Below are 56,843 nucleotides of genomic sequence, written 5' to 3'. Positions count from 1 at the left end.
CTTCGTCCGGCCACCTTCGCAACCTCCACATAGGCAGTGGTGGAGCCGGGCTCAATTTCGGTGCGACCTGCGTCCCGGATGACCGGTCCGGCGGACTTGCGGGCACCCTTGCGGAACTCCTTGGCCGGCAGCTCGAGAACGCCCAGGGGGAACCCGTCCGCTGCCCACGCCTCAACCGTGGCTGGCTTGGACTCCAGCAGCCACGCGAAAAGGGCGTGGGCGGCCTGCGCTGCGGCCTTGCCGGTGGACATGTTCAAGGAGGCGTTGAGCACAATGCTCGGGGACTGCGGCGGCAAGGGCTCGCCAATGGGCAGCGTGGTGCCTGAAACCTGCAATTTCGCCAGCAGCTTGGGCAAAGCGGCCGCGGGCATGGGAGGCAGGCCAATGGCGCTCGCTTCGCCCACGGTGGAGAGCACATGCTCAGGGAAAGCGGCCAGGACCTTGGCAAACATTTTCGCGTCGGCCCGCCGGACGGACTTGGCAAAGGCCCCCGCCGACCACTGCCGCCAATCGGGGTTGTCCGGTGCGCGCAGGAACGCCTGGACCGAGGCCAGCGCTGCGGCGGCAATGCCGTGTTGTTCGCTGGCCGGGTCCTCCCTGTCGACAAGCAAAATGATGGGCTGGACCAATTCCTGCAAACTGCCTTCGATGTATTCACTCACCCCCCAAGCGTAGGGGCAACGGCGTGTGGGAAGCTGGAGTTTGGCCCGTATCAGCCGCACGCGATGTGCAAACAGCATTTGCCAAGGAGTCCCCATGCGCAAACCTCTCACCGTAGCCAGCCGCGCGAACGTACAGCCGTTTGCCGTCATGGACATCCTGCGACGCGTGGCGGAGCTACGCGTCGAAGGCCGCGACGTCATTTCCTTGTGCGCGGGCGAGCCCGGCGGAGGTGCGCCCAGCGGCGTTTCGACCCGGGCTGCTGCACTTCATGCTTCAGGCGCCGCGCTGACGTACACGCCGGCGCTGGGACTGGCTGAACTCCGCCGTGCCATCGCCGGACACTACAAGCGCTGGTACGGGATCGAGGTGCCGGCGCAGAACGTTGCCGTCACCACGGGTTCATCCGGGGCCTTCATGCTGGTCTTTCTGGCTGCGTTCAACCCCGGCGACAAAGTGGCGCTGGCCCGGCCAGGCTACCCGGCCTACAAAAACATCCTGACGGCGCTGGGCATTGAGGTCATTGAGCTCGACGCCGGAGCCGACACCCGTTTCCAGCCCACCCCGGGCATGTTGGCGGACGCCGTTGCCGAGCACGGTCCGCTGGCCGGCCTGGTCCTGGCTTCGCCCGCCAATCCCACCGGCACGATGATCTCCAGGGACGAACTTGCGGCCCTGACAAACTGGTGCGTCGGGGAAGGGGTGCGCTTGGTGAGCGACGAAATTTACCACGGCGTGACCTACCCGGATGCCGGCTCAGCCGATCCGCGCGGAGTGTGTGCCTGGGAACTCGACCGCTCGGGCGTCGTGATTTCAAGTTTTTCCAAATACTGGGGGATGACGGGGTGGCGTCTTGGCTGGGCGATCGTGCCCGAGGACCTGGCCCAAGCCGTTGAAGCACTGGGCGGCAATGTGGCGCTGTGCCCGCCGGCTCCGGCCCAAATCGCCGCAGTTGAGGCGTTCAGCGAGGAATCCTATGCGCAGGCCGATGCTGCGGTCGCGGAGTTTTCCCGCACTCGCGACTACGTCCTCGGCAAGGCGGCCGACCTGGGGTGGGTGGACGCCGCCCCGGCTGACGGTGCGTTCTACTTCTACGCCAATCTGGGCCCTGCGCTGGCAGGCTTTGCGGACTCGGTGGAATACTGTGCGGCGCTGCTTGAAAATGCGGGTGTGGCGCTGGTTCCGGGCACCGATTTTGACGGTATCGGCGGCGGCGCGGCGGTTCGCCTGAGCTTCGCCGCCGGGTACGACGCCGTCCGGGAGGCATTGGCGCGGATCGAAAAGTTCCAGGCGTCCCAGGCACAGTGACTGGCCGTGCCCGTTCCCCCACAACCGGGGGAACGCGTCGGGTGCTCCACAATACGGTGGCGTCCCCTTTTGCCGGTGCCCGAGCGTTGTCATTCTTGTTCCATGGAAAGGAAAGCCCATGGATGATTTTAGTGGCCCTGACGAAGTCGGAGCCGCAGAAGCCGAGATGGATCTGCAGTTTAGGCGGTTGACGAGTTACCTCATGACCCCGCATTACAACGAATGCCTGGTGTGTTTCTTGGTGCGCGCGGTGCCCATGTTGGAGCCCGTAGGCTTCGCCATGACCAGGATTTTCCGTGACAGCAACGCGCCGCGCGCCACCGGTATCGGCGCCAGGTTGGGGCAGTTGGGCATCCATAGTGATGCGCACCTTCTCCAATGGGGAGTTGTGACAGACGAGGGTATCTGGGAGGTGCCACGCTGTCCTGATTGCGGCATTCCCGAGGGAGCGCCACCTTGTCGTGGTGTAAGAAAGGGATCTACCCAGCCGTGCGAATTGTGGATTTGGCGCAAGCACGCGTTGTCGCGACGGTTTGAGGACGAGACGGACCGGCTGGATGGGCTGGACTGGCGGTACTGAATGTGGTGAGGCCGGGCCAAAAGCAGCGGCACCCCCGATGCGCCTAAAACGCAAGGTCGGTGCCGCCGTCGAACTGTGTGCGCAGACTACTTCTTCAAGTGGTCCACCAGGGACTCGGCGATGCCGATGTACTTGCCCGGGGTGAGGTCCAGCAGGCGTGCCTGGGCGTCCTCGGACAAGCCCAGGCCGGAGACAAACTCCTGCATGCGCGCGGCGTCCACGCGGTGGCCACGCGTCAGGTCCTTCAGGCGTTCGTACGGGTCTGCCATGCCAGGAACGCCGGCGATGGCTTCGGCTCGCATGACCATCTGGATGGCTTCGGCGAGGACTTCCCAGTTGTGGTCCAGGTCGTCGGCAAGCACGGCCTCGGCGGTGTCCAGCCGGCCCAAGCCGCCCAGCACGTTGCTGATGGCCAGCAGGGAGTGGCCAAAGGCGACGCCGATGTTGCGCTGGCTGGAGGAGTCGGTGAGGTCGCGCTGCCAGCGGCTTGTCACGAGGGTTGCGGCCAGGGTGTCCAGCAGGGCGTTGGAGATCTCCAGGTTGGCCTCGGCGTTTTCGAAGCGGATCGGGTTGACCTTGTGGGGCATGGTGGAGGAACCGGTGGCGCCCGGAACCGGGACCTGGGTGAAGTAGCCGATGGAAATGTAGCTCCACACGTCCGTGCAGAGGTTGTGCAGAATCCGGTTGAAACGGGCCATGTCTGCGTAGAGCTCGGCCTGCCAGTCGTGGGATTCAATCTGCGTGGTCAGCGGGTTCCAGCTCAGGCCCAGCGACTCCACGAAGTCCTTGGCAACGTCTTGCCAGTCTGCGGCGGGGACGGAGGCGTAGTGTGCAGCGTAGGTGCCGGTGGCGCCGTTGATCTTGCCCAAGAATTCGGTCTTGGCGACGCGGTCCAGCTGGCGGGTCAGGCGGTGGGCCGTGACGGCCAGCTCCTTGCCCAGGGTTGTGGGGGTGGCAGGCTGGCCATGGGTGCGCGAAAGCATCGGAACGGCGCGATTTTCTTCGGCCATGGCCGCAATCTTTTCCACGAGGGTGCGGGCTGCGGGCAGCCACACATCCTCCACTGCGCCCTTGATGCCAACTGCGTAGGAGAGGTTGTTGATGTCTTCACTGGTGCAGCCGAAGTGGACAAGCGGCTTCAAGTGGTCCAAGCCCAAGGCGGCGAGGCGGTTGCCGATGAAGTACTCCACAGCCTTCACATCGTGCACCGTGACTTTTTCAATGGCGGCCAGTTCCTGCACGGAAGCTGCATCAAATTCGCTCACAATGGCGCGCAGCCCGCCCTGCTGTTCCGCTGTCAAGGGCTCGGTGCCTGGCAGGGTGTTGTTGCTTGTCAGGTGAATGAACCACTCAACTTCCACGCCAACACGGTCACGGTTCAATGCCGCCTCTGAGAGATAGTCCACCAACGGTGCAACGGCACCGGAATAGCGGCCGTCGAGGGGCCCCAAGGCAATATGCTCGGAGGAAGCGGCCAGGGAGACGCGGCCGGAGGGGATGCGGGAAGTGGAATGCGTGGATTCAGACATGGGCCAATTCTTTCATGAACCGCCAATTCCTCCACAGCGAAGGCTGGCGGACGGGTCTTCCACACAATGTCGACGGACTGTGGCGCGGCAAAAGGGACCTTCCTATGCTTGTGTCAAGAAGTCCATAAGGGGGATTCGATGAGCAACCCATGGTGGCCGGCAGTGGGCTCGGGGGGACCTGCCGAGCTGGGCGGAGTCGCGGGCCAGGCCGGGCCGTCGGCTGAAGCCGTTGCCGTTGTGGCGCAGCGGCTGGTCGGCATAGCACGGGACATTGATGCCTTGCGGCTGCAGCTGGGGGGCGTGGGTGCCATGGATTGGAGCTCCCCGGCCGCGTTCGCATTTAGGGAGGCGCTGTCTGCCTGCAATGCGGCCCTGGCCCTTGCAGTTCGAAAGGTGGAGTCGGCGGGTGCTTCCGTGGGCAGTTACGGCGTCTATCTGCAATCCGAGTCTGCCGAGTCTGCTTGCCGGAACCCGAACTTGCCGCAAGGTGCTGGAAGCGGGGCTGAATTTGGGCCGCGGTTTGGCCAGGGGTTCGGGCCGGACTGGGGCTCCGGATTCTAGGTGACAGTTTGTGGGTGTCGGCCGAGTTGGGACGCCGGAACAGTATGGAAGGGGACCGGGCACATGGCACACGAAGCAGGGGACGGAACCTCGTTTTCCGTTGAAGGCGGTGTTGGATCCATCAGCTACACTTTGGCCGAGATAACCGAAGCAGGGGTTGGTTTGGCCAGCTTGGCCCAGCACATGGATCCGCTGGTGGACAGGCTGCAAGCGGAATGGTTGTGGCTGGGCGACGCGGCCCAGGGCGCGTCGGTCTTTCCCTACGGACCCCTGGAAGACATGCAGAACGCGCTGTGGTCATGCAAAGGCGCACGAGCGGACACCGCAAGGCTGGCTGGGAGGGCGCTGCAGGCCAGTGCGAACTATGCAGCCACGGAGACGCGGGCCGCCGACGCGGCAGCACTGACGGGGCGCATTGCCGCCATGATGAAGGGCCGGAACACAAGGGACTTGGCGCTCTTGGCTCCTTGGACCTTGGCTGCAGGCCTCGCCACGGAACTGGAAAGGGTCAGGCGGGAGGGGCTGCGTGATGCCATGGAGCGTCTCCTTAACAACGGAGTGGCCGCTGTTGCCGGGGCGTTGGGCTCCGGAGTTGGCTTTGCGTACCTGCTGTCCCAGCTGCGCCGGCAGGATGCAGGGTCGGCAGGGGCGAGGCCCGCATATGCGCTTCGCAAATTCTTCGATACCGCAGGATTGGCTCGGAGTGGGAATCTGGCCATCCGACAGGTGCCTGCCAGGGAATGGGACACCGCGGCAAAGCAATTGCCGCCGGGCCATGCGATCGTCGATCCGTCGGCAGGAGACCCCTGGGAGATGGAGGCCAGCATCCGCGGCATGCTTGCCGGCAGCCAAGACGCCTACGGGTATCCGCCCGGCTCCATTGCTGTGGTGCGGATTGTGCGCCCGGACGGGCAGGTTTCATGGGTGGTGCATTTACCTGGAACAGAGGACTGGTCCACGATAGACAGCGCAAACCCCTTCGACATGGAAGGCAATTTGGAGGGACTGACGGCGGCCTGGAAAGAGCACTTCACGCAGGAGCAGGTCCTGGTGCAGGAGTTTATCAAGGCAGCACTTGAATCCTCGGGTGCGCTGCCGGGCGAGGAGGTGGTCTTGACGGGGCACAGCGGGGGCGGCATACACGCGGCTGCTGCGGCAGCTGATTCCGCATTTCTGGCGAGCGTGAACGTCAAGATGATTGTCATTGCGGGCGCACCAGCGAAAAACGCGAATGTTCCTGCCACAATTTCCGTGCTTGATGTGGAAAATGACAATGACGTTGTCACCGCCGCGGACTATGGGCCGCCGCCGGCATCCAAGAACTGGGTGACTGTGACTTCACACCGGCCGCCCATTGCCGAAGGCGGTGTGGGGGCTGCCGTGCAGGAGGCGCATTCGTTGGAGAACTACATGGCAGATGCCGGAGGCCTCGACTCAAGTGCCGATCCTGCCGTGCAGGCCTCCCGTGAAGCCCTGCGAAACCTGCTTGGAGCCGGAGTGGGCGCCGGAGCCATGGTGAAGGGAACCAAATTTGTCTATCAGGGTCGGGACTCCCGGAACAAGTCCACGAAGGACCGGCCCGTCGTCACGCATCCCGTCCCTGGGAAGGGCAAGGACTACGCGCCGGGGGCGCGTTGACTGGCCGGACACACCTAAACGCGATCAAAGGGCCGGGTGTGGAGAAGGCTATTTGTCGAGGGCCGGTTACCGGCGTGACGTCGATTTGCCCAGAGTGCTCGTCAGCATGGAGACAAAGCTGATGATCAGGGCCGCAAGGATGGCAGTCCAGAAAAAATCGTCAATCGTGAACTGGATGGGGGTGAAAGTGCTGACCCATGCTGTCAACCACAACATGGCCGCGTTGATAATGATCGTGAACAGGCCAAGTGTCAGGATGGTCACCGGCAACGACAAAAGCTTCACAATGGGCTTGACGACAGCATTGACCAAACCAAAAACAAGGCCGATGAACAGATAAGCCAACACTACGTTGATGGTGTTGGCGGTTCCGCCAACTCCCGCCACGTCACTGCCCACAATCGAGGTCGAGGCGATCTGCAGGCCGGGCAGAACCCAGCTTGCCAGCCACAGGGCAAGGGCGTTTATGACGATGTGAATTACGAATCGGCGCATGCGTCCATCGTTCCACAGTCCGACCCCAAAATACCTCCCCGGCCCAGGCTGGCTTAAGCTTGAGACATGACCGAGACAAACAGGACAGCACAATCCGGCGTGCAACCGCGGCCCGTGGTGGGCCTGCTTCCCAAATACGCTGCGGGCAAACCGCCGGAAGCCGTGCCCGGACTGGAAAGTTTCAAGCTTTCCTCCAACGAAAATCCGCTGGGGCCGGTGCCGGCCGTGCTGGATGTACTCCGTACGGCACATGATGTGCACCGGTACCCGGACACAAGTTGCACGCTTTTGCGCAACGCATTGGCTGCCTTTCTCGACGTCCCCGCCGACGACATCGTCACAGGTGCCGGCAGTCTCGGGGCCTTGAACCAGATCCTCGCTGCCTTCTCTGGACAAAACAGCGACGGCATCCAAGACGAGGTGGTTTACGCCTGGCGTTCCTTTGAGGCCTACCCCATCTGCGTGGGGCTGGCGGGAGCCAAGAGTGTTCAGGTCCCCGTGTGCGCCGATGGGAGCCACGACTTGGATGCCATGGCAGCAGCCGTTACGAAAAACACCAAGGTGGTGTTGCTGTGCACGCCCAACAATCCCACGGGAACGGCACTGCGCGTGCAGGAGACTGAGGACTTTATCCGCAGCATCCCCACAAACGTGGCGATTGTTGTCGATGAGGCCTATGAGGAATTCGTCCGGGCAGACCAGGCGGTCGACGGCCTTGCCCTCTACCGCAAATACCCCAATGTCTTGGTGCTCCGGACATTTTCCAAGGCCCATGGCCTTGCCGGGCTGCGGGTGGGTTACTCCATTTCCCAGCCAAGTGTCACCCTATACCTCAGGGCTGCGGCCGCACCCTTTGCCGTCTCCGGGATTGCCGAGCAAGCTGCCGTCGCGTCGTTGGAGAACTACAAGCAAGTTGTGGAAAGAGTACAAAGTCTTGTGGATGAGCGCGACCGGGTTATGGCCGGGCTCTCGGCGCTTGGATGGCATGTCCCTGATGCCCAAGGGAACTTCGTGTGGCTGGAACTTGGCGCCAACAGCCAAGAGTTTGCGGCACTGGCCCAAAGCCAGGCATTGTCGGTGCGGGCCTTCGGCGACGAAGGCGTCAGGGTCAGCATCGGCGAAATCGAAGCCAACACCCGATTCCTTGAAATCTGTGCCTCCTATACAAAAGCGCCACGACGTTCCTAGCGGTTAACAAAGGCGTGGTTTACCAGCCTGTACCGATACAGTTGTAAATCGAAAACGTATATATATACACCACGGGGAATGAATTCCCGAAGGGACATATATCGGCACCCACGAGTCGGGACAGGGGCAGTTTGCCTCTGGAATTCGGCAGACGAGGAGACAGCATGGGCACCCCCCAAGAAGCTGCTGCAGGGACAGTCCGCACGAGCTCGGATGCCGCGAGCCCGGATGTATCGACGCACCCTCCGGCGGGGGAGTCTGCAGGTGTTTTGCGCAGTACGGCCGTGGGGCCGCAGGACGCGGTCCAGCTCCTTGACGAGCGCGGAGAATCCCGCCACGACGCAACGTTCAGTCCTTACGTAGAAGCACTGGACGCGGAAGACCTGCGTGGCTTCTACCGGGACATGGCCACTGTGCGCCGCTTTGACACAGAAGCAACCGCGCTTCAGCGCCAGGGCGAGCTGGCCTTGTGGGTGCCGGTTGTTGGTCAGGAAGCTGCCCAGATCGGTTCCGGGCGGGCCATGAACAAGGCCGACTATGCGTTTCCCACCTACCGCGAACATGGCGTGGCGCTAACGCGCGGCGTGGACCTGGCCGACCTGCTCAAGCTCTTTCGCGGCGAATCCAATGGCGGATGGGACCCCCGGGAGAAGAATTTCCACCTGTACACGCTCGTGCTGGCGGCCCAGGTGCCGCACGCCGTCGGGTATGCGATGGGAATTTCCCGCGACATCGCGGCTGATCCCTCCACCGAGCCTGCCGCCGTCACAGCGTACTTTGGCGACGGCGCGAGCAGCGAGGGCGACGTCCATGAGTCGATGGTCTTCGCCGCATCCTACGACGCTCCGGTCGTGTTCTTCTGCCAGAACAATAATTGGGCCATCTCGGTGCCCTTCGAGGTGCAGTCCAAGGTCCCGCTGGTGAACCGTGCCGGCGGGTATGGCATTCCCGGCATCCGCGTTGACGGCAACGACGTCCTGGCCGTTTACGCGGTGTCCAAGTGGGCCCTCGACCATGCCCGCAGCGGCCTCGGCCCCGTCATGATTGAGGCCTCCACCTATCGGGTGGGCGCACACACCACGGCAGATGACCCCACCAAGTACAGGATGATGGCTGAAGAGGAACTCTGGAAGGCCAAGGACCCGCTGCTGCGCCTTGAAACCTACCTGCGCGGTGAGGGCCTTGCCGATGACGCCTTCTTTGAACAAGTGAAGAACGACGGCGACGAGCTGGCTGCGCATGTGCGCAAGGCCACGCTGGCGCTGGGTGGAGCCGACATTCGCCAAAAGTTCGCCACCGTTTACGCCCAGGCCCACCCTTTGGTCGCTGAAGAGCTGGCTTGGTTTGAAAATTACGAGGCGTCGTTTGCCGATGCCACGACACAACCTTCCACGACGCAGGCTTCCACACCCCAGGGCGGTGCAGCATGAGCACCATGACCATTGCCAAGGCCATCAATGAAGGCCTGCGCGCCACCTTGGCGAACGACCCCAAGAGTTTCCTGATGGGTGAAGACATTGGTTCGCTCGGCGGCGTGTATCGCGTCACCGAGGGGCTGAAGAAGGAATTTGGTGGCCATCGGGTCATGGACACGCCGCTGGCTGAGTCCGGCATTATTGGCACGGCCATTGGCATGGCCCTGCGCGGGCACCGACCCATTTGCGAGATCCAGTTCGACGGCTTCGTGTTCCCGGCCTTCAACCAAATCACCACGCAGCTGGCAAAGATTCATACCCGCTCCGACGGCCAGCTCAGCGCTCCCGTGGTCATCCGGATTCCGTATGGCGGGGGTATCGGCTCCATTGAGCACCACTCGGAGTCGCCCGAAGCACTGTTCGCCCACACCCCAGGCCTGCGCATCATCAGCCCTTCCAATGCCAACGACGCCTACTGGATGATCCAACAGGCCGTCGAGTGCATGGACCCAGTGATTGTTTTTGAACCCAAGCGCCGATACTGGCTCAAGGGCGAAGTGGACACGAAAAACTCCCCCGGAGACCCGTTCAAGGCCCATGTGGTCCGCGAAGGCAGCGATGCAACTCTGGTCGCCTACGGTCCGCTGGTGCCGGTGGCCCTCGCCGCCGCCAATGCCGCAGCCGAGGACGGGCACAGCGTCGAGGTCATTGACCTGCGCTCCATCTCCCCGATCGACTTCGATGCACTCGAGGCGTCGGTGAACAAAACCGGGCGGCTCGTGGTGGCCCACGAAGCCCCCACCTTCGGTGGCATGGGAGGCGAAATTGCCTCCCGCATCAGCGAACGCTGCTTTTATTCGCTTGAAGCCCCGGCCATCCGCGTGGGCGGCTTCCACATGCCCTACCCGGTGGCCCGCGTTGAAGAGCACTACCTGCCGGACATCGACCGCATGCTGGAGGCGTTGGACCGCGCCTTCGCATACTAGGAAGGCCGCACCATGTCGAACCTTTTCCTGTTCAATTTGCCCGATGTCGGCGAAGGCCTGACCGAGGCTGAAATAGTCTCGTGGAAGGTCAAGCTGGGCGACATTGTTGCCATCAACGACGTGATCGTGGAGATTGAAACAGCCAAGTCCATCGTTGAGCTGCCTTCTCCGCACGCAGGAATGGTGGCCCAGCTGATGGTGGCCGAGGGCGAGACGGTGGACGTGGGCACCCCCATTATTGCCATTGGCTCTGAAATTTCGGCAGTGGCCGGGGCAGCCGCACCCGCTGCACCCGCCGACGCCGCAGATCCCGCAGCTGCAGCACCTGAAACGGAAGTCATGAAGCCGCTGGTGGGTTCCGGACCCAAGGCCGACGCTGTCAAGCGCCGCCCGCGTCTTGGCTCGGCTTCCGCTGTTCCCGCCCAGGGTGCTTCGAACCGAGCGGCTCCTGGCCAAGTTGTTCCGGTTCAGGCCCTGGCCGCGGTGGCACCCCCCTTGGCAAAGCCCACCCACGTGCTGGCCAAGCCGCCGGTGCGCAAGGCCGCCAAGGACTTGGGCATTGACCTGAACGACGTCTCGGCGACGGGCGTGCGCGGGGAAGTGACCAAAAAGGACCTGCTCAGTTACCAGGACCAGCGCACGGCCGAGCAGGACGGCGCCGGTACCTTTTGGGCGCCCGCCAAGGGAAGCGGTCTGGCCGACGACCCCCGGGTGGAACGCATCAAGGTCAAAGGTGTGCGCAAGGCCACGGCCAAGGCCATGGTGGAGAGTGCTTTCTCAGCTCCGCATGTGAGCATCTTCGTCGATGTGGACGCTTCCCGAACCATGGAGTTCGTCAAGCGGCTGAAAGTCTCACGAGATTTTGACGGCATCAAGGTCTCGCCGCTGCTGATTCTGGCCAAGGCCGTGATTTGGGCGGCTGCGCGGAACCCTTCCGTGAATGCCACGTGGACAGGAGACGAGATCATCATCAAGCACTTCATGAACCTCGGCATTGCTGCGGCAACCCCGCGCGGACTCATGGTGCCGAACATCAAGGACGCCCAGAATCTGTCCTTGAAGGAGCTGGCCGTTGCGCTGAACTCCTTGGCAACCACGGCCCGGGCGGGCAAGACGCAACCCGCGGACATGCAGGGCGGCTCATTGACGGTCACCAATATTGGTGCGCTGGGCATCGACACCGGCACGCCCATCATCAACCCGGGAGAGGTTGCGATTGTGGCCTTTGGCACCATCAAGCAAAAGCCGTGGGTGCTCGACGGGGAAGTCATCCCGCGCTGGATCACCACCCTTGGGGGCTCTTTTGACCACCGCGTGGTTGACGGGGATCTGTCCGCGCGCTTCATGGCCGACGTTGCCGCGATCATGGAGGAGCCCGCGCTCCTGCTAGACTGAGGGTAATGCTGCCATTTTTCAGCCTGCTCGTAAACAACAGCCAGCCTGCGTCCGGGGACATCGGAATCCCGTGCTGCAGGCTGGAGTCATGACAGGGATCCAGCTCCCGTCCGCGGGATATCCACGGCAGGGCCCGGTGGCATAGCCATGTCCAGCGAGGGCCGCAGCGCCGCCGCAGGCGGGTGGTTCCACTGGCAGGGCAGGGCCACGGCGGCATCGCTGCTTGTGGCAGTGTTGCTGCTGGTCGCATTTTCCGCCGTCGCCTACGCCGGGGTGCCCGCCAGGGCCGCCGTGACGGACGTCCACGTCGATGTCATCGGCGATTCTCTCAGCACAGGGTACAAGACCCCCGGTGACACTTGGCCGGATCAGGAACAGGGTCTCATTGCCGCCATGGGGCTGAAGGCGGAAATCACCAACGCCTCGGAAAACGGCGCCGGCTACCTGAAGCACGGAGACGACGGCGACGTGTTCTTGGACTTGGTCAACAGGATCGTTACCTCGCATTCGCAGGTGGTGGTCCTCTTTGGCTCCGACAATGACACCGGTCGGCCCGGCCTTGCAGCGGCAGTGCACAAGGCCCTAGCCCGTGTCAGGGTGCTGGCGCCGCGTGCAACAGTGATCGTGGTGGGGCCCACCTCCGAATCCAATGACGCCCAAGGGGTGCTGGCGCCGATCGTTTCGACACTTTCCCACGGGGCGGCGGCCAGCGGAGCACGCTTTGTGGATCCCGTGGGCCTTGGCTGGTTTCAGGGCGCGGACAACAAGTACCTCAGCAGCGACATGGAACATCCAAACACCGCCGGAGAAACGTATCTGGCACGGCATTTCACTGCTGTCCTGGCGCCATCCATCAAGAACGCCATGCACCAGGACTGGCTGCGGGACGGGCCGTTCCGCAAGGTTCTTCCGTAGCGGCGCCTACAGTTCGGCGATGGCCTGCGCAAGCACCGGAGCCAGCCGCTTGACTCCTTCGCGCAGGGTTTCGGGCGGTACGGCGCTGAATGCCAGGCGCAGCTTGTTGCTGGGCCCATTGGCGGCAGAAAAAGCGGCGCCCGGGACGAACACCACTCCGGCATCGATTCCCGTGTACAGCAACGGGTAGCTGTCGATTCCCTCGGGCAAAGTGAGCCACACGAAGAAGCCGCCCTCGGGGCGCGTCCAGCTGACACCGGCAGGCATGAACTCGTCAAGGGCCGCCAGCAAGGACGCGCACCGTTGTGCGTACAGCTCCCGGTACGTGACAATCTGTCCTTGCCAGTCATAGTTGGTCAAATAGTCACTGACGAGCAACTGGTTGAACGTGGGAGGGCAAAGCGTAACGGCCTCGCTGGCCAGATAGTAGCGCTGCTTCAGGTGGGCGGGCACCAGAGCCCAGCCAATACGCAGTCCAGGGGCGAAGATCTTGGAAAATGAGCCCAGATACAGCACGTCTTCGGGGTTTTCCGCGCGCAAGGGCTGCGGCAGCACGCCGTCGAATTTCAACAGCCCGTAAGGGTTGTCCTCCAAAACCAAGATATTCGCTTCACGGCATATATTCACAATTTCCTGCCGCCGCTCGGGGGCCAGCATGACCCCTGAAGGATTGTTGAAATTGGGGATCGTGTACAGCAACTTGATGCGTTTGCCTTCGCCCTGCAGACGGGCGATTGTGCTGCGCAGCGCCTCGGGAATCAAGCCGTGCTCGTCGCCGGCGACAGGCTGGATGTCCACCTCGTAGGCTTCGAAGGTGTTGAGTGCGCCCACATAGGTGGGATCCTCGAGCAAAATGACGTCACCGGGATCGCAAAAGACCTTGGCGGCGACGTCCTGCGCCGACTGCGAACCAGCAGTAATCACCACGTTGTCCGGGTCTGCGCCGACGATGCCTTCGGCCGCCATGACCTGGCAAATCTGGGTGCGCAGCTCAAGGGTGCCCTGCCCTCCGCCATACTGCAGCGCTTCCAAGCCGTGCTCGGCAATGATGGAGGAGGCCGTGGCGGCCAACCTCTCCAGTGGAAGCGACTGCAAATACGGGTTGCCTCCCGCCAGGGATACGAGACCTGGCTGCATGGAAATCTCAAATACGTCTCGCACGGCTGACTGCTTGATGTTCGCTGCACGTGCAGACAGCAGGGCCTCGTGCCGGTGCACGGACCCGGCCGGCGCGGTCTGCTGCGCCCGAATCAAGGCGTCGACGGTTTCTTCGGACAATGATTCGGCGGCTGCATTGGCGCCGGAGGCTGGAGTGTTCACTTGCTCAGGATATATCCATTGTTGCTAAATAGGCATCAAAAGTTTTTATAGGTGCGTGCTACTTCAAGCTCAGTGCCTCACTCAACGTTTTCCCGTTGATGGTGATGGCCACTGGTGCGCCTGCTGCTCGCTCGGCAGTGAGCAAAAGCTGCTGCTCAACGCGCGGGAGGTCGCATGTTCCGCCCATCAGGAGGGTGCCGGTCAGATGTGCGGTGATGGCACTTCCAGCGCGGTCAATCGAATCCACCGCCAGCTGTGACTGCCACAGCGTGTTGGAAAGCCCTGACTGACCGATCTGTTGGGAATGGTCGGTGAGCAACGTTCGCAGCGCCCCCTCAACCGGGTCGGTGAAGGTGACGACCGGGCTCGTCACAGCAACGGCGCTGTCGCCGCAGCCCACTGCGGGACCCGAGACCCCGCCGTCGCCCTCCGCAATGAAAAATAGCGTGACTGAGGCGTTTTTGGGCAGCACAGTCGGGTCCGGCGAATCCGCGGGAAGGTTCGACGGCGGAGCCTGGCTCTCGCTGGTTTCCTCAATCGGGGTTGTGGTCCCGGAGGCGGACGTGGCGCTTGAGGCCGCTGTGGCGGGTGCGTCTGCGGAGGACTCCGATGGTGTCGGACTACCCGAACAGCCGCCCAATATCAAGGCCACGCCAGCCAGCGTAGCGCTGATTGACCACTTTCCCATGCTGCGCATGGTGCCTCCTCGTGAACTTCGGAACTGCAATGTTCCATGCATCCAAGTTAGGCGGAGCGGGTCACCGGGACTAGAGGCGTGCGGATAAAGGGACTTAAACGCAACGTTGTCGCGGGGAGGTCACGGGGCAAAGGCGGTCCCTTAAACGCCTGGAACTGGAGCAGTTCCCGGCCAATAGCCGTTTAGGCCAGTCGCCGGACAGTCTAGTTTCTGGGCAGGCTAATTTTCGGAGAGGGGCAGGCCGAGGGCGCTTGACACCGAGTGGTGGGTCACGTGGCCCCCGGCAACATTCAATCCGGCTGCCAGCGCGGGATCGGCAGCCAGTGCTTTGGCGACGCCGAGATTGGCCAGCGCCAAGGTGTAGCGCAGGGTCACGTTGGTCAGTGCATAGGTGGAGGTGTTGGGGACCGCCCCGGGCATGTTCGCCACACAATAAAAAATTGAGTTGTGGACCTTGAAAGTGGGATTCTCGTGGGTGGTGGGGTGGGTGCCTTCAAAACAGCCGCCCTGGTCTACGGCAATATCCACCAGGACGGAGCCATGCTTCATGCGTGAGACGAGGTCGTTGCTGACAAGTTTCGGGGCTTTGGCGCCGGGAATGAGAACCGAGCCTATGACCAGGTCTGCTTGCAGGAGGGCTTTTTCGACCTCCAAAGTGTTGGAAGCGATGGTCTTGAGTCGTCCCTGATACTGGGCGTCCAATTCCTGCAAGCGGGGGATGTTGATGTCAAGGATTGTCACGTCGGCACCGGCGCCAATGGCCATGGCGGCGGCATTGCTTCCTGACACGCCGGCCCCCAGGATCACCACGTTGGCAGGGCAGACTCCCGGCACCCCGCCCAAAAGAATGCCCTTGCCGCCGGCCGGAGCTGTCAGGCACTGGGCGCCTACCTGCACGGAGAGACGGCCGGCAACCTCGGACATGGGCGCGAGCAAGGGCAGGTATGAGCCAATTTGTACGGTCTCATACGCAATGGCCGTAACCCCGCTGTCCATGAGAGCGTGCGTCAGCTCGGGTTCCGCGGCCAAGTGGAGAAAGGTGAAAAGGACCAGGCCCCGGTGGAAGTGAGGGTATTCACTGGCCACCGGCTCCTTGACCTTGACCACCAAGTCCGAGCGGGCCCACAACCGGCTGGCATCTGCCACCAGCTCTGCTCCGGCAGTGGCGTATTCGGCATCGCTGATGCCCGAACCCACACCGGCACCGTTTTGGACCAGCACGGTATGGCCGTGATGGACGAGTTCGTGCACGCCGGAGGTTGTCAGGGCCACGCGGAATTCATTGTTCTTGATTTCCTGCGGCACACCAATAATCATGTTTTTCCGTCCTCAGTCCCCAGAATTCAAGAAAGCGCCGTCCATGGCCTGACATTAGCAGAAAGGCGGGTGCAGCACCCCGGCTAATTGCCTGGGTGTGTTTCCCTTCCTGTGTGAGTCGCAGCTGTGTGAGTCGCAGTTCTTTCAGTGGCCGCCTTTTGCGACACCAGCCAGGCCATGATGTCCTGACGGCGAATGCGTCGGTGGGAGCCGCGGTATTGGACGGCGACTTCGCCACGGTCGGTGAGGTTGCGCAAGAAAGTGTGGGAGATTCCCGCCATTTCTGCGGCCTGCGAAGTGGTGAGAAGATCGGCTACGCTGGCCACACTGACGGCATCCCCGCGGGAGAGGCGGCGCAGCAGGTCGAGTACCGCCTCCCGGGCGTCGTCAGCCAGCCGGTGCGCCGTCCCGTCCACGAACACCGTCACGTCATCGCTGCCGGCCAGGGTGCGGGCCAAGGCTGCCTGCTCGTCGTTATTCAGGGGGGAGCTGACCTTGGGGGCATCTAATGTCATGGAACACATGGTAGCCCGGCTGTAGGGTATGACCCATGGTACAGAGAATCCGCACCGCGCTTTTGGGGTTTGGTTTGGCTGGCAGCGTTTTCCACGCCCCCTCGTTGGCTTCGCTGGAGCAGTTCAGCCTTGACGTGATCGTGACGTCGGATCCGCAACGCCAGGCTGCAGCCAAGGCTGCTTATCCACAGGCAACTGTCATGGGCCGTGATGAGTGGGCCAGGGCTGGTCACTCTTGGGACATTGACCTGGTGATTGTGGCGACGCCTCCGTCCACGCATGTTCCATTGGCGACCGTTGCCCTTGAATCGGCTCGTGCTGTGGTGGTGGACAAGCCGTTTGCGGTGACAAGTGCCGACGGCGAGACTCTGATTGCTTTGGCCAAGGAACACGGGAAGCTCCTCACCACGTACCAGAACAGGCGTTGGGACGGGGAGTATCTGACCCTGCAGAAGCTGCTGGCCCACGACGCGCTGGGTGAGGTGCGGCGCTTTGAATCCCGGCTCGAGCGGTGGCAACCGGACATTACCAAGGAGTGGAAAGCCCAAGCTACTGCGGCCGACGGCGGTGGCGTCCTTTTCGATCTGGGCACGCACCTCATCGATCAAGCGCTGCAGCTCTTTGGTCCGGTGTCCGGGGTCTACGGCGAGCTTGCCGCGCGGCGTCGGCTGGAGTTGGCCGACGATGATGTATTCGTGGCGCTGGAACACTGCAGCGGAGTCGTTTCACACTTGTGGATGAACCTCAATGTCGCTCAAAAGGGTCCTAGGCTCCGTGTTCTTGGGGCAAAAGCTGCGTATGTGAAGGATGCCGCAGATGCTCAAGAGGGGCAAATTCAGGCAGGCATCCTCCCCGGAAACCCTGCCTATGGTGTGGACATGGAAGAAGATTGGGGCACTGTGGGGCGAACCGGCGAGCTTGTGCCGGTGCCTACGGAACGGGGAAATTTCCCGCAGTTCTATGAGTTGCTGGCCTCGGCATTGCTTGAAGGGGGACCGGTGCCGGTGGACCCGGAGGATTCCGTGGCGGGACTTCGCATCATCGAGCAGATCCGCTCCAGTGAACAACTTCGCAAGTTCCCAGGGGCGGAGCGCAATGGCGAATAAATGTGGTGCGTAAAATAGGGCGGACGTATTTCGCGACAACGGATCATGCGGGGAGACCGGAGCTACAGTGAAAGACAAAAATTTGGGCATTGGCGGCCAAGAGTCGGCAAGTCTGGCCTTGGCCGAGCCTGCAATAAATGTGCGCCACCGGTGGACTTTCTCCATTGTTTTGGTCAACGTGGGCATCAATGCCGCATTTTTTGGCCCCATCCAGGTTTTGTTGGGCCAACAGGCTGCCGATTTTAGCGAAGCCGACAAGGAGGGCATCCTGGCCCTGGTCACGGGCGCCGGAGCCGCAGTCTCACTGGTTGCCAATCCGCTGTTTGGAACCTTTAGCGACAGGACCACATCACGGTTTGGCCGCAGGGTTCCATGGGTCTTCATTGGCGCGCTGCTTGGAACCATCGGATTAGTGGGACTGGCGGGTGCGCCCTCCGTTGCTGCCATGACATTGCTGTGGTGCCTGGTGCAGCTGGGCTGCAACGGTGCGTTGGCTTCGACCACTGCCGCGATCCCGGACCAAGTGCCCGTGCGGCAGCGTGGCACCATCGGCGGGCTTTCTTCCATGGGCACAGTGGTGGGAATTCTTGTGGGTGCTGCGATTGGCGCCGTGGTTGTGGGAGACTTCAGGCTTGGTTTCATTATCTGCGCCGTGGGACTGCTGGCCGGCATGGTGCCCTATTTGTTTTTCGCCAACGACCACGTGCTGGAGGCCAAGTACAAGACTGCGTTTACCTGGCTGAATTTTGCCAAGGGTTTTTGGATTTCGCCACGGAAGTATCCCGACTTTGCTTGGGCCTGGATCACAAGGTTCCTTGTCAATGTGGGAAACCATTTGGTAACCCTGTATCTGCTGTTCTTCCTTACCGACGCGGTGGGGTTTGAAAACCCTGAATTCGGTGTCCTGATTCTGACCGGCATCTACGCCGTGTTGACGTTGATCACCGCCGTCATTGGAGGGAAATGGACTGACAAAGTGGGCAAACGCAAGCCGTTCGTCATTGCGTCGTCGGCCATCATTGCCCTTGCCGCGTTAATTCTGGCGTTCTTCCCCACCTGGACCGGCGCGCTCGTGGGCGCTGCCGTCCTGGGTATCGGCTATGGCGTCTATTTGGCCGTGGATTTTGCCCTGTTGACCCAGGTGCTGCCCTCGTCGACGAGCCGCGGCAAGGACATGGGCGTCATCAATGTGGCGAACTCGCTGCCGCAGGTCATCGCGCCGATCATCGCCTGGCCGCTGGTCACCATCCTGGGCGGCTACGTCACGCTCTATGTGGTGGCTGCCGCCATTGGTCTGCTTGGCGCTGTTTTTGTGGTGAAAATCAAGGGTGTTGAATAGCGCCAAGAAACTTCCTCATTTCAGTGACGCTGTGCCACCAATCTCTTGACACAGTGTCAGCATATCTGATTAGGTAAGGTTATTGTTACCTAATCATGGAGTGAGACATGTCTGCACCTGCCGTTGAATCCGCATTGCCCCAGGCTCCGGCCGCCCTGTCGCAGCAGCTGAAAACCCACACTGCTTCCGCCCACACGGCAGCGGAAGACTCCCGTTTCGTGGCCGAGCTGATGGGTGGCACTTTGGACGTTGCGGCATTGGTGAGCTTGCTGGATCAGAGCATTGTCATTTACCGCGCTTTGGAAACTGCCTTGGCTGCCCATACCGAGCATCCGCAGCTGGGCGCGTTCATCGACCGCAAACTGGCGCGCGTGGCGGCATTGGAAGCTGACATGGCCTACCATCACGGGGCGGACTGGGAAGCACAGCTGGCCGACGGACGCATTGTCATCGTCCCGGCAACATTGGCCTACGCCGACATGTTGACCACCATGGGGCGGGAGTCGATCGAGTTCCTGCTGGCCCACCACTACGTCCGCTACATGGGTGACCTCTCCGGGGGCCTGATCATCTCCCGCATGGTCGAGCGCCACTACGGCGTTGCCAGCGAAGGCTTGAACTTTTATGACTTTGATGCGATCGCCAAGCCCAAGCCCTACAAGGATCGCTACCGAGAACTACTGGACACCACTGATTTCAGTCGTGCGCAGCAGGATGCCATCTTGAACTTCGCGGCTGAGTCTTTCGAGCTCAACCTCGCTGTCTTTGTGGACCTCGACGCCGCCCGCAAGGCTGCACGGGCAAGTTGAGCCCGTAGGTGGGCCGGGCTACTGCCTTTTGGCCACCTGGTAGTGGCCGTCGGCGAAGACGGTAACGAAGCGCGTGTCCGGGAAGCGTTGTTCCGCCTCGGTTGCGGTGGTGGTGGAAGCAACGCCGGGGCGGCCGGAAACGTCCATTAGCACGTAGTCCGGTGCAGGATTCGTATTTCCGATCCAATAGACCTCAGTGCGGTCAACCAGATAGCTCATCAGGGAGATATCGGTCTCCACGGTCACCCCATCCGGCACCGCGGCCAAAGCGCTTTCCGAGGAAACTGCGGTGGTGAGTGGGAAATTCTTGGAGGGGTCAACCAGCATGCCAAAGGCATATTGGCTGGTCAGAACCACGGCGATCAGAAGGATTGCGGTGCCTGCAAGCCGTCTCAGACGCGCGGAATTGAGCACCTTCCGACGCGACAGGGCATCGATAGCGGCGCAAAAAACCACCGGCATGAGAACCGCGCTGTATTGCCAGTCCTGTCCCCAGTAGACGGGCAGATCCGATAGGAACCGCCAGGCGAGGGTGGGCAGCACGATCAAGGTCAAGGGGGAAAATAGGCACAGTCCCGCCGTAATGGCCGCCAAAAGGAAGACGGTTGCAACCTTGTCGTGTTGGAGCAGTGAAGCCGGATCGCTGAGCAGGCCGCGGATGTTGAGCTGGCTTTGGTAGGCCCATTGAGCCCCAGGGTTCATGGAGGGCAAAATGACTTTGGTGGTGAGCACAAACCAGCCGACGCCCCACAACGAGAGCCAGAGTCCAGCCAATGTGCGCGCCCGCCAAGCCATGACCAGGCCAATGACAAACACGGTCAGGCCCAGGTCTTCTTTGACGAAGACAAGTAGCGCTGCCCAGATCCAGGCAGAACGCCAGCGGTCCTCCAAAAGTGCAACAAGGGAAAGCGCAAGCAGCGGCACGGCAAAGGCAACTTCGTGGAACTGGGAATCGACAGCCGACTGCAGACCCCAGCTCAGCGCATAACCAATTCCGAGACACACACCTGCAATCCTGCCCAAGCGTTTGACGGCGAAATGGCACGCCACGACGACGGAAACTGCCAGCAGCACGTTCTGCACTACGAGCAGCGTGTAGGCACTGGGAAATAGCCGGTAAAACGGTGCGAGCAGGACCAAGAGCGGGTGGAAGTGGTCACCGAGAAGGTTGTAGCCGTCGCCCTTCAAGCTCACAATGGGTGGTTGGAAATTTGCGTATGACTTGGCGAGTTGGGTGAAGATCCCCAGGTCCCAAGAACGGATGGTGAAACTGCGCCACTGCAGCCAAGAGAACAGCGAATAGACTGCGAAAGCCAGAATTCCGACCATCCCGGATAGAGCCAACGGGGTGGTGGCTGCATGCCGAAAATGGTTCAGTCCGCGGGGACTAGCCGGAGCGGACGCAGCCGGGGGCCTAATCTTTTGCACAGTGGTCACAGGGAAAGTCTAGGTCGCAAGCCGGGTGTTTCCGGCATTGTGAAATATGTTGTCGGCCCGGCGAGCTGCCATTTACATGGACGGGTAGAACAACAGTGCGGGCCACCCTGAGTTGAGTCATGGCGTCGATCGCCTAGTGCCAGGAAGGCTGGGCGGTTCTTTCGTGACAACTTTTTCGGATGCGACAGAATACTCGACGACCCAATAACGGGTGCGCTGGTTGGGTGGCTCTGCGGTGTTGCCTCTCCTGTGTTGACGTTGTGGCTCTATTTGTGGTGTTTGTGGGTGTAGGTGATGAGGAATTGTTCTAGTGGGCTTGTGTGGGTGGGGTTGGTGGTGGGTGCGGTGGTGTGGAGGTTGGTGTTGAGGGCGTTGTTGAGTTTTTTCTTGAGCCATTTGGGGAAGGCTGGTGGTCGGGGTTCTTGGTATTGGGGTGGGTGGTATGTGCCGGAGGGGCTGAGCCAGGCGGTGGTGCCGTCGTTGGCGGGCAGTGGTTTCCAGCCGCGGAGGCGAATCGTGGTGCGTTGGGGGTCGTGTTCGCGGCGGTAGTTCCCGTGTTGGTCTTTGTCGTCTGTGAAGTGTTTGAGGTGGTGGTGGCGCTTGCAGGCGGGGCGTTGGTTGGCCAGGGTGGTTTCCCCGCCGTGTTCGAATGCTTTCAGGTGGTCGGTGTCGGTGTCCATGACGGGGTTGGGGCAGTTGGGGATATAACAGCCTCCGGCGAGGGCGCGCAGGACAGCTTTTTCGGTTTCGCGGATCGTGTATCGGGTGGGGTTCATTGCCAAGGGCTCATCGGTGACGGGGTCGGTGAGTACGCGCAGGAACGTGGTGGAGTTGGCGAGGAGTTTCCGGGCGATCGGGGCTGGGACGGGGCCGGTGCCGACGAGTTCGCCTGGTTCATCGGTGATGTTCAACGCGGACAGGAACGGCACGGTGACCAAGACCAGGGCTTTGGGCATGGGCGGGTCGGTGATGGTGTGGTGGGTTCGGATTGCTTCGAGTTGGTCGAGGTAGTCCTGTTCGGGATGTTCCGGGATTCCGTCCACGACCCCGTCAATGTAGCCTGATCCATCGCTGAGGAGTTCCCCGACCACGGGCACGTCTTCCACCCCGGCCTCGGGCGGCTCACCTCCGTCGTGCTCCACACGATCAGGGTGTCCCGCACCAGCAGGGTGTTCCGCCGCATCCGGGTCGGCGTCTTGGCCGGCTCTGGGGCTGTTTTTCATCGTCTTGTTGCCGGTGGTGGTGGTGTTTCCGTCAGAGCCACTTGCGCCGGTGGAGGCTCCTGCACTGTCGGGGCGGTGTTGAGCGTCGCGTGGTTTGGTGATGGGCGCGTCAGTGGGGGTGACGCTGCGGGCTTTGTTGTCAGCAGGCTTTGTACTCTTTGCGCCCTCGGTGTCTGTGTCGTCGGTGCCCTCGTCGTCGTTTGTGGGGTTGCGGTGTGCCCATGGGGGTGCTTCTTCGATGAGTGAGACTCCGAAAGCGGAGTTCGCACCGAACAGGACATCGCCAGCCTGGTTCCGGGGCTCTGAACCATCCGTATCGTTGCTGTGGCTGCCCATGCCGCCAGTACTGGCGTCACCGTGGCTAGCATTGCTTCCTGAGTGGTTCTTTCCGGCACCAGCGTTGTCGTGGCCGGTGTGGCCGGTGTGGCCGTTGTCGGTGTTGCTGGCTGGGGTGGGGAGGGGTTGTTGGTTGAGGAGGAGGGTGGTGGCGACGTCGACGCGTAGTTGTGCCAGGGTGCGGTGTTCCCCGCTGCCGCTATCGCTCTGCTGGCTGCCCCGGCCGGGCTTGCCGCCGTTGCCGTCGTTGTTGTTGCCTGGTCCGGTGGTGTTGTTGTGTTTGATGGTGCGTGCTGTGCGGGTGGCGTGGACCCAGATGGCTTCGGCGCTGATGGTGGGGATGTGCAGGGTGAGCCAGGACATTCCGTCGCGTCCGGGGTCCAGGGTCATGGCCCGGTGCCGGTAGGCCTGGCGGGTGGCGGTGGCCCTGGTTTCCGGGTGGGTGCTTTCCCGGGCGCGGCGGGCTTTGGAAGCGAACCCGGAGGCTGTGGTGCCCGGGGCCAGGCGTAGCAGGCGTTGTTCAAAGACGGTGATCTGTTCGGCGGTAATGGTCGGGGTTTCGGCCAGGGTGTTGCATTCATCCACGATCAACCCCGCGTGCCGGTAGGAGAGCACCCCGGCGTGCAATGCGGCCAGGGTGTGTCGGTGGGTGGTGGTCAGGGCGGTGCTGTGGTGCGCCAGCGCGGTGACAGTGCGTTCGGGAAGACACAAGGTCAACGCGATGTCAGTGCAGGCACTGGCTTCGGCGATTCCTGCCTGCCAGGAATCAAGCCCCACCGCGGTGCCCTCGACGTTCGCTGCTGCGATGATCCGGGCGACGAGTTCTGCTTTGCAGGCCGCGGTGGCGTCCTCGAGGCGCTTCAACACCAGCAACGCCTCGATTCCGGCGTCGTACACGGCCCGGGCGACCCCCACCCGCGAGGGCGGCTCGGGAACCGGGGGAGGAAAAGCAATGAACGCCGGCAAGCCCGCCAGTGCCCCAGTGTCAGGGCCAAAGGGTTCAATGGAAGGAAGAGTGATCGCACCAAGCAGTGCAGCCACATCCGCTGTGGCTGCAAAGCCCCGGTCCCCGGGGAACTCCTCCCGACTACTCATACCCCCATAATACCCCCACCGTTACACCACCGCAATAGCTACACGTACATAGATACGATAGATTCGCCACGTTCCACCACCGACGTTGGCAAGCATGTTGCCGTCACGAAGTGAAATGAGTGGCACTATTGCAGAATGGATGCGCAGATTGTCTGGACCGTCGTATGCGGCCTCGTTATTGCGATTGGTGCTGCCGGGGTCATAGTGCCCATTTTGCCGGGGAGCTTTCTAGTCGGTGTCAGCTTGCTTGCCTGGGCCCTGGTACTGGGCTCTCCGCTGGGCTGGATAATATTTAGCATAGGTGCGCTATTTCTTGCGGCCGGCATGGTCTCAAGCGCCGTTCTGGCCGGCAGAACCATGAAAGCTCGTGCCATCCCGGGCAGGTCAGTGCTGATCGGGTTGGCGGTGGGAATTGTCGGGTTCTTCGTGATCCCGGTCGTAGGGTTGCTGCTGGGCTTCGTCGTCGGTTTGTTCGTCTCGGAACTTGTTCGACAAAGGGCGCTGCGACCGGCGGTTTCCTCTTCGCTGGCGACGCTGAAGGCCACAGGGCTAGGAATCCTGGCGGAGTTTGGTTTCGCGTCCTTGGCTGCGGGGACGTGGGGCGTGGGGGTGCTCGTTCACTTCCTGAACCGCTAGCCGGGCGCCAGTCCAAGCAATTAGGGCATGTCCAGGACCACGTTGATGCCTGCCATGCGGCCGCCGCAGCGTTCATTGCCGGACACCCGGGTCCAGTTCAGTGCTGTGGTTTGGGCTGCCAGGACCTTGCCGTTTTGGTCGTAGACCCTGAAGCTGAGTGCCTTGGGCGGCTGTGCGCCGACCATCAGCACCCACGAGCCGTCCTCTTGCTGCGTGAGGACCCGGGTACCGTGGGTTGATGCCTTCGCGAACGTCGGCGTTTGGGGAACGCAGTCGGTGCCGGTGCACGCGGTGACAGCTGCTGCATTGGCACTGGTGCTCTGGCTCCCGGCCAGGGACAGCGACAGTCGGTTGTTCCAATTGGCTGTGGGGCAGGTGCCGCCGTCGCGATCAAGCACGATGGCCCCGATGATGAAGGCCATGCAAAAAGCGGCAACCAGGGGTATGAGGACAAGTTCCACGCGGCGTCGGGTTGTGGGTAGGGCAGGCATGGGCCCATGCTATCCAAGGACTCTGACCGTTTCCCGCTAGAATTCGAACACCTCCCCAAGGCGTCCGGCAGGGCGAGGCTGCAATTTCGCACTAGTATCTGAACATGCCCTCCGATGTGCCAGACATTCCCGTCCCAGCACAACCGGCCTACCCCTACAAGGCCGACGGCGTTCGGCTACGCCCCATTCTCCCGGCCGACGTGCGGGCCGTGAACGCCTACAGGTCGCTGCCGGAGGTGGCACGTTACCTGCCGCATCCGCCGCAAGCCATGGCGGACACCGAACTGAGCGTCTCTGCCATGGTGTCGCAACAGAATTTCACCACCCCCGGCCAGTGGCTGGACCTGGCAGTGGAACACGGACCCTCGGCTGAAGTGGTGGGGGAGGTTGTGTTGAAGTGGGACGCGGAAAATTGGCAGCGCGGTGAAATCGGCTTTGTCTTCAGCTCCGACGTCCAAGGGCAGGGCGTCGCCTTTGCCGCCTGCACAGCGGCGCTGGACATGGCCTTCGAGCACTTCAGCTGGCACAGGGTGGAGGGGATTTGCGATGCCCGAAACAACAAGTCCGCGGCCCTCATGACACGCCTGGGCATGCGCCTGGAAGCAACATTCGTCGAAGCGGACTGGAGCAAGGGCGAATGGATCACGTTGCGCCACTACGCCATCCTGAAGCGCGAATGGTCGCTCCTCCGTGGACACGACTTGCCGAACACAACATACCGAACACAACATGCGAAAAAGTGAAGGATATTGATGTCCGTGCAGCAAGAAGAGTACGACGGCGGCCGGCGCCTTGCGCTGCAAGTCCCCATGCGCTGGGGAGACATGGATGCCTACGGGCACATCAACAATGTGGAAGTGCTGCGAATCCTTGAGGAGGCCCGTGTGCATGCGTTCGGTCCGCCTGCCGGGACCGGGCTGCCCGGCATTGCGGCTGCAAACCCCATCTTTTCCGAGCTGGACGCGGACGTGCAGGCATTGGTGGTAGAGCACCGGGTCAGGTATCTGGCACCGTTGAACTACCGCAATGTGGCCGCCGACGTACGAGTCTGGATCAGCGCAGTGAAGGGAGCCAGCTTTACCGTGGCCTACGCCATCTTTGATCCCGTCACAGCGACCAAGTGCGTCATTGCCGAAACTGTATTGGCGTTCTTCCACGAGCCCAGCGGCACCCTGGTCCGGTTGGCACCTGAGAAGAAGGCGCTGCTGGAACCACTCCGCGGCCCCGCCAACTTCCGCGCCTGACCTGCGATGTAGCATGACCTTCGATGGGGCCTGAACCCGGATGGCGGCCGTCCCCGGCACCACCCAATCGCGTGTGCCGCCTACTCCCGCGTGCCCACGAGGATTCCGTCGCCGTCCGCATGGATCATGTCGCCGGGGTGGATGGTGACGTCGCCGAGTTGGACGGGAACGTCAACGTTGCCGAGGCCTTCCTTGGAGCTCTTGGCGGGATTGGTGCCGAGAGCCTTCACGCCGAGTGGCAGCCCCGCCATGGCCACGCTGTCGCGGATGGCGCCGTTGATGATCACTCCCGACCAGCCGTTGTCCACGGCCGACTGGGCGATCATGTCCCCCATAAGTGCGTTTCCCAGCCAGCCTCCGCCGTCGATCACCAGAACGGCGCCTTTGCCCGGGGTGGCCAGCAGGGATTTCACCAGCTGGTTGTCCGCGAGGCATTTGACGGTCCGAGCCGGGCCGGCAAAGGCTGCCACGGCACCAAAATCGCGAAATTGCAGGGAAACCGAGGACAGTTCTGGCCCGTGCTCGTCGTACAGGTCTGCCGTGGAGATAGTCATGGGGGTCCCAACGTTGCTGAGGATGATGGCTCCAGCATAGGACAATGTGCGCTGTTGGTGGGGGCGGCGGTGCAATCTCACGGGCACGCACGGTGGGGCCCGGCAGACCCGTGTCTTGCTTTGCGCCATGATGCCAACAAGACTTGGCATGCACCGGAGATAAAAATAATTCTGGATCAGCACCGGGATGGACCACCACGAAAAAGGGGCCGCAATGTCGAGTCAGGCACGCCAAACACCGGGTCAAAAGAAGGCATTGGCCGGCCGGACCCTGGCGGACGTTGCCGGAGCCATGGCCAACCCCTCGCAAACCCTCACCCGAGCCCTCGACCGCCACGCCAATGCCCACGATGCCTCGCACTTCCTGCTTATCCCCCAAGCAGTGGCCGTCCCCTCAAGTGCCGCCGAAGTCGCCCAGCTCATGCGGGTCAGCGCCGAACGCGGGCTGCCGCTGACCCTGCGCTCCGGCGGGACCAGCCTCAGTGGGCAGGCCGTCAGCGGAGGACTGCTGGCGGATGTGCGCAAGCACTTCCGGTCACTTGAAGTGCTCGACGGCGGAGCCCGGATCCGCGTGCAGCCGGGCGTCACGGTGCGGGACGTAAACGCGCGGCTGCTGCGGTACGGGCGCAAGTTCGGACCCGACCCCGCCAGCGAGGTGGCCTGCACGATTGGCGGCGTGGTGGCCAACAACTCCTCCGGCATGGCCTGCGGGATCACCGACAACGCCTACCGCACCCTTGAATCGTTGACCCTCGTGTTGCCCAGCGGCACCGTCTTGGACACCGGCGCACCGGACGCCGCTGCCCGGCTGCGCTTGCTTGAACCCGAACTCTTCCTGGGCTTGGCCGGGCTCGCCGAAAGGGTGCGCAGCAATCCGGCGTCGCGCGCAACGATCGAACGCCAGTTCGCCATGAAGAACACCATGGGCTACGGGCTGAACTCGCTGCTGGACTTCGCGAACCCCGTGGACATCCTGGCCCACCTCATCGTGGGCAGCGAAGGCACGCTGGGGTTCGTGGCCGAAGCCGTCTTCAAAACCATTCCCCGGCTGGCCCACGCCACAGCCGGGCTGCTGGTCTTCAAGGACTTGCACGCGGCCAACACTGCACTGCCGGCCCTGGTGGACAGCGGCGCCGCCACGGTGGAACTGCTCGACTCCCTTTCGCTGAAGGTGGGGCAGGGGCTGAGCCAGGTGCCCGGGGTGGTGCGTGATTTGCAAGTGCGCAACCATGCGGCGCTGCTCGTGGAATACCAGACGGGCAACCAGGAGGAACTGGCCGGGCTCAACGCCGACGCCGTGGCGCTCGCCGGCACGCTGGGGCTGGACGCACCTGCGGAGTTCAGCTCCGACGCCACCGTCCGCGCCGAGCTGTGGCACCTGCGCAAGGGCCTGTACACGGCCGTGGCGGGAGCCCGCCCGCTGGGCACCACGGCACTGCTGGAGGATGTGGTGGTCCCGGTCCCGGCACTGGCGCGCACCTGCCTGGAGCTGAGCGCGTTGTTTGAGAAGTACAGCTACGAAAATTCCGTCACCTTTGGGCACGCCAAGGACGGCAACATCCACTTCATGCTCACCGACAAGTTCGCCAGCGCCGAGGAGCTGGACCGCTATGCCGCCTTCACCGAGGACATGGTGGAGGTGGTGCTCGGCGAGGGCGGATCGCTGAAGGCCGAACACGGCACGGGGCGGGTCATGGCGCCGTTCGTGCGCCGCCAATACGGGGATGAACTCTATGAGGTGATGCGCCGCATCAAGGCGTTGTGCGATCCGGAAGGCATGTTGAATCCGGGCGTTCTCCTCGACGACGATCCTGTGGCACACTTGCGCCACATAAAGACTGCGCCTCCGGAAGTCGATCCGGAAGTGGACCGCTGCGTGTCCTGCGGCTACTGCGAACCCGTGTGCCCCAGCAAGAACCTGACGCTGACCCCGCGCCAGCGCATCGTCACCCTGCGCGACATGGCAGCGGCCCGGCTCGACGGGGACACGGCGCTCGCGGACGAGATGGCCGCCGACTACGACTACGCCGGGGTGGACACCTGCGCCGTGGACGGCATGTGCCAAACCGCCTGCCCCGTGGACATCAACACCGGCACGCTGGTGCGCAACCTCCGCACCGAGGCGGCCGGGATGGTCGAAAACGCCATGTGGGGGACTGCCGCCAAGCATTGGGGCGCCGTCACAAAGGGGGCCGGGCTGGCCCTGGACGCCGCCGCCAAGGTGCCGGCCGGCGTCGTGCTTGCCGCAAACAAGGCGGGCCGGAAGGTGCTGGGCCACGACACACTGCCACTGTATTCACCCGAGCTTCCCGCAGGTGGGAAAGTCCGACGCCGGCCGGCACCTGCCGGGGAAGCGGCGGCCGTGTATTTCCCCGCCTGCGTGAACGTGATGTTTGGCCCGGCCGAGGCGGGGTCGGCCGGAGTGCAGGCGAGCTTTGAGCAGCTGTGTGCGAAGGCCGGAGTGCACTTGTTGGTGCCGGAGGGCATCGAGAGTGCGTGCTGCGGGACGCCGTGGTCGTCCAAGGGGATGGCCGCGGGGCTGGCGGACATGCACGCACGGACGTTGAAACTGCTCCGGGAGGCCACGCGGGACGGCGAGCTGGAGATCATTTGCGACGCCTCAAGCTGCACCGAAGGCCTGCTGCACACCATTGAAAGCGAAGTGCCGGAGCCCGGGCAAACGCCGCTGCGGGTTCTTGACGCCGTGCAATTTACGGCCGATCGCCTGCTGCCGCTGCTGGGCGGGGAATGGGCACGGCTGGAGTCGCTGGCCTTGCACCCCACCTGCTCCTCGGTGCGGCTCGGGCTAAGCCCGGCCCTCGAACAGGTGGCCTCGGCCGTGGCGGAGACGGTGTTGGTGCCGGAGCACTGGGGCTGCTGCGGTTTTGCCGGGGATCGCGGCATGCTGCATCCGGAGCTGACGGCCTCGGCCACTGCGGACCAAGCGCGCGACGTGGCCGCCATGGAGGCTCGCGCGCATGCGTCCTGCAACAGGACGTGCGAGCTGGGCATGAGCCGGGCCACGGGAGAGGACTACCGGCATGTGCTGGAGCTCCTTGCCGACGCCGTTTCCCAAGACTCATCCGCAGACACATCTCCGGGGCAGACGTAACAGGTGGGTAAGATCGCGCACGTTCCCGCCCAAATGTGAGCTTTTGTGACTAAAGTGGGGGACAAGAATGATGCCGGGGTGTGAAGCGCCGGTGTCGCGGCACAAAAAAAGGATGAAAAAATGGCGGGAATCATCATTGTCGGCGTTGACGGCAACTCAACTTCCATGAAGGCTGCCAAGGTGGCGGCGGACTTGGCCAAGGCCATGGGGTACACCCTGCGCGTTGTTACCGCGTTTGGCGAAGACAAGACGGAAAAGGTCACCATCGGCAACGACGAATGGTTCCTGTCCACCGCCGACGAGGCCGAGCGGGTTGCCCAGCGGGTTGCCGAGGAACTGAAGATCAGCGGTGTCAAGACCGAGTACTCCTCCGCGCTGGGCAAGCCCGCCGAGGTGCTGCTTGAAGAAGCAAACAAGCTCAAGGCAAAACTGATTGTTGTGGGCAACGTCCGCATGCAGGGCTTGAGCCGCGTCCTTGGCTCGGTGGCCAACGCCGTTTCACACAACGCACCCTGCGATGTGTACATCGTGAAGACCGACGGCTAAGACAGCTGGTTTGTAAAACCGCCAAATCCCCGCAGCGCATGGCGCTGCGGGGATTTCGCGCTTCGAGCCGCCATGCAGCCGGGCGGTCAAGCTGTCATGCAGCCGAGCGGTCAGCGGTATTTGCGGTGCAAGTTTTCATGGGTGGACGGGCCGGGGGCTGCGTCGGCGATCCACGGACCCGTTCCTTCGGAGGGGTCCAGCACGCCATCTTCAAGCCAAACAAAGTTCCCGGCGAGCAATTCCTTGCTCAGCGATGCGTCCGAGCTGTCGGTGTTGTCCCACAACTCGCCAAACAACGTCGCCACCCGAAGGCGTGACTGACACGCGAACGCGTCGGCAAGTTTTTGCGCCGACCGGCCCTGGTGCGGGTCCTTGAGCCGGAGCATTTCGGCCCGGGAGCAGCAGGCTGAAATGGCAAATAGCTCTGCGCCGATATCAACGATCCGACCCAGAAAAGCCTGCTTGTATTCAAGTTTTCCCTGCCACCGGCCCATGGCGTAAAACGTTTGTCGGGCGAGCTTGCGGGATTCACGCTCCACAAATCGCAGGTGCTTGGCAAGCGGGCCGAAGTCGTTGTAGGACCGCGGGTCAATGCCCTTGCCCACCACCAGCTTCGGCAGCCACTTTGCGTAGAACCCGCTGGCATCCACGGCCGCCTTCGACTTTTCCGCCAAGGTTGCCGTGTTGGATGCCAAATCGCCTGCGGCAGCAAGGTGGGCGTCAACGGCCTCGCGAGCAATGAGCAGGTGCATGATTTCGGTGGATCCTTCAAAGATCCGGTTGATGCGCAGGTCCCGCAGGAGTTGTTCGGCGGGAACTGCGCGCTCTCCACGGGCGGCCAGCGAGGCTGCGCTCTCATAGCCGCGTCCACCGCGGATCTGGACGAGCTCGTCGGCGCACTTGTAGGAGAACTCCGAGGACCACAACTTGGCGAGGGCGGCTTCGATGCGCACGTCCTTCATGCCGGCGTCGGCCAGGGCCGCGGAGAGCTCAAAAACTGCCTCCAGGGCAAAGGCCGTGGCAGCCATGAAAGCCAATTTCTTGCCCACCGCCTCATGCTGGCCCACTGGCAGTCCCCACTGGGTGCGGGCATTGGACCATTCACGGGCGATCTTCAGCGACCACTTTCCGGCCCCTGCCGCCATGGCCGGGATGGACAAGCGTCCCGTGTTCAACGTTGTCAGGGCGATTTTCAGGCCCTGGCCTTCGCGCCCCAAACGGTTTTCCGCAGGAACACGCACCTGGTGGAAGCGTGTCACGCCGTTTTCAATGCCGCGCAGGCCCATGAACTCGTTGCGGTTTTCAACGGTGATGCCGGGGGAGTCCGCTTCCACCACAAAAGCCGTGATGCCGCCGGTCTTGCGTCCTGCCGCATCCAGTCCGCGGGAAGGCACCAGCGCCATGACCACCACCAGTTCGGCGATGACGCCGTTGGTGGTCCACAGCTTCACGCCATCCACAAGGTATTCCGAGCCGTCCTCGGAGGGAACTGCCTGGCAGCCCATCCGGGCCGGATCCGAACCCACATCCGGTTCTGTCAGCAGAAAAGCCGTAACGGCCCCGGCGGCACAGCGGGGCAGGTACTTTTGTTTTTGTTCAGTTGTACCAAAAACCTTTACGGGTTCCGGGACGCCGATGGACTGATGGGCCGAGACCAAGGCTCCAAAAGCAGGATGGACGCTGCCCAGGATGGCAAGTGCCCGCCCGTAGTACGTCAGGTTCAGTCCCAGGCCGCCATACTCCTCGGGAATCTTCATGCCGAACACGCCCAGTTCAGCCAGACCGGCCAAGTATTCGTCGGGAATTTTCGCCTCCCGCTCCACCCGGGCACCATCCAAGGACTTGGCATACGCCTCAACCTTCTCCAGGAAGGCATCGCCGCGTTCGGTGTCCTTGGCGGAGGGCTGCGGATGGGGGTGAATCAAATCGACGTCAAAAGCGCCCAGATACAGGCCTTTGGCGAAGCTGGGCCGCTCCCAAACAGTTTCCCTGGCTGCCTCGGCGGCGTTTCTGGCATCCTCGGCCGTAACTTTTTTGTCAGTGGGAGTGGCGTTGGCTGGGGCATTGCCAGCGCCAGACTGGACATTTCCGACAGCTGCATCGTGACTCATGACTTCCTCATTTCCGCCGGCGGCGTGGGCACTGCCACGGCCGGCTTGGAGCGAAACCCGTATTGATTCGATGCTACTCGGCAGTAGTAGTTGCGGCTAGGGCCAGCCCGGAGCCAAGGGTGCCAAGTGTGCTGTGCCGCGTCTTAGGCCGGGGCGTCTGCGTAAAAAGCTTGCACGGCGCGCTCAAACAAGGGCAGGAGTGCCTCCGGATGGGTGTCGTTCTCCCAACTGCGGGTGATCTGTGAACTCAGCTCGTCAGCCACGGAGAGCCCTGCCGGCCACCCCTCGGGGATGCGCATGAACCAGTCAAATCCGGCCGGCCGTGCAGGAACCCCCGCCTCGAGCAGAAACTCGTTCACGGACTCGTCCACGCTGCGCCGGTCCCCCTCAGCGAAGGGCTCCACGGTGCGGGGTTCCACGCCGTCATGGACGTGCACAACACGCACGGCCCTGCCTTCGTCGGACTGCGCGGCACGGCCGACGTTCGCTGGCCCGGCGACCCACGCCATCAGTGCAAACCAGCCGTTCTCCGGCAGTGGCTCCCACCCTTGTTCCGAATTCGTGGGCTTTACGTCATCCCACATGGTGCTCACCGTGCTTCTGTCTGGCCGCGCACGTCGGTGATTCCGCGGGCGGCGAGGTAACCGGCGTCGGACGTTTTGGATGCACGCACCAGGGCGGGCTTCTGCCCCGCCGCAGCCAGCTCCAGCCAGGCAGGGAACAGCGAGCCGGAGGGATCGGCCACCGAGCGGCCCTCGCCTGTGGCTTCGTTGCCCGGGTCAAAGGAGAGGGCCGTGCTGCGCTGGACGGGCGCCGTGGGGTTGGCCTTCTCTGCGGCAATCAGCTCGGCCAGCCGCTTCCCGGCAGGCTTGGGGCGGCGCTCGGAATCCAGCAACCCCAAGGTGTATTCCAGCTCCGGGAAGTCGGCCAGCTTGCGGCTGACATCGTGCGAGCACCACCACGTGACGCCCCACAAATTCGGGGTGTCAAGGACGGGGAGCAGGCTCTGCTCCAAGAAGTCGGCGGCGCCGTCGAACGGTACGGCCGGATGTGGGGCGCCAATTTCCTGCAGCCAGATGGGCCGGGCGGGGTCGTTGGAGTAGGCGTCGGCCAGCTGCACGAGGTAGTCGGCAAAGAGCGTGCGGGCGGGGTGGCCTTGCGGGAACAAATGCGCCACGGCCACGAAAACCCAGGAATGCACGGTTGTCACATCGCCCAGGCTGACCGCGTGCGCCGGTGTGACGGGGCAACTGTCCACGAACCAGGCGTTGTCATCGAAGCTGTGCTGGTGCATGCCTGTGGGCCAGACCTTGCGGGCTGCTGCCAGTAGGGTTTTGAGCCATTCGCCCATTTCCGCCGGTGACGTCACCTGCTGGTCGGGGTGCCGGGTAACGGCGAACTGGTTAGTCTCATTGCCCACCGTCATGCCCAGCACATTGGGGCGCAAGGTGACCTCGGCCGCCAGCGCCGCAATCAGCTGCGCCTCGGCTTCCACCACTTGCGGGTCCGTGTACATGTTGCGACGGTGCCAGCTTGTGATCCACGACGGCAGAAAGTCGAAGCTTGAAAGATGGCCTTGCAAGCCGTCCACGGAAACGTCAAGGCCAAATCCGGCGGCCGCGTCCACCACGCGGCCCACATCGGCAATGCCGGCGGGGCGGATCAGCGACCTGTTGGGCTGGATCAGCGGCCACAGCGGGAAGATGCGCACATGGTCAAGGCCCAACTTGGCAATTGATTCGAAATCGGAGCGCACGGCGTCAACATCAAAGTCCTGCCACGAGTGGAACCAGCCCTCACTGGGCGTGTAGTTCACACCCCAGCGCAGGGGACTTTTTCTGGCAGGAGCGGTGTGGGCCGGGTGGGTGGAGGCTCCGGTGGCCGGGGTGGGGAGGTTCATTTGCTGCCTTTCTGCAAACGCAAGGTCAGGATTTGGAAGGGGCGCAGGTCAAGGTGGATTTGGCAGTTGCCAGCAACGCCCGTGCCGGCAGCGCTGGAACTGGCAGCGCTGGAACCGGGATCGGCCTTGGCGGCACCCAAGGTGAGGGATCCGGCGTCGTACGGCTGTTCCAGGAGGTTGTTCTCCTGCACGCCCGCCACCGGGAACGACGCCGACAACGTCACCGACGCGCGGGCGCCGAGCGGCTCGTACAGGCGCACGATGACGTCGCCGCTGCGGTCGTCGGCCAATTTGACTGCCTCAATGATGGCGGCGGCGGAGCTGGTGGACACCAGTGGCTGGATGGCGGCGCCGGTCCAATCGCCCGGCACGCCGCGCCACGGCAGGTTCAGCGCATACCCGGCGGCCACAGCATCAGCCACGTCCGCGCCCACCACCAGTCCGTAACTGAACTCGTGCCGTCCCTGGTCCGTCTCCGGGTCCGGGAAGCGGGGCCCGCGCAGCAGCGACAGGCGCACAGTGGTGAAGCTCGAACCGTTGGTGCCTGGGTGGCGGGAAACGTCGTGGCCATAGGTGGAATCGTTGATGACGGCCGCACCAAAGCCGGGCTCGCCCACGTGGACCCAGCGGTGCGCACACACCTCAAAACGGGCGTTGTCCCACGAGGTGTTCTCATGTGTGGCGCGCTGGATGTGCCCATACTGGGTCTCAAAACGGGCGTGGTCGGCGTGCACGTCCAGGGGGAAGGCGGCCTTGAGCAGCGTTTCCTGCTCGTGCCAGTCAACATCGTTGTAGACGGTGATGGTCTTGGAGTCCGGGGAAATCCGCACGCGCTGGGTGATGTGCGACTTCCTGAAACTGCGCTTGATGGTGATCTCAGGCTGGCTCCCCAGCATCGTGACGTCCATCGAATCGAGTTCGCGCAGGTCCGTGACGGTGTTCCTGTAGAACTCGTCAATGTCCCATGCGTCCCACATGTTGGGGAAGTCGGTGTGCAGCTGCAGCAGGTTGGCGCCCTGACCCTCCGGAACCAGCTCGCGGTTGGCAGCAATGTCCACAATCGAGCTGATGACGCCGTCTTTGCCAAAGCGGACAGTGATGAGCCCATTGCGTACGACGACGTCGCTTCCGTCGCGCTCCACCGTCACCAGTGTGGTTTCTGGCTCCGGGACGCCTGCGCTCAACGGCGCGATCCCGCGGCGCGGATAGGGAGAGGCATTGAAGTGCAGGACCGTATCGAAATCCCGCTCCGACACCGGTTCCAGCAGCGACCGGGGATCGAGGGGGGCGAGAGCTTCCACTGCTTCTCCGATGATCTTGTTCAGCTCCTCGGCAATCCGCGCGTAGCTTTCCGCCGCTTCGCGGTGTACCCAGGCGATGGCGGAGCCGGGCAGGATGTCGTGGAATTGGTTCAGCAGCACCAGCTTCCAGATCCGGTCCAGCTCCGCGTACGGGTAATCGATGAGGCAGCGCGCGGCGGCCGTGGCGCTCCACAGCTCGGCCTCGCGCAGCAGGTGTTCGCTGCGGCGGTTGCCCCGCTTGGTCAGTGCCTGCGAGGTGTAGGTTCCGCGATGCAGTTCAAGGTACAGCTCGCCCTTCCACACGGGGGCGTTGGGGTACTCGGCTTCGGCGGCCGTGAAAAACTCGGCCGGGCTGGCGATGGCGACCTGCGGGGAGCCCTCCAGATTTTTCGTGCGCTTCGCCCGCGCCAACATTTCGCGCGTGGGTCCGCCTCCGCCGTCGCCCCAGCCAAACGGAATGAGCGAATTCCTTGCGGCGCCCTTGTCACGGAAGTTTCGCACTGTGTGCGCCAGCTCGGCGCCGGAGAGCTGGGAGTTGTAGGTGTCGGCCGGCGGGAAGTGCGTGAACACGCGGGTGCCGTCGATGCCTTCCCAGTTGAAGGTGTGGTGCGGGAACTTGTTCACGGTGTTCCAGGAAATTTTCTGCGTGAGGAACCATTTGGCGCCTGCCAGTTTGACGATCTGCGGCAGCGCGGCGGAATAGCCAAAGGAGTCCGGCAGCCACACCTCCTGGCATTCCCTCCCAAAGTTCTCGCGGAAGAAGCGCTGGCCGTAGGTGAACTGGCGTGCCATGGCTTCCGACCCCACCATGTTCGTGTCCGACTCCACCCACATGCCGCCCACTGGAATGAAGCGGCCTCCGTCCACGGCCTCGTTGACCCGCGCGAACACCTCCGGGCGCTGCTCCTTCAGCCACTCATATTGCTGGGCCGAGGACATGACGAACTGCAGCTCCGGATCCTGCTCGAGCAAATTCACCACGTTCGACGTCGTTCGGGCCACCTTGCGCACGGTTTCCCGCACGGGCCAGAGCCACGCCGAGTCAATGTGGGCATGCCCAATGGCCGTGATTTGGTGGGCGCTGGCGTTGGCAGGCTGCGCCAAGGCTTCGGCCAGTTGCGCGCGGGCCGCGGGAGCCGTGCCGGGTATGTCGGAGAGGTCGACGGCGTCGAGCGCGCGTTCCAGCGCATAGAGGATGTCCCAGCGGCGCGGGTTGCCCAGATCCAGCTCGTTTTGGAGCTGGTCGAGGACTTCAAGGTCTTGGACGAGTTCCCACACCTCGGTGTTGAAGATATTGATGTCGGCCCGGGCCATGGTGTAGCGCGGCGCGTCCCCTGCCGTGGACTTCTCGCCCAGCTGCGTGGGGACGAAAGGGTTGTCGGTGAAGACGAACGGGTTGGAAGCGGCCTCGACATAGAGATCGATGTTCTCGCCGCCTTCGGCCTTGTCTGCGACAGGCAGCCAGGTGTTGAGCGGGTTCAGCGCTTTGATGGCCGTCCCGTCCGGACGGTAGACGAGGCCCTCAGCCTGGAATCCTGGCCACGACTGGCTAAAGCCCAGGTCCACCACGAGCTCCACCTTGTGGCCCTGCGTGCTCGCAGGCACCGTGCCCGTCAGGTGAATCCAGCTGGTGCCCCATGCCGGGCCCCACTGTTGGCCCACGGCGAACGGGAGATACTCGGGGCTGTGGGAGGGCGAACCGTTGGTGGGCGTGCCGTTGGTGGGCGGACCGCCTGCTGGCGTGCCGCCGTCGTGCGTGCCGGAACCGGGCAGGGCAACTGAGGGGGCAACGGGTTCGCCTTGGCCGCCCTCCACCTGCCACGCCGTCAGGGTCAGTGCGGACACGGGCGTGTGGATGGCCGGGACGATCCTTTCAACCAGGACTCGCTTGAGCCGGTTTTGGATCAGGTCGTGTTTGTCATGCATGGGCAGAAACCTTCCAGAAACGCAGAGGGCGGGGGGCTGCACTGAAAGTCTAGTGGGACGGCGCACCCAGTGGCGCATAAGCTGTTGTGTTCCGCGGCAAAGGAGAAAAGTATGGAAAATGAAAGCCACGACCGCACGGTATGGGGCGCCCGGGAGTTCCTGAAGCAACCGCTGCTCGACTGTGCTGCGGCGATTGAAAGCAGCACGGGGGACACTGCCCTGGCCACGATCTTCCACGACGTCATGCGCAACACCCTTGAGACCACCCTGACCCGTGAAGCCGACGGCACCACCTTCGTCATTACCGGGGACATTCCGGCCATGTGGCTGCGTGATTCCTCCGCACAAATGCTGCCGTTCCTGCGGTTTCTGGATTCCGCAGACGGCGACGAGCTGTACGAGGTGCTGGCCGGTCTGAGCCGGCGGCAGTTCCAGTATTTGGCCCAGGATTCCTACGCGAACGCGTTCAACCGGGAAGCGAACGGTGCTTCCTACGACCCGGATGACGGGTGCAATGACCCGTGGATCTGGGAGCGTAAATATGAGCTGGATTCCTTGGCGTTCCCCATCTGGCTGGCCCATGCTGTGTGGCGCCGGACCTCCCGCACCGATGTGCTTGACGGCGCCGTGCACGCGGTGTTGCGCACGATCGTGCACCAGTTGGGTCTTGAACAAGACCACGAAGCCAATTCCAGTTACCGTTTTGAGCGCAACACGGACCTGCCGAGCGAGACGCTGCAGCGGGAGGGGAGGGGGCCGGCGTCGGGCGTTACCGGCATGACGTGGGCAGGCTTCCGGCCCAGCGACGACGCGTGCGTCCACAGCTTCAACATTCCCGGCAACCTCTTCGCCGCCGCCGCCCTGAGGCAGCTGGCCGAGATTGCCGCGGAGGTGTATTCCGATGCCGAACTTGCCGCCGAAGCTGCCGCCTTGGCTGTTGAAATCAGCGCCGGCGTGGCGGCCCATGGTGTGGTGACGCACCCTGTCCACGGCGACATGTACGCCTACGAGGTGGACGGGCTGGGCGGCACCCTGCTGATGGACGACGCCAACATGCCCAGCCTGCTGTCCTTGCCGCTGACGGGCGGGATTGACCCGGGGGATCCGCTGTACTTGGCCACGCGGGCCTTTGTGCTGAGTGCTGAGAACCCGTTCTATTATTCGGGCGCACACGCCGCTGGCGTCGGCAGCCCGCACACGCCGCCGGGCTACGTCTGGCCCATTGCGCTGGCCGTGCAAGGGCTCACCACTGCCGATGCGGCGGAAAAGTTGCGGTTGCTGCACTGCCTGCGGGACACCACCGGCGGCACGTCCACCATGCACGAGGGTTTTGACCCCGACGATCCCGCGCAGTTTACCCGCCCGTGGTTTTCCTGGGCCAACTCCATGTTTGCCGAACTGCTGCTGGATTACTGCGGCATCGGATAAGGGCCCGAAAAGGGCCTGAAAAGGGGCAGAACCACTTTTCACGCGCGGGTGGCGACCCACAGGGTTCCGTGGGATCTTGTTCCGCTGGGGCATGTTCTCTTGCCACATGTTCCCACGGCGCAATGGGGTCAGATGAGTGTGGCGGACACCCCGCGCTCGAGCAGCGGCGCGATGCCGGCGTAGAAGAACTCGAGGCTGTCCTCGGCCCCGTTCCGGGCGCGTTTCGCGACTTTGCCCATCGCCATCACACCGGTGCTGCACTCTAGTTCGCCGACGACGAGAACGAACAAGTCAGGATCCTCGCCACGGAGGAATCGGCCACCGTATTCGGCGCGTGCCACCTCCCGGACGTACGCGGCGGCCAGCAGGTGCAGATCCTCCGGCAGGGTCTGCTGCTGTTGGAAGAAGTCCTCCAAGATCCGGTCCACGGCGGCGAGCGACGCCGGTGATCCGTCGAGTTCACCGGCTGCGATGGGAGATCCAACACCGGTGAACGCGGCCACAAAGTCGGTGGCAAGCCCGGACATTTTTGCCTCGCTTGCGCCATCGTCGGCGGAATCGTCGGCTGTGCCGGCATGGTCCCCGTCGAGGTAGTCCTGCAGCAATTCGAGCAATTCGAGCGATTCGCCTTTGTCGTTGGCGAATTTGGCGAGGATTCCTGTGACGAGCAACAGCCAGGAGAGCATGCTCGGTCCCAGCTTTCCTGCGACCGTCGGGGCGAAACGTATCGTCTCCGGTAGCCGGTAGCCGGTAGCCGGAAGCTTCCGGTTCCATGGCCAGCCGGACGCGCTGGTGCACTCCGCGCTGTTTGCCGCGGTACTCCATGACAGACTGCGGCACATGCTCGGTGATGGTCCACGCGACCTGGTCAACGTCGCATTCTTCGCCGTGGTGCTCCTCCCACGTGTTGCCCGCCGCGAGCACGAAGCCCGGGCTTGGAACAAACGTGGTCTTGTGCTCCGTTTATTCATGCACCAGTGCGGGGTCGGCAAAAGCCTTGCAGATGTCCGCAGGCGCTCTTTCGAAGTGTCCTGAATTACTGAAAGGGGTGTATCCCACCTGTGCTCCTCCTGGACCGATCGGGCGTGGAAAGCTCCAGCGCTAGAAGTTGGGCGGCATCCGTCGCTCGTCTCGAAGAGACCTGTGAATGAGTATTTTGAACGAGTATGGGGGCAAGCCCCAACTCTCCCGTCGGAGGTGCGGAGCCACTCGTTTTCAGGGGCGGGCAGGCGTCATGACCCATGCGCCGTCGGACTTTTGTGCGCTCCAGAGTTGGTCGTGATCGTACTGCGCGGGTGGAGCGCCGGCGTGGCAGAAATCGACGGTGGTTCTTTCGATGGAAAGGGGACTGACACCATTTTGTCCGGAAAAAAGCAGCCATTGCACGGAATCTGTAGTCGTCACATCAAGTGTGCGAGCCTCATCGGCGAAGGGTTCGGGGACAAGCTGAGTGTCACTGTAGGGGCAGACTATGAGCACCGAGTCCCACAGCGGCACAGAAGCTCCGAGGCCCTCTCCCCTGGGAAGGGAAAGCGCCGCGGGCCCTTCTTTAGCCGCCGCTATCAAAGAGTCCTGATAGTGCGGGCCTTGGGTGCACCCTGTGAGGGATGCCGCCAAAATTAGTGGCACGGCGAGAGCGGCCCCTGCGGCTGGGAAACGAATCCGCTTCCTATCCTTTCCAGCGTCCATGGATCCATCTTCTCGTACCGATCGTGCACGCCGCAAAGGAGGCGACCCGAGAGCGCCGCATTCCCTAGAGTGGTTGCATGACACTTTCACAGCAGCCGGCCGCCGGCACGTCCCAGAGTTTCGCCACCGAGAAGTTCACCGGCGTCCGCGACCTTTTTGATTCCATGCTCGACGCCGACCCCGGCTACAGCGCGCAGCTGGCCGTCTACCACCGGGGGGCCAAGGTGGTTGGTTTGGTGGGTGGAAAGGACTCTGCAGCGGATTCCCTCACGGGCGTTTTTTCTTGCTCGAAGGGTGTGGCAGCGCTCGCATTCAGCTTGCTGGTCCAGGACGGCTTGATCGACTTGGATGCCACGGTGGCCAGCTACTGGCCCGAGTTTGCCCAGAACGGCAAGGCCGGAGTCTCGGTGCGCCAGCTGCTCTCCCACCAAGCGGGTTTGGTCGGTGTCCAGGGCGGCTTTGACATGGAGGAGTACAACGATCTTTCGGCCGTGGCCGCGCGCCTTGCAGCCTTGGCGCCCATGTGGCGCCTGGGCAGTGGAATTTTCGGATACCACGCCCTCACGATGGGCGTTTTCCTTGAGCAACTGTGCCAGCAGGTGAGCGGGGAGCGGCTGCAGGATCTTTACAACCGCCGCATCCGGGAACCGTACGCCGCTGACATGTTCCTGGGTCTGCCCGAATCGCTGGAGCCGCGCTTCCGTCCCGTGCTCTTTGCCGAGGAGGAGGCGCAAGGTTTCCTGGATCCGGGCTCGATGGCCGGTGTGTCGGGCAATGTGCAGGCCGGCAACCTGTTGGCAATGCCCAACATTCGCAGCGTTCGCGCGGGAGGCAGCTGCAGTGGATCCGGCGTGGGCTCGGCCGACGGCCTGGCCAGGGTGTACGCCGGTGCCATCACCGGCATTGACGGGCTGCCCGCCTACCTGAGCGAAGAGACCATTGCGCACATGGGTCGGGAACAGGTGTGGGGCTTGGACAGGGTCTTTTGTGAGATCAATTCGTTTGGCGTCACGTTCATGAAGTCCAACCCGCGCATGGACTTTGGCAGCGCGCAGGCCTTCGGGCACGACGGCGCCAACGCCTCGCTCGGGTTCGCCGACCCGCTGTACGGGATTGGCTTTGGCTACGTCCCGGCATGGAACGAGGAAGGCGGCACGGCCGGGCGCGCCATGCAGCTCAGCGTCGCCGTCCGGAAGGCCCTGCTGGCGTAGTTCTCTGCGCTTGAACGCACCTTTCCCACTTATGCGCGGGCGGGCATGTGCCCAATAGTGGGAAAGGTGCGTTCATGCGGGGGACGTGCTGTTATTCAAGCGCCGCAACGGCCTCGGCAATGGCGCGGTGAAAGGTGGGATACGCGTAAATCATGGTTCCGAGCGTTTTCACCGGGATGCGGGCGTGGACGGCCAAGGCCAGCGCCGAGAGCACCTCGCCGCCGTGCGGCCCCATGGAACTCGCGCCCACAAGCACACCGGTTTTGCTGTCCTCGACGACCTTGATGAACCCTTCGTTGCCCGCCTTGTGAATCCATCCGCGCGTGGAACTGGGCACCTGGGCGGTGCCAACGCGGATGTCCAGTCCGGCCTCGCGTGCCTGCTGTTCGTTGAGCCCCACGGCGCCCACCTCCGGATCCGTGAACGTCACCCGTGGAACGGCGTGCGACTCGGCCGCACCCCTGTCCTGGCCGAGAATGTGCCCCGTGGCAATGTTGGCCTGGTACATCGACATGTGCGTGAAGGGGCCGAGGCCTGCCGCGTCACCAATCAAGTACAGTCCCTTGGCCAGTTGCATGTGGGAATCCACCGAGGGAGCGTCCGGCGCGGCCTGCCCGCCCCCGGCGTCTTCGCCGGAGGTGATTCCGGCGGCTGGAAGGTCCAGGCCGGCCAATGCAGGGGTGCGGCCGGCGGCCACCAGCAGCATGCTCGCCGACAGCTTCTTCACGGCGCCGCCGGCGCGGGTCACTTCCACCTTAAACGCGGAGTTGGCGTGCGCCACGGCCGTGATGGTGCTGTTGTACAGCACCTTGATGCCCTCGCTGTGGAACACCCTGCCCAGAATTTCCGACGCCTCCGGCTCTTCCTTCGACAGCAGCCGCGGACCGCGCACCACCAAGGTGACCTTGGTGCCGAAGCGGGCAAAGGCCTGCCCCAACTCCACTGCCACGGGCCCGCCGCCCAGGATGATCAGCGACTTCGGCGCCTTCTCCGCCTGCATGGCCTCCCGATTCGTCCAAAACGGCGTGCCCTCAAGCCCCGGAATGGAAGGAACCGCCGGATCGGTGCCGGGGTTGAGCACCACGGCGCGGCGGGCGCTGAAGGTGAGTTCATCGCCGTCGTTCGTGGTGACGGCAACCTTCTTGGGGCCCACCAGACGCCCTGTCCCGCGCACCAAGCGTCCGCCCTTGTCGGTGAAGCGCTTGGCGGCGACGGCGTCGTCCCAATTATCGGTGGCCTCCGAGCGGATGCGCTCGGCAACCACGGAGAAGTCGGAGGCCACTTGGGCGCTGCCGGCCAGGGCGGGAATCCGCTGGGCTTCCGCCACGGCGTTGCCCGCCCGGATCATCATTTTGGAGGGGACGCAACCGAAGTACGGGCATTCGCCGCCCACCAGCCTGGCCTCCACGCCCACAACACTGAGCCCTTCGGCCGCCAGCTCCCCGGCGAGCGATTCGCCGCCGGGCCCCATGCCGATGACAACTACATCAACTTTTTCATTTGTGGCGGCCATGCGCGTCTCCCCTACTTCGTGATTCCCTTGTCTTTCAGCCAACCGGCGGCAGCCGCGGCCGGGTCCATCTTTTCGGCGCCGCTGACCTGTTCGTTGAGCTTGATGAGGTCCTCGGTGGTCAGCATGCTTGAGACATTGTTCAGTGCCTTCGTGGCAGCGTCGTTGACTTTGTCCGTCTTGACCACCGGCAGCACCTGCTGTGCCAGCCAGTTGTTCTTCGGGTCGGTCAGGACCACCAGCTTGTTGGCCGGAATGGCCGGCGAGGTGGTGAAGATGTCTGCCACCTGAATCTCGTTGTTCAGCAGCGCCTTGACCGTCAGTGGTCCGCCGCCGTCACTGACGGGGGTGAACTTTTTCGGCACGCAGTCATAGTTCGCCTTCAGGCCGGGTAGGCCGTAAGACCGGGTCTTGAATTCCGGCGGGGCGCCGAAGGTAAGCTCGCTGCACACCTTCGCCATGTCCTCGATCGACTTGAGGTTGTATTTGGCTGCGGTCTCCGCTGTCACCACCATGGCGTCCTTGTCCTCAGCCTTGGCAGCGTCCAGCACTGACAGGCCGTCCGGCATTGCTGCAGGCAGACCGGCAAGCACCTCCTCGGCTGTCTTCGCCGTGGTCTTCGAATCCAGGTAGCCCAGCAGGTTGCCGCTGTAGTCCGGGACAATGTCCACGGAGCCGTCCTCGACAGCCTTGATGTAGACCTCGCGGGCGCCAATGTTCAGCTTGGTGCTCGCCGTAACGCCGGCGGCATTCAGGGCACCGGCATAAATTTCGGCAACTGTGGCGCTTTCGGGGAAGTTGGCCGAACCCACCACCACAGCGGCATCCGAGCCGCCGCCGGCCGTTGCGCTATCGCCGGCCAAGGGATCTCCCCCGCCGCAGGCAGTGACGGCAAAGGCCACTGAGAGCCCCGCGGCCGCGACCAAAAGTGCACGACGGGTGGGAAGCAAGTTCTTGTTCATGTTGTATCTCCTTGTGAAGCGGACTATTGAAGTGTAGAGGCTAGGCTGCCTGGGTTGTCGTGGGTGTGGCGGGTGCCGCGGCTTCCGTGGGTGTGGCGGGGTCCGGTATTTGTTCGGCACCGGGGGCGGTGGGCCGCAACCCGGGCGAGACCACTGCGCGCTGGGTCAGGACCAGCAAACCGTCAAGGACGATGGCCAGGACGGCAATCACCACGGCGCCGCCAAGGACCTGGCCGTAGTCCTGCACGGCGAGACCGTCAATAATGTACCGGCCCAGCCCGCCCAAGCCGAGGAGCGCCACCACCGCCACCGTGGAAACCACCTGCAGCACGGCAGAGCGGAACCCGCCGAGCATGACCACCAGCCCGTTGGGCACTTCCACGCCGAACAGGATCTGTGGTTCGGTCATGCCCATGCTGCGTGCGGCATCCACCAAGTCCCGATCGACGGAGGAGACTCCGGCATAGGTGGCCGTCAGGATGGGCGGCACGGCCAACAGCACCAGCGACCAAATGGCCGGCATGAGCGAGAGCGTGGACGTTGCAATGAGCGCAAACAAGGTCATGATGCCCAGTGTCGGCAGTGCCCGGAGCATGCCGGCCAAGGCAATGACGACGCCGCGTCCCCGGCCCGTGTGTCCCACATACAGTCCCAGCGGCACGGCAATCGCGAGCGAAATTGCCAGGGTCAGGCCCGTGTAGCCGAGGTGCTCCAGCACGCGGGCGGGCACACCCATGGGCCCTTGCCAGTTCAGCGGGTCGGTGAGCCATTGCCAACCCTGGCTGAAGGGGTCGGTGGCGGTGTATTTCGTCGCCGGCAGCAATGTCAAAGCACTCATGCCGGCACCGCCGTCGAACGCGGGGCAGGCTTTCGGTTGCGCAGCCACGGGGTCAGCAGCTTTTGCAGCAGGACAAGCACCAAATCCATCAACAAGGCCAACACCAGCGTCCCCACAATCCCGACAATGATCTCAGTGCGGAAGTTGCGGGCCAACCCGTCGGTGAAGAAGAAGCCCAAGCTGGGAATGCCCAGCAGCGAGCCCACTGTCACGAGCGAGATGTTGCTGACTGAAATGACGCGCAAACCGGCGAAGAGCACGGGAAGGGAGAGCGGCAAATCCACGTTAAGGAAGCGTTGCAACGGCTTGTAGCCCATGGCGGTGGCGGATTGCCGGATGGAATCATCCACCGACTGCAATGCGTCGAGGGTGGAACGGACCAGCAGTGCCACGGCATAGATGGTCAGCGCCACAATGATGTTGGCAAAGTCCAGGATTCGGGTGCCAAGAATGCTCGGCAGGATCACGAACAACGCCAAGGACGGGATGGTGTACAGAAGCGAGCCGGCCGAAAGAATGACGGCGCCGGCCGGCTTGTTCACCCGGGCCAATTGGGCCAGCGGAATGGCGATGAGCACGCTCAAGACCAAGGGCACCACGGCCTGCACCAGGTGGTAGCCGGTGAGGTTGAGGACCTGGGGCAGATTAGCCAGGAACCATTGCATCAGAGGACTCCCCGCATCAGGTCCGGTTTTTCCGGACGGCGTCAATGGCGGCCAGCACCTCGGGCCCGTTGACGACTCCGCTGACATGCCCTTCGACGTCCACGGCAACGCCCAGCCCGGACGGCGAGGACAGCGCCGAATCGAGCGCGGTGCGCAACGGGTCGCCGCTGTGGAAGAGCGAACCGCCGGGGACGAGAGTTGGCGAGACGGCAGCGCCAGGGCGTCCGGGGCCGGCGCTGTCTGCCGGGGAAAGCCAGCCCAGCGGGCGGTTGTCGGCGTCCACGGCCAGCACCCACGGGGAGGCGCCGGGGACGCGGGGGGAGGAAACGTCGTCGTGCTTCCTTGGCCACGTCACGGTGGCGACGTCGTGAACCGGCACATCCACGCCGGGACTGAAGGAGAGCCGGCGGAAGCCGCGGTCGCGGCCCACAAAATTGGCCACGAAGTCGTCCACGGGGGCGCGCAGGATCTCCTCGGGAGGGGCGTATTGGGCCACGCGCCCGCCGATGGCAAACACCGCAACGCTGTCGCCGAGCAGCGTGGCCTCGTCGATGTCGTGCGTGACGAAAATGATGGTTTTGTCCAGTTCTCGCTGGAGCCGCAACAGTTCGTGCTGCAACTCGGCGCGGACCACGGGGTCCACGGCGGAAAATGGCTCGTCCATGAGCAGGATGGGCGGATCCGCGGCAAGCGCGCGGGCTACGCCAACGCGCTGCTGTTGTCCACCGGAGAGCTGGTTGGGGTAGCGCTTGGCCATGGCCGGGGAGAGGCCGACCGTTTCGAGCAATTCAAGCGAACGCCGGCGGGCCTGCGCGCGAGGGACCTTGTTCAGGCGCAGCACGGTGGAAACGTTGTCCACCACGGTGCGGTGCGGCAGCAATCCCGCCTGCTGCATGACATAGCCCATGGATCGGCGCAGCTCGGCGGCTGGAATGTCCGCAATGTTGCTCCCGCCCACGGTGATGGTGCCGGAGGTGGGCTCCACCATGCGGTTGACCATGCGCAGGGATGTGGTTTTGCCGCAGCCCGAGGGGCCTACAAAGACGGTTATTTTGCCGCTTTCAACGCTGAGGCTGAGGTCTTCCACTGCGGGGGATTGGCCGGGGTAGATCTTGCTGACGCCCTGGAATTCCACCATGGCCGTGCCTGCTGCGTCGATGGTTTTTAGCGCAGAAGTGCTGCCGCTCTGTGTCGCATCGATGGTTTCTGGAGCCGCCATGGAAGGTCCTCACTGTGGGTGGCATTCTTGCGGATCGTTCACCTGGTGTGTGTTGATCATAGGCAGGCAGCTTTGGTGAGTAAAGTCGACGGCGGGCGAGTCGGTCGGGTTTTATCCAACATGGGCGAGGGCCGGCCGTGGTAGTGGCGGGGCTCGCAGGGCGGGCTATAGGCTGGCAACATGGACACGCAGGGCAATGATTTGGGCAAAAAAGATTTGGCCGCACAAGGCACTTACGTCACGGGTGGCGAGTACACCCGCGACACGCACTACATTGAAACCCGCATCACCGGCGATGGAGCGGACGGCTACCCGGTCGAGGCTGGACGGTACAGGCTGGTGGTGGCAAGAGCCTGCCCGTGGGCGCACAGATCCACCATTGTTCGCCGCTTGCTGGGCCTGGAAGACGCCATTTCCATTGGAGTGTGCGGGCCCACGCACGACGTCCGCTCGTGGACTTTCGACTTGGATCCGGGCGGAGTCGACCCCGTCTTGGGGATCGAACGCCTGCAGGAGGCCTTCTTCAAGCGCACTCCCGACTATGCGCGCGGGATCACTGTGCCGGCCATCGTGGATGTCCCCAGTGGTGCGGTGGTGACAAACAACTTCCCACAAATCACCCTTGACTTCTCCACTGAATGGAGGGAGTTTCAGCGCGAGGGAGCCCCCGATTTGTACCCGGAAGCGCTGCGCGAGGAAATGGCGGAGGTGAACCAGCGCGTCTTCATAGAAGTTAACAATGGGGTGTACAGGTGCGGCTTTGCCGGGAGCCAGGAGGCCTACGAGTCCGCCTATGCGGGGCTCTTTGCCGGCCTGGATTGGTTGGAGGAACGCCTCGCCGGCCAGCGCTACCTGATGGGGGAGTCCATCACCGAAGCCGATGTGCGCCTTTTCACCACACTTGTTCGCTTTGACGCCGTCTACCACGGCCACTTCAAGTGCAACCGCAACAAGCTCGTCGAGATGCCTGTCCTGTGGGCGTATGCGCGCGACCTGTTCCAGACTCCGGGCTTTGGCGACACTGTGGACTTTGACCAGATCAAGGCGCACTACTACATCGTCCACACGGACCTGAACCCCACCCAAATTGTGCCGCTTGGCCCCGATACCTCGGGATGGGGTACGCCGCACGGCCGTGAAACGCTCGGCGGCAGTCCCTTCGGGTCCGGAACTGCCCCCACCCGCGCCGTCGACGCCTGAAAACCTGAGCCGGTGACGCCTGAAAACACCGAATGCCACGGTCTCTGTTGGTACTCGTGTTGGAGCTTGTTGAGAAAACGGCTGCGAAGGCGTCCCGAGACCGCGCGCCCGCCACTTGCCTGCGTGCCCGCGCCTGCTCCGCAAATCCGCTGTTGCCCAGCCGCTGCTTCGCGGTCCCGTCGCGGTTGTGAGGGCTAGGCGCGGGTTCACGGGCGGCTGCTGACAAAGTTGGGTGCTGACAAATGCCCAATAGAAGGGAATAATTTCCTGCAACCTGTTCGTTCGCGCAACCAAGGAGACCAGTCATGGCCACGCACCTGAATCCGTACTTGAGCTTTCGTGACAATGCCAGGGAAGCCATGGAGTTCTACCGGTGGGTCTTTGGTGGCACGTTGGAGATGAGCACCTTCGGCGAACTCAACATGGCCGAGGATCCTGCCGACACCGACAAAATCATGCACTCCTCGCTGACAAGCGACAGCGGCCTGGTGCTGATGGGCTCGGATACACCCAATTTCATGGCGTCCATGGAATCCTCCCGCGGCACGGACCACTCGGTTTCCCTCAGCGGCGAGGATGAAGCGGAGCTCCGCGGGTATTGGGACAAGCTCTCCGACGGCGGCGAAGTCACCATGGCGTTTGAGAAAGCTCCCTGGGGCGACACTTTTGGCATGTGCACGGACAAGTTCGGCGTGCCGTGGATGGTCAACGTCGCCGGGACGCCGCCGCGGTAGCCACAAGCGAAGCCGGTGCTGCGCAGAACCCGAACCATGCAGCGTAGCGGCCGCCTCGAATCCGCGGCTCGGCCGCGTTCCCGCGCCTGCCACGCGAACCCGCTGCTGCCCAACCGCTGGTTCGCGGGGCAGGCGCGGTCATGCGGGGCAGGCGCGGCTTCATGCCGGAACCGCGCGCCAGATAGTTGCCGCGGACGCCCCGTGCACGGAGGTCAGTGAGCTGCATTGCCTGATTCAATGACAGTCCTGTGACGAGCGTCAAATACAACAGTGAAATGTTTCCTAATCAAAATGTGATCCGCTAGTGTTAGGCAAGGCTTGCATTACCTATGCAGCTATCGTCTTGGGGTCACCGTTAGGAAGTGTTATGGAATTTTCGCGTCGGCAGGGTCTGAAGATGGGACTCCTCGCATCTATTGCAGGCCTGGGAGTTGGCTTGGCAGGCTGTTCAACGGGCGCCGTAGGCGAAGCTGGGACGCAAACTACGGACACCGCCACGGACGCGTTCCCTGTCAGCGTCAAGCATATTTACGGTGAAACGGTCATCAAGACGGCCCCTCAAAGGGTTGCGACGGTTTCGTGGGTCAATGACGATGTTGCCATTGCCCTGGGTGTGATTCCTGTGGGCATGCCCAAGAACGACTGGGGTGGCAATGGTGCACTCTCCACTCCCTGGAAGGACGCCGCGCTGGAAAAGGCGGGAGCCGCTCTTGGCACCGACAAGGCGCCATCGCAATATTCAGAAGCAGATGGCGTGAACTTTACTGAAATCGCCAAAACCAATCCGGACCTCATCCTGGCTGTCTACTCGGGCCTGACGCAGGAAGAGTACGACAAGCTGAGCAAGATCGCCCCCGTGGTCGCATTCCCGGAGGCGGCCTACTCAACGGCATGGCAGGATTCCACCACCATGATCGGTGCGGCTTTGGGCCGCTCGCAGGCTGCCAACGAGCTGGTTTCAGCGACCAACAAGACCATCCAGGATCAGGCCGCCAAGTATCCACAGCTCGAAGGAAAGACCTTCATCTACGGCAATCTGGAACCAGCAAAGAGCGAAGGCGTGAACGTCTACACCTCCGCCGACAACCGTCCCAAGTTCCTTTCCAGCCTTGGCATGGTACTGGCCCCCGTGGTGGTCAAGGCTGAAAAAACCGCAGAGGGCTTCTACCTTCCATGGTCGGCGGAAAAGGCCAATGAGCTGGATTCGGACGTCTTTGTGAGCTGGGTTCCAGACAAGAAGACCAAGGAAGCGATTGTTGCGGATCCGCTGCTGAGTCAGATCCCGGCTTTGGGGTCCGGTGCCTTTGTTGCGGATTCGGACAACACGCTCACCTTGGCCATTTCCGCTTCGTCCCCGCTGAGCTTGCCGTGGGCCTTGGACGCTTTCCTGCCGCAGCTGGCTGCCGCAGCCGACAAGGCTTAAGGAAAACGTCTGTGGCAGGTGCGCCAGCAACGATGAAGGGAAGCGCGACGCCGGGGACAGCTTTCGTGCCTCCCGGTGTGCCCGCTGTGGGTTTGCACGGAGATGCGGGGACCGCTGGCACAGCTCGTTCGAGGCCAGCCGTGTCCAGGTGCACGGCCTTGGGGGCGGCGGCGGGAGACAACCGCCGCCGAGTGCTGTGGATAGTTGTCCTTGCGGCGGTTCTGGGCATGCTGGTCCTGGCTTCGCTGGCCGTGGGCGCGCGCGGCACGGCCCCGTCCACGGTGCTCGATGCGATGCTGCACTTTGACCCGGCCAACGGCGACCATGCCGTGGTTTACTCCCGCCTTATGCGCACCGTGGCAGGGCTGGTGGTTGGTGCTTCGCTGGGTCTGGCCGGCACCTCGATGCAAGGCGTGGCCCGCAACCCGCTGGCAGATCCCGGCATCCTCGGCATCAATGCCGGCGCCTCGCTGGCGGTGGTGGCCGGCATTTTCTTCTTTGGCGCCACGAGCGTCTCAAACTACCTGTGGTTTGCCTTCGGCGGCAGCGCCGTGGCTGCGGTTGTGGTGTATTTGGTGGCAAGCCTGGGCCGCAGTGGGGCCACACCGGTGAAACTTGCCCTCGCCGGAGCCGCCATTGCGGCCGGCATGGGCTCGCTCATGAGCGCAATGCTCGTGACGAGCCAGGACTCCTTGGACCTGTTCCGCCGATGGCAGGTCGGTGCGCTGGCCGGCAGCTCCTGGGTATCTATCACTGCTGTGCTGCCCTTTGTGCTGGTCGGAGTAGTTGTGTTGCTTTTTACGGGACGACTTTTGAACTCTCTTGCACTTGGCGACGACATGGCGCGCGGCTTGGGGCAGCGGCCCGGAACAGGCAGGGTGGTTTCCGCCTGTGGAATTGTGCTGCTGTGCGGTTCGGCAACGGCTCTGGTGGGGCCCATTGCTTTCATTGGCCTGGTGGTGCCGCATCTGCTGCGATCTCTGGTGGGGCCCGACTACCGTTGGCTGCTGCCGCTGTCATTGCTAGCGGCACCCGCGGTGCTGTTGCTGGCGGACGTGGTTGGCAGGGTCATCCTGCTCCCTGGGGAAGTGCCCGCGGGTATCTTGGCAGCCATGATGGGCGCGCCCGTCTTTATAGCAGTGGTGCGCCGCGGGAAACGGGCCGAGCTGTGAGCGTCTTGGAAGCGGCGAAAGACGGGGTGAGCGGCGCCTGGGCGCGTGAACTGCGCAGAGCCCCGCGCCGGCGTCGGGCATTGCTTATGGGATCCGCCGTGGTGCTGGTCTTTGGTCTTCTGGCGGTGAACATATTGTTGGGTAGCTACACCGTCACCATCGGAGACTTCTTCGCGATGCTGGGTGGGGAGAGAATTCCCGGCGCCAGCTTCATCGTCATGGAAAACAAGCTCCCGCAGGCGTTGTTGGGGCTGTTGACGGGGGCCTCCTTCGGTGCGGCCGGTGCCATTTTTCAAACCATGCTCCGCAATCCGCTGGCCAGCCCCGACATCATTGGCATCAGCTACGGCGCCAGCGCCACGGCGGTTGCCGCCGTCGTGCTGTTGGGTGTTCGAGGTGCCGGGGTCTCGCTCGCAGCCGTTGTGGGGGCCCTATTGGTGGCCCTGCTCATTACTGTGCTGGCCCGCGGGCGCGGCGGCACGGGATTGATATTGGTGGGGATTGGCACGGCAGCTTTCATGCAGGCGGCCGTGACGTTCATGCTGTCACGGGCAGATATCAACAACGCCCAGGACCTCATGGTGTGGATGACTGGTTCATTGAACTCTGCCACGTGGGAGCGTGTCGCCATTTTGGGCGCGGCCCTGCTGGTTCTTGTGCCGTTCACCGCTGTCGGTTTACGCCAGCTCAGCGGCTTGGCGCTGGGGGACGACACTGCGGCCGGGCTGGGTTTCGATGTTCCCCGTGCGCGCCTGTTGCTGACGGTTGTGGGAGTTTTGCTCGCTGCCTTCCCCACAGCGGCCGCCGGACCCATCGCTTTTGTTGCCTTTCTGTCCGGACCCATCGCAAAGCGTCTGAACGCAGGAGCGTCCAGCCTGCCGCTGTCGGCGCTGGTGGGGGCGGCTATTGTGTTGGCTGCCAACTTTGTTGCGGTGAACGCACTTCCCGGAACGGCACTGCCCGTAGGAGTGGTCACAGGGGCCTTGGGCGCGCCGTTCCTGCTGTGGCTGCTGATCTCATCCAACCGAGCCGACCAAGGAGGCTAAGATGACTGAACTCTCAGCACAAAACCCCGCAAGACTGTCCGCCGGCGAACTCTCGCTGGGCTATGGCGGGGCGCCCATTGTAAAGAATCTCTCGGTGGGCTTGCCGGCAGGGAAGGTGACTATCATTGTCGGGGCCAACGCCTGCGGCAAATCCACCTTGCTACGCGGCCTGGCCAGGCTGCTGAAGCCAACTTCCGGCGTCGTACACCTTGATGGCGAGGACATCCATAAGGTCCCTACCCGCGAAATTGCCCGAAAGCTAGGCATCCTGCCGCAAACTCCGACGGCGCCCGAAGGCATCACCGTTGCGGACTTGGTGGGGCGGGGCCGCAGCCCGCACCAAGGCTGGTTCAGGCAATGGACGGCGGCCGACGACGACGCCGTGGCGGCCGCGCTGAACGTCACTGGCACCCAGCAGCTGGCTGGCCGGAACATCGATGAATTATCCGGCGGTCAGCGTCAGCGAGTGTGGATCGCCATGGCGCTGGCCCAGGAAACCGACGTGCTGCTGCTGGACGAGCCCACCACCTACCTTGACCTGGCCCACCAGGTGGAAGTTCTGGATGTGGTGTCCGAGCTCAATGCGCGGCGCGGCATCACGGTGGTGATCGTGCTGCATGATCTCAACCTTGCGGCCAGGTACGCGGATAACCTCATAGCGATGAAGGCGGGGGCCGTTGTGGCCCAAGGGGCGCCGTCGGAGGTGCTCACGGCCGGGCTGGTGCGGGACGTGTTTGGTTTGGACTCCGTGGTGGTGGCGGACCCCGTTGTGGGAACGCCCATGGTGGTTCCCATTGGGCGCCGGGCGGCGCTGCTGGCCGATGCCGCAGTGCGGAAACTCTCCGAAGGTGTGCCGGATCTGATTTCTGCGGCTGCAGGGAGCAAGTCATGACATCGGCAGTTGAGGAGGCCGGCACGGAAACCCTCCGGCCCATCCGGGCGTTTGAGCTGCGCGTGAGCGCCGTGCAACAGCTCAGTCCGCACTTTCGCAGGATCACGTTCACTGGTCCCGACTTGGAGCTCTTTGGCTCCAATGCGGAGGGGCGGACCTTGGATTTACGCATCAAGTTGATGCTTCCCTCCCCGGGGCATCCGCTGCCGGAACTGAGCCATGTTTGTGGTTCGCTGCAGGAGGACTGGTACCACAACTGGCGCATGCTGGATGAGTCCGTGCGCGGTGTCATGCGCACCTTCACCGTGCGATCCCTGCGACGGGGCACTCCCGGCTCCGACTCCTTGGAGCCGGTGCCAGCTGAGCTGGACATTGACTTTGCGCTGCATCTGGACGGTGTTTCTGGTCCTGCCTCCGAATGGGCTGCCGAGGCGCAGCCCGGGGACGCCATGACCATCATTGGCCCGTGCGCGCGGTGGGGCGAGTGTGTGGGGATTGAATTTGTGCCCGGATTCGCACAGCGCGTACTGCTGGTGGGTGACGAAACGGCCGTGCCTGCCGTCGCCGCCATTCTGGAATCCCTCCCTGCCCACGTCGGCGGCCACGCCGTCCTGGAAGTTCCCGAGGCGGCGGACTTCCAGGAGATGTCAACCAGTTCCGGTGTTGAAGTGCGCTGGTTGGCGCGGGGAGTTGGGGCGCATGGAGGTGCGCTCGCAGCTGAGGTGCGCTCCGTTGTGGTCCCCGCGGCGTGCGACCGGGGCGAGGATCCCGAAGATGTGGATATTGACAGCACCATTTTGTGGGAGACTCCCGCCGCCGCCACCGGACATGGCCTCTACGCATGGATTGCCGGGGAAGCCGCCGTCATCCGAGACCTGCGCCGATATTTGGTGCGCGAGGTTGGAATGGACCGAAATGCGGTCGCATTTATGGGCTACTGGCGCCAAGGTCAAGCCCTTCCTGGATAGCCGCCGTGCTGAAACAATGCCATGGAACCAGCCCTCGGCGGGGTTCCCGCGTCTGCCCCGCGAACCCGCTGTTGCCCAACCGCGGGTTCGCGGGGCAGACGCGGTCATGCGGGGACGGCGCGGGTTCGTGGGCTGCGGAGCGTGGAAAGGCCGTGAAGTACGGCTGCTAGTCGTGCAGTTGACCCAGAATTCGGGCCAATTCTGCGTGATCATGCAGATTGAGCCGGGAAAAGTACTCCGTGGACTTGTCGCGGCGCTCGGCTTGAATGTCCGCGAAGAGTTTTTGCCCTGCGGCCGTTGCCACGATGAGCGTTGCCCGCCTGTCGGTGGGGTCTGGATCGCGGCGCACCAAGCCTTTGACCTCGAGCTGGTCCACAACCTCGGTGGCTGAGCGCGGAGCGATGCGGAGGCGCCCGGCCAGATCCTTGAGCCGGACATCGCTACGACCGGCGCTGCACCCACCACCGTCTCCGCCAGCGCCGTCTCCGCCAACGCCAGCAGTGTTGCCCGCGCCAGCAGCGGCTTCCCCGCCGGCATCGGCGGCCTCAGCGGGCCCGACGGGATGCGTCGGCACGTCCGGATGGCGCCGCATCAAGGTCAGCAGCGCCCGCCACTGATGCGGTGTCAGTTCCCAAGGGGCCAACTGCTCGGACCAGGTGCGTCGCAGGCCGCGGAATGCCGCATGAAACAGTTCGCCAAGATCGGGCGCATCATCAGTGGGGACCATGCAAACCAGCATACTAAAGTTGACGACACACCACATAGTGAGGTAGCCTCGCTAATGAACGGTGCGAGTCCCGCACCACGCGCACCATATGGAGGTGGCGCCCATGGCGGAGAACGCCGTCAGTCAAAAACCTACCCGTGACCAAGGCGGCCACCCGGACCTTGGCCCCGGCGGCCCACCCAGCGGCCCGGTCCGCGGCCCTGCGCGCGTCAACCCCGCCGACAAGGTGCAAATTCAGCGCCATCCCGTGAGCCTGAAACGCGTTGTGGCACTGTTCGCCCCGCACAAGGGGACCATCGCCGCCGTCGTGCTGCTGATCAGCGCCTCAAGCATCATCACCCTGGCCCAGCCGTTCCTCGTCAGGGGCGTCATCGACACGGCGCTGCCCAACAAGGACCTGCCGCTGCTGGGGTGGCTCGCCGGCGCCATGATCGCGGTGGCCGCCGCAACGGCCCTGATCGGCGTGGTGCAGACGTGGATGACAACGTCCATGGGGCAGGAGATCATGCACACGCTGCGCACCCGGCTGTTCACGCACCTGCAAAAGCAATCCCTCTCCTTCTTCACCAAGACCCGCAGCGGAGAAGTGCAGTCGCGGCTGAACAACGACATCTCCGGCATGCAGTCCGTCATCACCTCCACCGCCACCGGCGTCGCGTCCAATGTGACCACCGCGGTGGGCACGGCCGTCGCCATGGTGGTGCTGTCGCCGAAGCTGGCCCTGCTCTCGCTCATCGTCATCCCGCCCGCGGTCTGGTTTTCCCGCCGCGTGGCACTGATCCGTCGCGACATCACCTCCACCATGCAGGCCGAACTGGCCACCATGAACACCTATGTGGAGGAAGGGCTGAGCATTTCAGGGGTGCGGCTGGCCAAAACACTTGGGACCACCGGCCGCGACGCCGCGCGCTACACCGAAAGCTCCGAACGCCTCATCGGCCTGGAATTGCGCTCGCAGCTGGCCGGGCGCTGGCGGATGGCCACCATGGGCATCATCTTCTCCGCCATCCCGGCACTGATCTACTTTGCCGGCGGGCTGCCCGGGAACACCATGAGCATCGGCACCATCGTGGCGTTCACAGCGCTGCAAGCCACCATTTTCCGCCCCGTCATGGGCCTGCTGAACCTCGGCGTCCAGTGGGTCACGGCCATGGCGTTGTTCAGCCGCATCTTCGAATACCTGGACATGGTGCCGGAAATTACCGCCCCTGCGCATCCTGTTGAGCTGGATCCGGAATTGGTGCGCGGCGAGGTCCGCTTTGAAAACGTGCATTTCGCGTACGACGGCGGCCCCGATGTTCTGCGCGGAATCAACCTTGCGCTGCCAGCTGGCTCCACAACAGCCGTGGTGGGCCCCACCGGTTCGGGCAAGTCGACGCTTGGTGCGCTGGTGCCTAGGCTGCACGACACCACCGCTGGCAAGGTCACCATCGATGGAGTTGATGTGCGGGATATTTCCCCGGATGTGCTGGCC

General features: G+C 63.3%; 49 protein-coding genes (2 of these 49 cut by a window edge). 27 read left to right on the top strand and 22 right to left on the bottom strand.

Translation table 11 applies throughout. The features are described 5' to 3' along the window. A protein-coding gene (locus QMG25_RS01860) for a peptidyl-tRNA hydrolase (RefSeq protein WP_283456712.1) crosses the window boundary here: on the bottom strand, nt 1-662 show its 5' portion. It extends 157 nt beyond the left edge of the window; only the first 662 of its 819 coding nucleotides appear in the window; its start codon is at nt 660-662; the stop codon falls past the left edge of the window. A gap of 94 nt (nt 663-756) precedes the next feature. Between QMG25_RS01860 and QMG25_RS01855 the strand changes: the two genes are divergently transcribed. Together QMG25_RS01855 and QMG25_RS01850 are read left to right on the top strand one after the other, a co-directional pair. Next, nucleotides 757-1,968, top strand: a complete 1,212-nt coding sequence (locus QMG25_RS01855; protein WP_283456711.1) for an aminotransferase class I/II-fold pyridoxal phosphate-dependent enzyme — start codon at nt 757-759, stop codon at nt 1,966-1,968. A 118-nt stretch (nt 1,969-2,086) separates the two neighbouring features. Next, the gene (locus QMG25_RS01850; protein WP_283456709.1) at nt 2,087-2,548 is read left to right on the top strand and encodes a hypothetical protein; all 462 of its coding nucleotides are present in this window, start codon (nt 2,087-2,089) and stop codon (nt 2,546-2,548) included. An 86-nt stretch (nt 2,549-2,634) separates the two neighbouring features. Here the strand turns inward: QMG25_RS01850 and purB are convergent, their stop codons facing one another. Then, a complete protein-coding gene (gene purB, locus QMG25_RS01845; RefSeq protein ID WP_283456707.1) occupies nt 2,635-4,077 on the bottom strand; it encodes an adenylosuccinate lyase in 1,443 nt (480 codons plus the stop codon). Between the two features lie 138 nt (nt 4,078-4,215). On the opposite strand from purB, the gene QMG25_RS01840 reads away from it, so the two are divergent. Continuing rightward, complete coding sequence (locus QMG25_RS01840; protein WP_283456705.1) at nt 4,216-4,638, top strand: hypothetical protein; 423 nt, start codon at nt 4,216-4,218, stop codon at nt 4,636-4,638. 63 nt (nt 4,639-4,701) lie between these two features. Continuing rightward, entirely contained in the window at nt 4,702-6,276 is a 1,575-nt protein-coding gene (locus QMG25_RS01835) for a hypothetical protein (protein ID WP_283456704.1), read from the top strand. Between the two features lie 66 nt (nt 6,277-6,342). Here QMG25_RS01835 and QMG25_RS01830 read toward each other — a convergent pair whose 3' ends face one another. Next, nucleotides 6,343-6,771, bottom strand: a complete 429-nt coding sequence (locus QMG25_RS01830; protein WP_283456701.1) for a phage holin family protein — start codon at nt 6,769-6,771, stop codon at nt 6,343-6,345. 66 nt (nt 6,772-6,837) lie between these two features. Here QMG25_RS01830 and QMG25_RS01825 point away from each other — a divergent pair, with 66 nt between their 5' ends. The 5 genes from QMG25_RS01825 (at nt 6,838) to QMG25_RS01805 (ending at nt 12,670) form a co-directional block, all read left to right on the top strand. Next, nucleotides 6,838-7,959: a histidinol-phosphate transaminase gene (locus QMG25_RS01825; RefSeq protein ID WP_283456699.1), complete on the top strand. Its 1,122-nt coding sequence runs from the start codon at nt 6,838-6,840 to the stop codon at nt 7,957-7,959. Between the two features lie 164 nt (nt 7,960-8,123). Further along, nucleotides 8,124-9,389: a pyruvate dehydrogenase (acetyl-transferring) E1 component subunit alpha gene (gene pdhA, locus QMG25_RS01820; RefSeq protein WP_283456696.1), complete on the top strand. Its 1,266-nt coding sequence runs from the start codon at nt 8,124-8,126 to the stop codon at nt 9,387-9,389. Beyond that, on the top strand, nt 9,386-10,360 hold the full coding sequence (locus QMG25_RS01815; protein ID WP_283456694.1) for an alpha-ketoacid dehydrogenase subunit beta: 975 nt from the start codon (nt 9,386-9,388) through the stop codon (nt 10,358-10,360). The genes pdhA and QMG25_RS01815 overlap by 4 nt, the downstream gene beginning before the upstream one ends. 12 nt (nt 10,361-10,372) lie before the next feature. Then, on the top strand, nt 10,373-11,755 hold the full coding sequence (locus tag QMG25_RS01810) for a dihydrolipoamide acetyltransferase family protein (RefSeq protein ID WP_283456692.1): 1,383 nt from the start codon (nt 10,373-10,375) through the stop codon (nt 11,753-11,755). Between the two features lie 147 nt (nt 11,756-11,902). Beyond that, a complete protein-coding gene (locus QMG25_RS01805) occupies nt 11,903-12,670 on the top strand; it encodes an SGNH/GDSL hydrolase family protein (protein ID WP_283456690.1) in 768 nt (255 codons plus the stop codon). Nucleotides 12,671-12,676: 6 nt separating this feature from the next. Here the strand turns inward: QMG25_RS01805 and QMG25_RS01800 are convergent, their stop codons facing one another. The 4 genes from QMG25_RS01800 to QMG25_RS01785 all read right to left on the bottom strand — a co-directional run bounded on the left by QMG25_RS01800 (nt 12,677) and on the right by QMG25_RS01785 (nt 16,519). Then, nucleotides 12,677-13,990, bottom strand: coding sequence for an aminotransferase-like domain-containing protein (locus QMG25_RS01800; RefSeq protein WP_283456688.1), 1,314 nt, complete (start codon nt 13,988-13,990; stop codon nt 12,677-12,679). A gap of 58 nt (nt 13,991-14,048) precedes the next feature. Beyond that, a complete protein-coding gene (locus tag QMG25_RS01795) occupies nt 14,049-14,687 on the bottom strand; it encodes a hypothetical protein (RefSeq protein ID WP_283456686.1) in 639 nt (212 codons plus the stop codon). 219 nt (nt 14,688-14,906) lie between these two features. Further along, nucleotides 14,907-16,004: an alanine dehydrogenase gene (ald, locus tag QMG25_RS01790; protein ID WP_283456683.1), complete on the bottom strand. Its 1,098-nt coding sequence runs from the start codon at nt 16,002-16,004 to the stop codon at nt 14,907-14,909. Nucleotides 16,005-16,087: 83 nt separating this feature from the next. Then, entirely contained in the window at nt 16,088-16,519 is a 432-nt protein-coding gene (locus QMG25_RS01785) for a helix-turn-helix domain-containing protein (protein ID WP_283456681.1), read from the bottom strand. Between the two features lie 35 nt (nt 16,520-16,554). On the opposite strand from QMG25_RS01785, the gene QMG25_RS01780 reads away from it, so the two are divergent. The 3 genes from QMG25_RS01780 to QMG25_RS01770 all read left to right on the top strand — a co-directional run bounded on the left by QMG25_RS01780 (nt 16,555) and on the right by QMG25_RS01770 (nt 19,773). After that, nucleotides 16,555-17,625, top strand: coding sequence for a Gfo/Idh/MocA family protein (locus tag QMG25_RS01780; RefSeq protein ID WP_283456679.1), 1,071 nt, complete (start codon nt 16,555-16,557; stop codon nt 17,623-17,625). Between the two features lie 67 nt (nt 17,626-17,692). Next, the gene (locus tag QMG25_RS01775) at nt 17,693-18,964 is read left to right on the top strand and encodes an MFS transporter (RefSeq protein ID WP_283456677.1); all 1,272 of its coding nucleotides are present in this window, start codon (nt 17,693-17,695) and stop codon (nt 18,962-18,964) included. A gap of 107 nt (nt 18,965-19,071) precedes the next feature. Beyond that, entirely contained in the window at nt 19,072-19,773 is a 702-nt protein-coding gene (locus QMG25_RS01770; RefSeq protein ID WP_283456675.1) for a biliverdin-producing heme oxygenase, read from the top strand. Nucleotides 19,774-19,791: 18 nt separating this feature from the next. On the opposite strand, the gene QMG25_RS01765 is transcribed toward QMG25_RS01770, so the two are convergent. Further along, entirely contained in the window at nt 19,792-21,210 is a 1,419-nt protein-coding gene (locus QMG25_RS01765) for a DUF2079 domain-containing protein (protein WP_283456673.1), read from the bottom strand. 266 nt (nt 21,211-21,476) lie between these two features. Further along, nucleotides 21,477-23,864: an HNH endonuclease signature motif containing protein gene (locus tag QMG25_RS01760; protein ID WP_283456671.1), complete on the bottom strand. Its 2,388-nt coding sequence runs from the start codon at nt 23,862-23,864 to the stop codon at nt 21,477-21,479. Nucleotides 23,865-23,999: 135 nt separating this feature from the next. Here QMG25_RS01760 and QMG25_RS01755 point away from each other — a divergent pair, with 135 nt between their 5' ends. Beyond that, the gene (locus tag QMG25_RS01755) at nt 24,000-24,500 is read left to right on the top strand and encodes a DUF456 domain-containing protein (protein ID WP_283456669.1); all 501 of its coding nucleotides are present in this window, start codon (nt 24,000-24,002) and stop codon (nt 24,498-24,500) included. Nucleotides 24,501-24,520: 20 nt separating this feature from the next. On the opposite strand, the gene QMG25_RS01750 is transcribed toward QMG25_RS01755, so the two are convergent. After that, nucleotides 24,521-24,991 carry a hypothetical protein gene (locus QMG25_RS01750; RefSeq protein ID WP_283456667.1) on the bottom strand — a complete coding sequence of 157 codons (471 nt, stop codon included), beginning with the start codon at nt 24,989-24,991 and terminating at the stop codon, nt 24,521-24,523. 104 nt (nt 24,992-25,095) lie between these two features. Between QMG25_RS01750 and QMG25_RS01745 the strand changes: the two genes are divergently transcribed. Together QMG25_RS01745 and QMG25_RS01740 are read left to right on the top strand one after the other, a co-directional pair. Beyond that, a complete protein-coding gene (locus tag QMG25_RS01745; protein WP_283456664.1) occupies nt 25,096-25,734 on the top strand; it encodes a GNAT family N-acetyltransferase in 639 nt (212 codons plus the stop codon). Nucleotides 25,735-25,743: 9 nt separating this feature from the next. Further along, nucleotides 25,744-26,235: an acyl-CoA thioesterase gene (locus QMG25_RS01740; protein WP_283456662.1), complete on the top strand. Its 492-nt coding sequence runs from the start codon at nt 25,744-25,746 to the stop codon at nt 26,233-26,235. Between the two features lie 80 nt (nt 26,236-26,315). Here QMG25_RS01740 and rraA read toward each other — a convergent pair whose 3' ends face one another. Then, nucleotides 26,316-26,789: a ribonuclease E activity regulator RraA gene (gene rraA, locus QMG25_RS01735; RefSeq protein ID WP_283456660.1), complete on the bottom strand. Its 474-nt coding sequence runs from the start codon at nt 26,787-26,789 to the stop codon at nt 26,316-26,318. A gap of 214 nt (nt 26,790-27,003) precedes the next feature. On the opposite strand from rraA, the gene QMG25_RS01730 reads away from it, so the two are divergent. Continuing rightward, on the top strand, nt 27,004-29,901 hold the full coding sequence (locus tag QMG25_RS01730) for an FAD-binding and (Fe-S)-binding domain-containing protein (RefSeq protein WP_502866324.1): 2,898 nt from the start codon (nt 27,004-27,006) through the stop codon (nt 29,899-29,901). Nucleotides 29,902-30,021: 120 nt separating this feature from the next. After that, nucleotides 30,022-30,447, top strand: a complete 426-nt coding sequence (locus QMG25_RS01725; RefSeq protein ID WP_283456658.1) for a universal stress protein — start codon at nt 30,022-30,024, stop codon at nt 30,445-30,447. A 110-nt stretch (nt 30,448-30,557) separates the two neighbouring features. Here QMG25_RS01725 and QMG25_RS01720 read toward each other — a convergent pair whose 3' ends face one another. The 4 genes from QMG25_RS01720 to QMG25_RS01705 form a co-directional block, all read right to left on the bottom strand. After that, nucleotides 30,558-32,558, bottom strand: a complete 2,001-nt coding sequence (locus tag QMG25_RS01720; protein WP_283456656.1) for an acyl-CoA dehydrogenase family protein — start codon at nt 32,556-32,558, stop codon at nt 30,558-30,560. 143 nt (nt 32,559-32,701) lie between these two features. Beyond that, nucleotides 32,702-33,142, bottom strand: a complete 441-nt coding sequence (locus QMG25_RS01715) for a DUF5956 family protein (protein ID WP_283456654.1) — start codon at nt 33,140-33,142, stop codon at nt 32,702-32,704. A 5-nt stretch (nt 33,143-33,147) separates the two neighbouring features. Beyond that, nucleotides 33,148-34,458: a glycoside hydrolase 5 family protein gene (locus tag QMG25_RS01710; RefSeq protein ID WP_283456652.1), complete on the bottom strand. Its 1,311-nt coding sequence runs from the start codon at nt 34,456-34,458 to the stop codon at nt 33,148-33,150. Beyond that, nucleotides 34,455-37,685, bottom strand: coding sequence for an alpha-mannosidase (locus QMG25_RS01705; RefSeq protein WP_283456650.1), 3,231 nt, complete (start codon nt 37,683-37,685; stop codon nt 34,455-34,457). The genes QMG25_RS01710 and QMG25_RS01705 overlap by 4 nt, the downstream gene beginning before the upstream one ends. A 111-nt stretch (nt 37,686-37,796) precedes the next feature. On the opposite strand from QMG25_RS01705, the gene QMG25_RS01700 reads away from it, so the two are divergent. Next, a complete protein-coding gene (locus QMG25_RS01700; protein WP_283456649.1) occupies nt 37,797-39,113 on the top strand; it encodes a glycoside hydrolase family 125 protein in 1,317 nt (438 codons plus the stop codon). 128 nt (nt 39,114-39,241) lie between these two features. Here QMG25_RS01700 and QMG25_RS01695 read toward each other — a convergent pair whose 3' ends face one another. Further along, nucleotides 39,242-39,799, bottom strand: a complete 558-nt coding sequence (locus tag QMG25_RS01695) for a hypothetical protein (protein WP_283456647.1) — start codon at nt 39,797-39,799, stop codon at nt 39,242-39,244. Nucleotides 39,800-40,879: 1,080 nt separating this feature from the next. On the opposite strand from QMG25_RS01695, the gene QMG25_RS01690 reads away from it, so the two are divergent. After that, nucleotides 40,880-42,013 (top strand): serine hydrolase domain-containing protein, encoded by a 1,134-nt coding sequence (locus QMG25_RS01690; protein ID WP_283456646.1) that lies wholly within the window; start codon nt 40,880-40,882, stop codon nt 42,011-42,013. 91 nt (nt 42,014-42,104) lie between these two features. Here the strand turns inward: QMG25_RS01690 and QMG25_RS01685 are convergent, their stop codons facing one another. From QMG25_RS01685 to QMG25_RS01665, 5 genes are read right to left on the bottom strand one after another with little or no spacing between them, the layout of a single operon-like run. Next, complete coding sequence (locus tag QMG25_RS01685; protein ID WP_283456644.1) at nt 42,105-43,526, bottom strand: dihydrolipoyl dehydrogenase family protein; 1,422 nt, start codon at nt 43,524-43,526, stop codon at nt 42,105-42,107. Nucleotides 43,527-43,537: 11 nt separating this feature from the next. Next, nucleotides 43,538-44,485 (bottom strand): ABC transporter substrate-binding protein, encoded by a 948-nt coding sequence (locus QMG25_RS01680; protein WP_283456642.1) that lies wholly within the window; start codon nt 44,483-44,485, stop codon nt 43,538-43,540. Between the two features lie 40 nt (nt 44,486-44,525). Next, entirely contained in the window at nt 44,526-45,323 is a 798-nt protein-coding gene (locus QMG25_RS01675) for an ABC transporter permease (RefSeq protein WP_283456640.1), read from the bottom strand. After that, a complete protein-coding gene (locus QMG25_RS01670) occupies nt 45,320-45,988 on the bottom strand; it encodes an ABC transporter permease (protein ID WP_283456638.1) in 669 nt (222 codons plus the stop codon). The genes QMG25_RS01675 and QMG25_RS01670 overlap by 4 nt, the downstream gene beginning before the upstream one ends. A 16-nt stretch (nt 45,989-46,004) precedes the next feature. Continuing rightward, nucleotides 46,005-47,126 (bottom strand): ABC transporter ATP-binding protein, encoded by a 1,122-nt coding sequence (locus tag QMG25_RS01665; protein WP_283457357.1) that lies wholly within the window; start codon nt 47,124-47,126, stop codon nt 46,005-46,007. A 261-nt stretch (nt 47,127-47,387) separates the two neighbouring features. Here QMG25_RS01665 and QMG25_RS01660 point away from each other — a divergent pair, with 261 nt between their 5' ends. From QMG25_RS01660 to QMG25_RS01630, 7 genes are all read left to right on the top strand, one after another. Then, a complete protein-coding gene (locus QMG25_RS01660) occupies nt 47,388-48,407 on the top strand; it encodes a glutathione S-transferase family protein (RefSeq protein WP_283456636.1) in 1,020 nt (339 codons plus the stop codon). A gap of 305 nt (nt 48,408-48,712) precedes the next feature. Then, the gene (locus tag QMG25_RS01655; RefSeq protein ID WP_283456634.1) at nt 48,713-49,141 is read left to right on the top strand and encodes a VOC family protein; all 429 of its coding nucleotides are present in this window, start codon (nt 48,713-48,715) and stop codon (nt 49,139-49,141) included. Between the two features lie 397 nt (nt 49,142-49,538). Further along, nucleotides 49,539-50,564 carry an ABC transporter substrate-binding protein gene (locus QMG25_RS01650; protein WP_502866334.1) on the top strand — a complete coding sequence of 342 codons (1,026 nt, stop codon included), beginning with the start codon at nt 49,539-49,541 and terminating at the stop codon, nt 50,562-50,564. A 140-nt stretch (nt 50,565-50,704) separates the two neighbouring features. Beyond that, on the top strand, nt 50,705-51,736 hold the full coding sequence (locus tag QMG25_RS01645) for a FecCD family ABC transporter permease (RefSeq protein ID WP_502866323.1): 1,032 nt from the start codon (nt 50,705-50,707) through the stop codon (nt 51,734-51,736). After that, the gene (locus tag QMG25_RS01640) at nt 51,733-52,782 is read left to right on the top strand and encodes a FecCD family ABC transporter permease (protein WP_502866322.1); all 1,050 of its coding nucleotides are present in this window, start codon (nt 51,733-51,735) and stop codon (nt 52,780-52,782) included. Before QMG25_RS01645 ends, QMG25_RS01640 begins: the two co-directional genes overlap by 4 nt. Before the next feature lies 1 nt (nt 52,783). Continuing rightward, complete coding sequence (locus QMG25_RS01635) at nt 52,784-53,674, top strand: ABC transporter ATP-binding protein (RefSeq protein WP_283456630.1); 891 nt, start codon at nt 52,784-52,786, stop codon at nt 53,672-53,674. Next, a complete protein-coding gene (locus QMG25_RS01630; protein ID WP_283456628.1) occupies nt 53,671-54,642 on the top strand; it encodes a siderophore-interacting protein in 972 nt (323 codons plus the stop codon). The genes QMG25_RS01635 and QMG25_RS01630 overlap by 4 nt, the downstream gene beginning before the upstream one ends. 166 nt (nt 54,643-54,808) lie before the next feature. Here the strand turns inward: QMG25_RS01630 and QMG25_RS01625 are convergent, their stop codons facing one another. Further along, entirely contained in the window at nt 54,809-55,369 is a 561-nt protein-coding gene (locus QMG25_RS01625) for a MarR family winged helix-turn-helix transcriptional regulator (protein ID WP_283456626.1), read from the bottom strand. 103 nt (nt 55,370-55,472) lie between these two features. Between QMG25_RS01625 and QMG25_RS01620 the strand changes: the two genes are divergently transcribed. Continuing rightward, nucleotides 55,473-56,843, top strand: partial view of an ABC transporter ATP-binding protein gene (locus QMG25_RS01620; protein WP_283456624.1) — the 5' portion only. It continues 510 nt past the right edge of the window; 1,371 of the gene's 1,881 nt are visible here — the first part of the coding sequence; it begins with the start codon at nt 55,473-55,475; its stop codon lies off the right edge, out of view.

Source organism: Arthrobacter sp. H35-D1 (assembly GCF_030063185.1).
Classification (GTDB): Bacteria; Actinomycetota; Actinomycetes; order Actinomycetales; family Micrococcaceae; genus Specibacter.
The sequence above is the reverse complement of the archived record's forward strand: the minus strand, read 5'-3'. Positions and strand labels throughout refer to the sequence as shown.

What these genes read in the sequence shown, in the direction of transcription:
- pdhA (WP_283456696.1), top strand. Translation starts at nt 8,124, where the DNA reads ATGGGCACCCCCCAAGAAGCTGCTGCAGGGACAGTCCGCACGAGCTCG.
- QMG25_RS01830 (WP_283456701.1), bottom strand. Translation starts at nt 6,771, where the DNA reads ATGCGCCGATTCGTAATTCACATCGTCATAAACGCCCTTGCCCTGTGG.
- QMG25_RS01835 (WP_283456704.1), top strand. Translation starts at nt 4,702, where the DNA reads ATGGCACACGAAGCAGGGGACGGAACCTCGTTTTCCGTTGAAGGCGGT.
- rraA (WP_283456660.1), bottom strand. Translation starts at nt 26,789, where the DNA reads ATGACTATCTCCACGGCAGACCTGTACGACGAGCACGGGCCAGAACTG.
- QMG25_RS01705 (WP_283456650.1), bottom strand. Translation starts at nt 37,685, where the DNA reads ATGCATGACAAACACGACCTGATCCAAAACCGGCTCAAGCGAGTCCTG.
- QMG25_RS01690 (WP_283456646.1), top strand. Translation starts at nt 40,880, where the DNA reads ATGACACTTTCACAGCAGCCGGCCGCCGGCACGTCCCAGAGTTTCGCC.
- QMG25_RS01655 (WP_283456634.1), top strand. Translation starts at nt 48,713, where the DNA reads ATGGCCACGCACCTGAATCCGTACTTGAGCTTTCGTGACAATGCCAGG.
- QMG25_RS01675 (WP_283456640.1), bottom strand. Translation starts at nt 45,323, where the DNA reads ATGAGTGCTTTGACATTGCTGCCGGCGACGAAATACACCGCCACCGAC.
- QMG25_RS01810 (WP_283456692.1), top strand. Translation starts at nt 10,373, where the DNA reads ATGTCGAACCTTTTCCTGTTCAATTTGCCCGATGTCGGCGAAGGCCTG.
- QMG25_RS01635 (WP_283456630.1), top strand. Translation starts at nt 52,784, where the DNA reads ATGACTGAACTCTCAGCACAAAACCCCGCAAGACTGTCCGCCGGCGAA.
- QMG25_RS01665 (WP_283457357.1), bottom strand. Translation starts at nt 47,126, where the DNA reads ATGGTGGAATTCCAGGGCGTCAGCAAGATCTACCCCGGCCAATCCCCC.
- QMG25_RS01660 (WP_283456636.1), top strand. Translation starts at nt 47,388, where the DNA reads ATGGACACGCAGGGCAATGATTTGGGCAAAAAAGATTTGGCCGCACAA.
- QMG25_RS01855 (WP_283456711.1), top strand. Translation starts at nt 757, where the DNA reads ATGCGCAAACCTCTCACCGTAGCCAGCCGCGCGAACGTACAGCCGTTT.
- QMG25_RS01825 (WP_283456699.1), top strand. Translation starts at nt 6,838, where the DNA reads ATGACCGAGACAAACAGGACAGCACAATCCGGCGTGCAACCGCGGCCC.
- QMG25_RS01630 (WP_283456628.1), top strand. Translation starts at nt 53,671, where the DNA reads ATGACATCGGCAGTTGAGGAGGCCGGCACGGAAACCCTCCGGCCCATC.
- QMG25_RS01710 (WP_283456652.1), bottom strand. Translation starts at nt 34,458, where the DNA reads ATGAACCTCCCCACCCCGGCCACCGGAGCCTCCACCCACCCGGCCCAC.
- QMG25_RS01750 (WP_283456667.1), bottom strand. Translation starts at nt 24,991, where the DNA reads ATGCCTGCCCTACCCACAACCCGACGCCGCGTGGAACTTGTCCTCATA.
- QMG25_RS01815 (WP_283456694.1), top strand. Translation starts at nt 9,386, where the DNA reads ATGAGCACCATGACCATTGCCAAGGCCATCAATGAAGGCCTGCGCGCC.
- QMG25_RS01740 (WP_283456662.1), top strand. Translation starts at nt 25,744, where the DNA reads ATGTCCGTGCAGCAAGAAGAGTACGACGGCGGCCGGCGCCTTGCGCTG.
- ald (WP_283456683.1), bottom strand. Translation starts at nt 16,004, where the DNA reads ATGATTATTGGTGTGCCGCAGGAAATCAAGAACAATGAATTCCGCGTG.
- purB (WP_283456707.1), bottom strand. Translation starts at nt 4,077, where the DNA reads ATGTCTGAATCCACGCATTCCACTTCCCGCATCCCCTCCGGCCGCGTC.
- QMG25_RS01700 (WP_283456649.1), top strand. Translation starts at nt 37,797, where the DNA reads ATGGAAAATGAAAGCCACGACCGCACGGTATGGGGCGCCCGGGAGTTC.
- QMG25_RS01840 (WP_283456705.1), top strand. Translation starts at nt 4,216, where the DNA reads ATGAGCAACCCATGGTGGCCGGCAGTGGGCTCGGGGGGACCTGCCGAG.
- QMG25_RS01760 (WP_283456671.1), bottom strand. Translation starts at nt 23,864, where the DNA reads ATGAGTAGTCGGGAGGAGTTCCCCGGGGACCGGGGCTTTGCAGCCACA.
- QMG25_RS01670 (WP_283456638.1), bottom strand. Translation starts at nt 45,988, where the DNA reads ATGCAATGGTTCCTGGCTAATCTGCCCCAGGTCCTCAACCTCACCGGC.
- QMG25_RS01725 (WP_283456658.1), top strand. Translation starts at nt 30,022, where the DNA reads ATGGCGGGAATCATCATTGTCGGCGTTGACGGCAACTCAACTTCCATG.
- QMG25_RS01785 (WP_283456681.1), bottom strand. Translation starts at nt 16,519, where the DNA reads ATGACATTAGATGCCCCCAAGGTCAGCTCCCCCCTGAATAACGACGAG.
- QMG25_RS01715 (WP_283456654.1), bottom strand. Translation starts at nt 33,142, where the DNA reads ATGTGGGATGACGTAAAGCCCACGAATTCGGAACAAGGGTGGGAGCCA.
- QMG25_RS01625 (WP_283456626.1), bottom strand. Translation starts at nt 55,369, where the DNA reads ATGGTCCCCACTGATGATGCGCCCGATCTTGGCGAACTGTTTCATGCG.
- QMG25_RS01850 (WP_283456709.1), top strand. Translation starts at nt 2,087, where the DNA reads ATGGATGATTTTAGTGGCCCTGACGAAGTCGGAGCCGCAGAAGCCGAG.
- QMG25_RS01755 (WP_283456669.1), top strand. Translation starts at nt 24,000, where the DNA reads ATGGATGCGCAGATTGTCTGGACCGTCGTATGCGGCCTCGTTATTGCG.
- QMG25_RS01680 (WP_283456642.1), bottom strand. Translation starts at nt 44,485, where the DNA reads ATGAACAAGAACTTGCTTCCCACCCGTCGTGCACTTTTGGTCGCGGCC.
- QMG25_RS01770 (WP_283456675.1), top strand. Translation starts at nt 19,072, where the DNA reads ATGTCTGCACCTGCCGTTGAATCCGCATTGCCCCAGGCTCCGGCCGCC.
- QMG25_RS01720 (WP_283456656.1), bottom strand. Translation starts at nt 32,558, where the DNA reads ATGAGTCACGATGCAGCTGTCGGAAATGTCCAGTCTGGCGCTGGCAAT.
- QMG25_RS01650 (WP_502866334.1), top strand. Translation starts at nt 49,539, where the DNA reads ATGGGACTCCTCGCATCTATTGCAGGCCTGGGAGTTGGCTTGGCAGGC.
- QMG25_RS01685 (WP_283456644.1), bottom strand. Translation starts at nt 43,526, where the DNA reads ATGGCCGCCACAAATGAAAAAGTTGATGTAGTTGTCATCGGCATGGGG.
- QMG25_RS01745 (WP_283456664.1), top strand. Translation starts at nt 25,096, where the DNA reads ATGCCCTCCGATGTGCCAGACATTCCCGTCCCAGCACAACCGGCCTAC.
- QMG25_RS01805 (WP_283456690.1), top strand. Translation starts at nt 11,903, where the DNA reads ATGTCCAGCGAGGGCCGCAGCGCCGCCGCAGGCGGGTGGTTCCACTGG.
- QMG25_RS01695 (WP_283456647.1), bottom strand. Translation starts at nt 39,799, where the DNA reads ATGCTCTCCTGGCTGTTGCTCGTCACAGGAATCCTCGCCAAATTCGCC.
- QMG25_RS01795 (WP_283456686.1), bottom strand. Translation starts at nt 14,687, where the DNA reads ATGCGCAGCATGGGAAAGTGGTCAATCAGCGCTACGCTGGCTGGCGTG.
- QMG25_RS01730 (WP_502866324.1), top strand. Translation starts at nt 27,004, where the DNA reads ATGTCGAGTCAGGCACGCCAAACACCGGGTCAAAAGAAGGCATTGGCC.
- QMG25_RS01780 (WP_283456679.1), top strand. Translation starts at nt 16,555, where the DNA reads ATGGTACAGAGAATCCGCACCGCGCTTTTGGGGTTTGGTTTGGCTGGC.